46 protein-coding genes, 1 rRNA gene and 2 pseudogenes are annotated in these 44,522 nt (G+C 70.1%); 26 read left to right on the forward strand and 23 right to left on the reverse strand.

Annotation, left to right across the window (positions count from 1 at the left end; all coding sequences use genetic code 11):
* From rrf to ACZ5DS_RS41845, 10 genes are all read left to right on the forward strand, one after another.
* Window positions 1–92 (forward strand): 5S ribosomal RNA (gene rrf / locus ACZ5DS_RS41800); the annotation flags it as partial.
* A gap of 72 nt (window positions 93–164) precedes the next feature.
* On the forward strand, window positions 165–809 hold the full coding sequence (locus ACZ5DS_RS41805; RefSeq protein ID WP_468249561.1) for an HAD family hydrolase: 645 nt from the start codon (window positions 165–167) through the stop codon (window positions 807–809).
* A 69-nt stretch (window positions 810–878) separates the two neighbouring features.
* Window positions 879–1,592, forward strand: coding sequence for a VC0807 family protein (locus tag ACZ5DS_RS41810; RefSeq protein WP_468249564.1), 714 nt, complete (start codon window positions 879–881; stop codon window positions 1,590–1,592).
* Window positions 1,593–1,673: 81 nt separating this feature from the next.
* Window positions 1,674–2,882 (forward strand): MFS transporter, encoded by a 1,209-nt coding sequence (locus ACZ5DS_RS41815; protein WP_468249567.1) that lies wholly within the window; start codon window positions 1,674–1,676, stop codon window positions 2,880–2,882.
* Complete coding sequence (locus ACZ5DS_RS41820) at window positions 2,833–4,005, forward strand: acetoin utilization protein AcuC (RefSeq protein WP_468249569.1); 1,173 nt, start codon at window positions 2,833–2,835, stop codon at window positions 4,003–4,005. Before ACZ5DS_RS41815 ends, ACZ5DS_RS41820 begins: the two co-directional genes overlap by 50 nt.
* Window positions 4,006–4,084: 79 nt before the next feature.
* On the forward strand, window positions 4,085–4,900 hold the full coding sequence (locus tag ACZ5DS_RS41825) for a phosphatase (RefSeq protein ID WP_468249572.1): 816 nt from the start codon (window positions 4,085–4,087) through the stop codon (window positions 4,898–4,900).
* A 129-nt stretch (window positions 4,901–5,029) separates the two neighbouring features.
* Window positions 5,030–5,242, forward strand: a complete 213-nt coding sequence (locus ACZ5DS_RS41830) for a helix-turn-helix domain-containing protein (protein WP_359069029.1) — start codon at window positions 5,030–5,032, stop codon at window positions 5,240–5,242.
* A gap of 135 nt (window positions 5,243–5,377) precedes the next feature.
* A complete protein-coding gene (locus ACZ5DS_RS41835; RefSeq protein WP_003948845.1) occupies window positions 5,378–5,476 on the forward strand; it encodes a 30S ribosomal protein bS22 in 99 nt (32 codons plus the stop codon).
* 191 nt (window positions 5,477–5,667) lie between these two features.
* The gene (locus ACZ5DS_RS41840; protein ID WP_468249575.1) at window positions 5,668–6,729 is read left to right on the forward strand and encodes an NAD-dependent epimerase/dehydratase family protein; all 1,062 of its coding nucleotides are present in this window, start codon (window positions 5,668–5,670) and stop codon (window positions 6,727–6,729) included.
* Window positions 6,730–6,743: 14 nt separating this feature from the next.
* Window positions 6,744–7,799, forward strand: a complete 1,056-nt coding sequence (locus ACZ5DS_RS41845; protein WP_468249577.1) for a lysophospholipid acyltransferase family protein — start codon at window positions 6,744–6,746, stop codon at window positions 7,797–7,799.
* A gap of 67 nt (window positions 7,800–7,866) precedes the next feature.
* Here the strand turns inward: ACZ5DS_RS41845 and ACZ5DS_RS41850 are convergent, their stop codons facing one another.
* The 3 genes from ACZ5DS_RS41850 to ACZ5DS_RS41860 form a co-directional block, all read right to left on the reverse strand.
* A complete protein-coding gene (locus ACZ5DS_RS41850) occupies window positions 7,867–9,093 on the reverse strand; it encodes a DUF5667 domain-containing protein (RefSeq protein ID WP_468249581.1) in 1,227 nt (408 codons plus the stop codon).
* 235 nt (window positions 9,094–9,328) lie between these two features.
* Window positions 9,329–10,108 carry an ECF subfamily RNA polymerase sigma factor, BldN family gene (locus ACZ5DS_RS41855; RefSeq protein ID WP_468249583.1) on the reverse strand — a complete coding sequence of 260 codons (780 nt, stop codon included), beginning with the start codon at window positions 10,106–10,108 and terminating at the stop codon, window positions 9,329–9,331.
* A 352-nt stretch (window positions 10,109–10,460) separates the two neighbouring features.
* Window positions 10,461–11,390, reverse strand: coding sequence for an HAD family hydrolase (locus tag ACZ5DS_RS41860; protein WP_468249586.1), 930 nt, complete (start codon window positions 11,388–11,390; stop codon window positions 10,461–10,463).
* Window positions 11,391–11,484: 94 nt separating this feature from the next.
* Here ACZ5DS_RS41860 and ACZ5DS_RS41865 point away from each other — a divergent pair, with 94 nt between their 5' ends.
* The 7 genes from ACZ5DS_RS41865 to ACZ5DS_RS41895 all read left to right on the forward strand — a co-directional run bounded on the left by ACZ5DS_RS41865 (window position 11,485) and on the right by ACZ5DS_RS41895 (window position 18,880).
* Window positions 11,485–11,766, forward strand: coding sequence for a glutaredoxin family protein (locus ACZ5DS_RS41865; protein WP_468249588.1), 282 nt, complete (start codon window positions 11,485–11,487; stop codon window positions 11,764–11,766).
* Between the two features lie 245 nt (window positions 11,767–12,011).
* Entirely contained in the window at window positions 12,012–12,788 is a 777-nt protein-coding gene (locus ACZ5DS_RS41870) for a redox-sensing transcriptional repressor Rex (RefSeq protein WP_468249591.1), read from the forward strand.
* A complete protein-coding gene (locus ACZ5DS_RS41875) occupies window positions 12,785–14,485 on the forward strand; it encodes a glutamyl-tRNA reductase (protein WP_468249594.1) in 1,701 nt (566 codons plus the stop codon). The genes ACZ5DS_RS41870 and ACZ5DS_RS41875 overlap by 4 nt, the downstream gene beginning before the upstream one ends.
* Window positions 14,482–15,441 carry a hydroxymethylbilane synthase gene (gene hemC / locus ACZ5DS_RS41880; RefSeq protein ID WP_468249596.1) on the forward strand — a complete coding sequence of 320 codons (960 nt, stop codon included), beginning with the start codon at window positions 14,482–14,484 and terminating at the stop codon, window positions 15,439–15,441. The genes ACZ5DS_RS41875 and hemC overlap by 4 nt, the downstream gene beginning before the upstream one ends.
* The gene (locus ACZ5DS_RS41885) at window positions 15,438–17,147 is read left to right on the forward strand and encodes a bifunctional uroporphyrinogen-III C-methyltransferase/uroporphyrinogen-III synthase (RefSeq protein WP_468249598.1); all 1,710 of its coding nucleotides are present in this window, start codon (window positions 15,438–15,440) and stop codon (window positions 17,145–17,147) included. Before hemC ends, ACZ5DS_RS41885 begins: the two co-directional genes overlap by 4 nt.
* A 118-nt stretch (window positions 17,148–17,265) precedes the next feature.
* On the forward strand, window positions 17,266–18,258 hold the full coding sequence (gene hemB, locus ACZ5DS_RS41890) for a porphobilinogen synthase (RefSeq protein WP_468249602.1): 993 nt from the start codon (window positions 17,266–17,268) through the stop codon (window positions 18,256–18,258).
* Window positions 18,259–18,523: 265 nt separating this feature from the next.
* Window positions 18,524–18,880 carry a DUF805 domain-containing protein gene (locus ACZ5DS_RS41895; protein ID WP_468249604.1) on the forward strand — a complete coding sequence of 119 codons (357 nt, stop codon included), beginning with the start codon at window positions 18,524–18,526 and terminating at the stop codon, window positions 18,878–18,880.
* A gap of 65 nt (window positions 18,881–18,945) precedes the next feature.
* Here the strand turns inward: ACZ5DS_RS41895 and ACZ5DS_RS41900 are convergent, their stop codons facing one another.
* Window positions 18,946–19,707, reverse strand: coding sequence for a DUF4232 domain-containing protein (locus ACZ5DS_RS41900; protein ID WP_468249607.1), 762 nt, complete (start codon window positions 19,705–19,707; stop codon window positions 18,946–18,948).
* Between the two features lie 177 nt (window positions 19,708–19,884).
* Here ACZ5DS_RS41900 and ACZ5DS_RS41905 point away from each other — a divergent pair, with 177 nt between their 5' ends.
* Together ACZ5DS_RS41905 and ACZ5DS_RS41910 are read left to right on the forward strand one after the other, a co-directional pair.
* A complete protein-coding gene (locus tag ACZ5DS_RS41905; protein ID WP_468249610.1) occupies window positions 19,885–21,174 on the forward strand; it encodes a helix-turn-helix domain-containing protein in 1,290 nt (429 codons plus the stop codon).
* Window positions 21,175–21,347: 173 nt separating this feature from the next.
* A complete protein-coding gene (locus tag ACZ5DS_RS41910; RefSeq protein ID WP_468249612.1) occupies window positions 21,348–22,553 on the forward strand; it encodes an aminotransferase-like domain-containing protein in 1,206 nt (401 codons plus the stop codon).
* Between the two features lie 13 nt (window positions 22,554–22,566).
* On the opposite strand, the gene ACZ5DS_RS41915 is transcribed toward ACZ5DS_RS41910, so the two are convergent.
* Genes ACZ5DS_RS41915 through ACZ5DS_RS41925 form a run of 3 tightly spaced genes read right to left on the reverse strand, consistent with a single transcriptional unit; the run spans window position 22,567 to window position 24,415 of the window.
* The gene (locus ACZ5DS_RS41915) at window positions 22,567–23,382 is read right to left on the reverse strand and encodes a DUF4253 domain-containing protein (protein ID WP_468249616.1); all 816 of its coding nucleotides are present in this window, start codon (window positions 23,380–23,382) and stop codon (window positions 22,567–22,569) included.
* 32 nt (window positions 23,383–23,414) lie between these two features.
* Window positions 23,415–23,603, reverse strand: coding sequence for a DUF397 domain-containing protein (locus ACZ5DS_RS41920; RefSeq protein ID WP_468249619.1), 189 nt, complete (start codon window positions 23,601–23,603; stop codon window positions 23,415–23,417).
* The gene (locus tag ACZ5DS_RS41925; RefSeq protein ID WP_468249622.1) at window positions 23,600–24,415 is read right to left on the reverse strand and encodes a helix-turn-helix domain-containing protein; all 816 of its coding nucleotides are present in this window, start codon (window positions 24,413–24,415) and stop codon (window positions 23,600–23,602) included. The genes ACZ5DS_RS41920 and ACZ5DS_RS41925 overlap by 4 nt, the downstream gene beginning before the upstream one ends.
* Before the next feature lie 110 nt (window positions 24,416–24,525).
* Here ACZ5DS_RS41925 and ACZ5DS_RS41930 point away from each other — a divergent pair, with 110 nt between their 5' ends.
* The gene (locus tag ACZ5DS_RS41930; RefSeq protein ID WP_468249624.1) at window positions 24,526–24,936 is read left to right on the forward strand and encodes an ATP-binding protein; all 411 of its coding nucleotides are present in this window, start codon (window positions 24,526–24,528) and stop codon (window positions 24,934–24,936) included.
* Between the two features lie 110 nt (window positions 24,937–25,046).
* Here ACZ5DS_RS41930 and ACZ5DS_RS41935 read toward each other — a convergent pair whose 3' ends face one another.
* The 3 genes from ACZ5DS_RS41935 to ACZ5DS_RS41945 form a co-directional block, all read right to left on the reverse strand.
* On the reverse strand, window positions 25,047–25,505 hold the full coding sequence (locus ACZ5DS_RS41935; protein ID WP_468249627.1) for a hypothetical protein: 459 nt from the start codon (window positions 25,503–25,505) through the stop codon (window positions 25,047–25,049).
* Between the two features lie 193 nt (window positions 25,506–25,698).
* A complete protein-coding gene (locus tag ACZ5DS_RS41940) occupies window positions 25,699–26,505 on the reverse strand; it encodes a DUF2690 domain-containing protein (RefSeq protein WP_468249630.1) in 807 nt (268 codons plus the stop codon).
* A gap of 26 nt (window positions 26,506–26,531) precedes the next feature.
* The gene (locus ACZ5DS_RS41945) at window positions 26,532–27,350 is read right to left on the reverse strand and encodes a peptidoglycan-binding protein (protein ID WP_468249632.1); all 819 of its coding nucleotides are present in this window, start codon (window positions 27,348–27,350) and stop codon (window positions 26,532–26,534) included.
* 300 nt (window positions 27,351–27,650) lie between these two features.
* On the opposite strand from ACZ5DS_RS41945, the gene ACZ5DS_RS41950 reads away from it, so the two are divergent.
* A complete protein-coding gene (locus ACZ5DS_RS41950) occupies window positions 27,651–28,103 on the forward strand; it encodes a peptidoglycan-binding domain-containing protein (protein ID WP_468249635.1) in 453 nt (150 codons plus the stop codon).
* Window positions 28,104–28,167: 64 nt separating this feature from the next.
* On the opposite strand, the gene argS is transcribed toward ACZ5DS_RS41950, so the two are convergent.
* Entirely contained in the window at window positions 28,168–29,937 is a 1,770-nt protein-coding gene (argS, locus tag ACZ5DS_RS41955; protein WP_468249637.1) for an arginine--tRNA ligase, read from the reverse strand.
* Window positions 29,938–30,064: 127 nt separating this feature from the next.
* On the opposite strand from argS, the gene lysS reads away from it, so the two are divergent.
* Window positions 30,065–31,807 (forward strand): lysine--tRNA ligase, encoded by a 1,743-nt coding sequence (lysS, locus tag ACZ5DS_RS41960; protein ID WP_468249639.1) that lies wholly within the window; start codon window positions 30,065–30,067, stop codon window positions 31,805–31,807.
* 58 nt (window positions 31,808–31,865) lie between these two features.
* On the opposite strand, the gene ACZ5DS_RS41965 is transcribed toward lysS, so the two are convergent.
* From ACZ5DS_RS41965 to ACZ5DS_RS41975, 3 genes are all read right to left on the reverse strand, one after another.
* Entirely contained in the window at window positions 31,866–33,095 is a 1,230-nt protein-coding gene (locus tag ACZ5DS_RS41965; RefSeq protein ID WP_468249642.1) for a DUF2637 domain-containing protein, read from the reverse strand.
* A 99-nt stretch (window positions 33,096–33,194) separates the two neighbouring features.
* Window positions 33,195–34,079, reverse strand: a complete 885-nt coding sequence (locus tag ACZ5DS_RS41970; RefSeq protein WP_468249644.1) for a DUF3558 family protein — start codon at window positions 34,077–34,079, stop codon at window positions 33,195–33,197.
* Window positions 34,080–34,205: 126 nt separating this feature from the next.
* Window positions 34,206–35,051 carry a DUF3558 domain-containing protein gene (locus tag ACZ5DS_RS41975; RefSeq protein WP_468249647.1) on the reverse strand — a complete coding sequence of 282 codons (846 nt, stop codon included), beginning with the start codon at window positions 35,049–35,051 and terminating at the stop codon, window positions 34,206–34,208.
* A 214-nt stretch (window positions 35,052–35,265) separates the two neighbouring features.
* Here ACZ5DS_RS41975 and ACZ5DS_RS41980 point away from each other — a divergent pair, with 214 nt between their 5' ends.
* Complete coding sequence (locus tag ACZ5DS_RS41980; protein WP_468249649.1) at window positions 35,266–36,459, forward strand: RtcB family protein; 1,194 nt, start codon at window positions 35,266–35,268, stop codon at window positions 36,457–36,459.
* A gap of 39 nt (window positions 36,460–36,498) precedes the next feature.
* Here the strand turns inward: ACZ5DS_RS41980 and ACZ5DS_RS41985 are convergent, their stop codons facing one another.
* From ACZ5DS_RS41985 to ACZ5DS_RS42000, 4 genes are all read right to left on the reverse strand, one after another.
* Entirely contained in the window at window positions 36,499–37,299 is an 801-nt protein-coding gene (locus tag ACZ5DS_RS41985; protein ID WP_468249651.1) for an LAGLIDADG family homing endonuclease, read from the reverse strand.
* A 188-nt stretch (window positions 37,300–37,487) separates the two neighbouring features.
* Complete coding sequence (locus ACZ5DS_RS41990) at window positions 37,488–37,634, reverse strand: hypothetical protein (protein WP_468249654.1); 147 nt, start codon at window positions 37,632–37,634, stop codon at window positions 37,488–37,490.
* Window positions 37,634–38,410, reverse strand: a complete 777-nt coding sequence (locus ACZ5DS_RS41995; RefSeq protein WP_468249656.1) for an SDR family NAD(P)-dependent oxidoreductase — start codon at window positions 38,408–38,410, stop codon at window positions 37,634–37,636. The genes ACZ5DS_RS41990 and ACZ5DS_RS41995 overlap by 1 nt, the downstream gene beginning before the upstream one ends.
* 51 nt (window positions 38,411–38,461) lie before the next feature.
* Window positions 38,462–38,800: a YnfA family protein gene (locus ACZ5DS_RS42000; RefSeq protein WP_468249658.1), complete on the reverse strand. Its 339-nt coding sequence runs from the start codon at window positions 38,798–38,800 to the stop codon at window positions 38,462–38,464.
* A gap of 140 nt (window positions 38,801–38,940) precedes the next feature.
* On the opposite strand from ACZ5DS_RS42000, the gene ACZ5DS_RS42005 reads away from it, so the two are divergent.
* Entirely contained in the window at window positions 38,941–39,405 is a 465-nt protein-coding gene (locus ACZ5DS_RS42005; RefSeq protein ID WP_468249661.1) for a hypothetical protein, read from the forward strand.
* A 54-nt stretch (window positions 39,406–39,459) separates the two neighbouring features.
* Complete coding sequence (locus tag ACZ5DS_RS42010; protein WP_468249662.1) at window positions 39,460–39,939, forward strand: MarR family winged helix-turn-helix transcriptional regulator; 480 nt, start codon at window positions 39,460–39,462, stop codon at window positions 39,937–39,939.
* A 134-nt stretch (window positions 39,940–40,073) separates the two neighbouring features.
* Here ACZ5DS_RS42010 and ACZ5DS_RS42015 read toward each other — a convergent pair.
* The 5 genes and pseudogenes from ACZ5DS_RS42015 to ACZ5DS_RS42035 all read right to left on the reverse strand — a co-directional run.
* Window positions 40,074–40,358 (reverse strand): annotated as a pseudogene (locus ACZ5DS_RS42015) (sigma factor); the annotation flags it as partial.
* A gap of 8 nt (window positions 40,359–40,366) precedes the next feature.
* Window positions 40,367–40,585: pseudogene (locus ACZ5DS_RS42020) on the reverse strand (YciI family protein).
* Window positions 40,582–41,130, reverse strand: a complete 549-nt coding sequence (locus ACZ5DS_RS42025) for a GNAT family N-acetyltransferase (RefSeq protein ID WP_468249665.1) — start codon at window positions 41,128–41,130, stop codon at window positions 40,582–40,584. The pseudogene ACZ5DS_RS42020 and the gene ACZ5DS_RS42025 overlap by 4 nt, the downstream one beginning before the upstream one ends.
* Window positions 41,131–41,215: 85 nt before the next feature.
* Window positions 41,216–42,622, reverse strand: a complete 1,407-nt coding sequence (locus tag ACZ5DS_RS42030) for an MFS transporter (protein ID WP_468249667.1) — start codon at window positions 42,620–42,622, stop codon at window positions 41,216–41,218.
* 197 nt (window positions 42,623–42,819) lie between these two features.
* Complete coding sequence (locus tag ACZ5DS_RS42035; RefSeq protein ID WP_468249668.1) at window positions 42,820–43,224, reverse strand: winged helix-turn-helix transcriptional regulator; 405 nt, start codon at window positions 43,222–43,224, stop codon at window positions 42,820–42,822.
* A gap of 132 nt (window positions 43,225–43,356) precedes the next feature.
* On the opposite strand from ACZ5DS_RS42035, the gene ACZ5DS_RS42040 reads away from it, so the two are divergent.
* A complete protein-coding gene (locus ACZ5DS_RS42040) occupies window positions 43,357–44,247 on the forward strand; it encodes an NADP-dependent oxidoreductase (RefSeq protein WP_468249670.1) in 891 nt (296 codons plus the stop codon).
* The last annotated feature ends 275 nt before the right edge of the window (window positions 44,248–44,522 follow it).

Below are 44,522 nucleotides of genomic sequence, written 5' to 3' on the forward strand. Positions count from 1 at the left end.
CGCCCGGTTACATTCCGAACCCGGAAGCTAAGCCTCACAGCGCCGATGGTACTGCAGGGGGGACCCTGTGGGAGAGTAGGACGCCGCCGAACAAATTTTGAGAAAACCCCCGCATCGGAAGATGCGGGGGTTTTCTGCTTTCCGGGTCCTTTAGGGTCGAGAGTATGCGATACGACCTGATCATCTTTGACAACGACGGTGTCCTCGTGGACAGTGAGCCGATCTCCAACCGGCTGCTGGCGGCCTATTTGACCGAGTTGGGGCACCCGACGTCGTACGAGGACTCCATCCGGGACTACATGGGGTCGGCGATGCATCGGATCCATGAGCTGGTCCTGGAGCGGACCGGAGAGCGGTTGCCCGATGACTTCGACGATGTCTTCCACGCCCGGGTGTTCGCAGCGTTCGAGCGGGAGTTGAAGCCCGTGGCCGGCGCCGGCGATGTGCTGGAGAAGCTGGCTGCTGACGGGGTGTCGTACTGCGTGGCGTCCTCCGGGAGTCATGAGCGGATCCGGGTGGGGCACCGGACGACCGGACTTGACCGGTGGTTCGCGCAGGACAGGATCTTCAGCTCGCAGGATGTGGGGCGGGGCAAGCCGGCGCCCGATCTCTTCCTGTACGCGGCCGAGCGGATGGGGGTCGAGCCGGGGCGTTGTGTGGTCGTGGAGGACAGTCCGCTGGGCGTGCAGGCGGCTGTGGCGGCCGGGATGGACGTGTACGGGTTCACCGCGATGACGCCGGCTGCCCAGCTGATGGACGCCACCCAACTCTTCTCCGACATGGGACAGTTGGCAGGCCTGCTGGTCTGACATTTGTCATGCGGACGTCCGGACGATCGTTTCTACCGGCGGACCCCGCTCAACGGCGAAGCTAAGGGCATGACGAAGAACCAGAACCCCGGCGTGCTCGACAACTTCAAGCCGCTGCTCGTGGACGTGGCGGTGCCGCTCGGGTCGTACTACCTGTTCAAGGACGGCTTCGGGATGAGCACGTTCGCGGCGCTCGCCTGGAGCAGTGTGGTGCCGGCGGTGCGGACTGTCTGGGGCCTGGTGAAGGAGCGGAGGACGAACGGGCTGGCCGGGCTGATCCTGGTCGTCAACGTCGTCTCGCTGCTGCTGAGCTTCGTCTCCGGGGACCCGCGGCTGATGCTCGCCAAGGACAGCGGGGTCAGCAGCACCGTCGGCATCGGGATCCTGGTCTCCGTCGCGCTGGGCAGGCCGATGATGACCGCCGGCATGAAGCCCTTCCTGGTGAAGGGGGACGCGGCCAGGGAGGCCGCCTGGGAGCGGCTGGTGTCCGGGGCGGCTGCCCGGTCCGTGGCCTTCCGGCGCAAGGAGCGGGCGTTCTCCGTGGTCTGGGGCGTGGCGCTGCTCGCCGAGTGCATCGTGCGGGTGGTGGGTGCGTACACCATCCCCGTGGACACCATGGTGTGGCTCGGCACGGTCATCATGATCGGTGCGATGGCGGCCGCCTGGGTGGTCAGCGGTGGGCTGGCCGCCGAGCCGATGGCGAAGACGCTGGCTGCCGAGGTCGAAGCCGGCAAGGCCGAGGCGGGCCAGGTCGGGACGCCCGAGATGGCTGTCGCCGCCTGAGCCTCCGCTCGGTAAAGCTGAAGGAAATTCATCTTTGGCTGGATCTACCCACAGGTAGCCCGGGGCCCTACGCTCGCCGCCATGACTGATGTGCGGCGGCGCGGTAGGGCCTCGTTGGCGTTCGGCTTCTTCGCGCAGGGGGTCACCTTTGCCCTGCTGGTGACGCGGATTCCGGCCATCCAGGACCGGTACGGCATCTCCGACGCGCTGCTGCCGGTCTTCCTGGCCGCCGTACCGATCCTCGCCGGGGTCGGCAGCGTGACGACCGAGCAGCTGGTGAAGCGGGTGCGGCCCAGTCGGCTGCTGCGCTGGTCCCAGCCGGTGGTGCTGCTGGCGCTGCTGGGAGTCGGAGCCGGCGGGGTGGTGGCCGAGCTGGGGCTGGCCCTGGCCGCGTTCGGCCTGGCCGTGGGGGCGCTGGACGCCTCCATGAACATGCTCGGGGTGAGCCTGCAGCGGACGTACGGGCGCAGCATCATGTTGAGCTTCCATGCCGCCTACAGCCTGGGCGGGATCGTCGGGGCCTCGCTCGCCTGGGCCGGGGCGCACTGGCATCTGGCGCTGTGGGTGTCGTATCTGCCGGTGGTGGCCGTGCTGCTGCCGGCGACGCTGGTGGGGAGCCGGTGGTACGTCGACGGGGATCCGGCGCCCGTGGCGGTAGAAGCCGGTGGTGGCACTGTCGTCTTCAGGCTGCTGCTGCCGCTGTGTCTGGTGATGACCTTCGCCTACATCGGGGACTCGACCGTCTCCAACTGGAGTGCGAAGTACCTGAAGGACGTCCTGGGGAGTTCGGAGCAGCTGGCGACGGTGCCGTACAACGTGTACATGGTGACCACGCTGGTCGGGCGGACCATGGGGGACTTCGGGGTACGGCGGTTCGGGGCGGCCGCGGTCGTACGGCTCGGGGCGCTGGTGGCGGCCGGGGGGTTCGCGGTGGTGTCCGTGGCGCCGGACGCGTGGGTCGGGATGCTCGGCTTCACCCTGCTGGGCCTGGGGCTGTGTGTGCTGGTGCCGCAGACGTTCGCGGCGGCGGGGCGGTTGTTCCCGGGCTCCTCGGACGCGGCGATCGCTCGGCTCAACATCTTCAACTACGTCGGTTTCCTGATCGGTTCGCCGTTGGTCGGGGCGCTCGGGGATGCCTGGAGCTACCGGGGCGCCATGCTCGTACCGATGGTGTTGGTGCTGGTGACGCTGGCGTACGCCAGGTCGTTCGCGGCTCAACCGGACCGATACGGTGGCGGGCATGAGCGGCCGAGCACAGCTGATGTGGGACGAGGCAGTAACGGGCTATGACTTCGGCCCGGATCATCCGATGGATCCGGTCCGGCTGGAGCTGACCCGGAAGCTGGTGGGTGCCTTCGGGCTCGACCGGGAGATGCAGGTCGTCGCGGCGAAGCCGGCCGGGGAGTCGACGCTGCGGCTGGTCCACCGGGAGGACTACATCGACGCCGTGAAGGCCGCGTCGGCGGATCCGGGGTCGGCGCGGGGGGCGTACGGGCTGGGGACGATGGATGATCCTGCGTTCGCCGGGATGCACGAGGTGTCCGCGCTGATCGCGGGGCAGTCGGTGGGGGCGGCCGAGGCGGTGTGGCGGGGGGACGCCGAGCATGCCGTGAACTTCGCGGGCGGGCTGCATCACGCGATGCCGGGGGGTGCCTCGGGGTTCTGCATCTACAACGATGCGTCGCTGGCCATTGCGCGGTTGTTGGAGCTGGGGGCCGAGCGGGTCGCCTACGTCGATGTCGATGTGCATCACGGGGACGGGGTGCAGGCCGCGTTCTGGGAGGATCCGCGGGTTCTGACCATTTCGCTGCACGAGCATCCTCGTACGTTGTTCCCGCAGACCGGGTGGCCGGAGGAGACCGGGGTCGGGGCGGGCGAGGGGGCGGCCGTGAACGTGGCGCTGCCGGCCGGGACCGGGGACGCGGGGTGGCTGCGGGCGTTTCACGCAGTGGTGCCGGAGCTGCTCGCGGAGTTCCGGCCGCAGGTGATCGTTTCGCAGCATGGGGCCGATACGCACTTCGAGGATCCGCTGGCTCATCTTGCCGTGTCGTTGGACGCGCAGCGGGCTGTGCAGGTGGCCTGTCACTCGCTGGCGCACGAGTACGCGGGTGGGAAGTGGGTCGCGCTGGGAGGTGGCGGGTACGCGGTGGTGGATGTGGTGCCGCGGTCGTGGACGCATCTGGTGGGGATTGCCGCGGGGCGGGAGATCGCTCCTGAGGCGGTGATTCCTGAGGGGTGGCGGCAGGAGGTGTTCGCTCGGACTCGGCAGTTGGCTCCGCAGCGGATGACGGACGGGCGGTGGCCGGTGTCGTTCGCTGCGTGGGAGTCGGGGTACGACCCTGCTGATCGGCTGGATCAGGCGGTGCTGGCCGCGCGGCGGGCCGTGTTTCCTCTGCGAGGCCTGCTGCCCTGAGGGATCTCGTTACGCCAACCGTGCGGTCTTTCCCCGTTCCCCGCACCCCCCGACCCCCGAATGAGCCACCATCGCATCCGTGTTGACCGCCGATGCCCTCCGCACGCATCTGCTCGCTGTCCGGTTGGCAGGGGAGGTGGCGACCTCTCGGGAGAACAGTCTTCGTAGCTATCGGCTCTTCGCTGCCCGGGATCCGCGGGTGTTGCTCGGGATCGACCCTGAATGGGCCTGGGGGCAGCGGGATTTACTTGCTCTGATGGCGGAGAAGTGCGGGGTTTCGGCCGATCCGATGTACACGTCCGGGCCGGATGCGATCGATCCCGAGCGGACCCTGGCCGCGCTGGATGCCTTCGCGGCGCGGATCCGGAGTGCGGCCCTGCGGGGCGTTCCGGTGCTGCTCGGCACCGGGCATCCGCATCGGCTGCTCGGGTTCTACGGCGGCTTGGCGGACGCGTTGTCGTCGGCTGGGTGTGAGGTGCTCACCCCGGCGCAGGGTCGCTGTGTCGACATATTGACCCGGTTCGGTCTACGTACGTATCACCTGGACTACGTACGAGGTGTTGCCTTGGTGCGGGAACCGGAGGCCGAGCGCCCCGGTTGTGAGCCGGGTGCCCACTGCCATTCACCGCTGCCGGTTCGGGTCGCCCTGGCGGCCGCTGCGGATGCCGGCGGGCCGCTGCCCGAGCTGGTGATCGGTGACCATGGCTGGGTCTGCGGGGCAGGTCAGCTGGGGTTTGAGGCCATTGGTCTGGCGGATACGGATGACCCCGCGCTCTTTGTGGGGGAGGCGGAGGGAGTCGTGTCCGTCGCCGTTCCGGTTGATGACGCTGTGCGGTCGGATTACTACCGGCCGCTTACCCGCTACGTACTCAATCGAGCGTGTCTGTCACAGTAGGCCGCCGATGGGTGCACCTCTTCCCCACTTGCATCACCCGCCCCTAGTCTGGGGAGTGAGCACGCAACGACGAAGAGTCACCGGAAGGGGAAGCCGGTGGCCGTCGAGTGCGGAAGGTTCAGGTGTGTCATGGCTGCAGCTGGCGAGGGGCCTCTGAGCGAGGTTCAGTTCCTTACCGTGGCGGAGGTCGCCTCGGTGATGCGAGTGTCGAAGATGACCGTGTACCGCCTGGTGCACAGCGGTCATCTGCCCGCGATCCGGGTGGGGCGGTCCTTCCGCGTCCCGGAGCAAGCGGTACACGAGTACCTTCGTGAGAGTTATGTGGGGGTGGAGACGGCCTGACGACTCTTCCGGGAGACCCGGAAGACACCCTCGATTACGACCTCGGCGCTCGGGGCGGGTAGGCTAGCCCCTCGTAGGTCGTGTGGGCCCATGGCGCCCAAACAACCGAGTGATGAGAAGTGAGCGAGGGTAGTCGTGGGCTCTGTTATCAAGAAGCGGCGCAAGCGGATGGCCAAGAAGAAGCACCGCAAGCTGCTCAAGCGCACGCGCGTTCAGCGCCGCAACAAGAAGTAGGCGGCGCCGCGAGAGCGTGTCCCTGTGGCCCCCCGTCCGGAAGGATGGGGGGCCACAGGCATATCCAGGGGTACTCGGCATATTCCGATAGGGGAATTTCCGTCACCTCGTGCATCGGGCGGTCATCACAGCGCAACATCGACCCGCTAGGTTGGCCGCACACGGGTAACGCGGGAAGGAAGGCGCTGATCTTGGGGAAGGTCGTGCTCGTCACCGGAGTGGCCCGGCAACTGGGTGGCCGGTTCGTGCGGCGGATCCAACGCGACCCCGAGGTGGACCGGGTGATCGCCGTGGACGCGGTGCCCCCTGCGCACCATCTGGGCGGAGCCGATTTCATCCAGGCCGACATCAGACAGCCCACCATCGCCCGGGTGCTCGCCGAGACGGGCGCCGACACGGTCGTCCACATGGACGTGACCGGCACCGCGCTGGGCGCCGGCAGCCGGGCCACGGTCAAGGAGACCAACGTCATCGGCACCATGCAGCTGCTCGGCGCCTGCCAGAAGTCGCCGACCGTGCAGCGGCTGGTGGTGAAGTCCAGTACGAACGTCTACGGGTCCGCGCCGCGGGATCCCGCCGTGTTCACCGAGACGATGCCGCCCAAGTCGCTGCCCAGCGGTGGGTTCGCGAAGGACGCGGTGGAGGTCGAGGGATATGTGCGCGGGTTCGCCCGGCGACGGCCGGACGTCGCCGTGTGCGTGCTGCGCTTCGCCAACATCCTCGGGCCGACCGCGGACACCCCGCTCGCCTCGTACTTCGCGCTGCCGGTGCTGCCGACCGTGTTCGGCTACGACCCCCGGCTGCAGTTCGTGCACGAGGACGACGTCATCGAGGTGCTGCGGATCGCCTCCCACGATCCGCGCCGGGGCACCCTCAACAGCGGCACCTTCAACATCGCCGGGGACGGCGTGCTGCTGCTCTCGCAGTGCTCGCGGCGGCTCGGGCGGCCCACCGTGCCGCTGCTGCTGCCCGCGGTCACCTGGGCCGGTTCCCTGGTGCGTACGCTGGGCATGACGGACTTCTCGCCGGAGCAGATCCGGCTGCTCACCCACGGCCGGGTGGTGGCCACGGACCAGATGCGCGACACGCTGGGATTCCAGCCCAAGTACACGACGGCGGAGACGTTCGCGGACTTCGCGCGCAGCCAGGGACCCGGGCTGCTGCCGCCGGAGGCCCTTGCGGGGGCCGTCGACCGGATCGCCGCGCTGGCCGCGAAGGGCAGCGGACACCTCCCGACGCAGAGCGCCAACTGAGGAGCGCAGCAACGATGGCGGACGCCAAGGTCATTCCGTTCGACGACGACCGGTCCCGCGGGGGTGCCGCCCAGCGGGCGTCGCGGCGCCGGAGCGCGGGCAGCAGGCGCGGCGCGGTCGGTGAGGCCGCGCCGGTCCGGGAGGTCCAGCCCCTGCCCACCAGGGCCGCTGCGCAGGATGATGTCCCCGTGACCGGGCAGGAACAGCCGCCCGCCGGGCCGCGGCACGACGGCGGGCTCGAGCGGCGCATCGCGAGCGGCCTGGCCTTTCTGCGCCGCCGGCTCACCGGGGACTACGAGGTCGACGACTTCGGCTACGACGAGGAGCTGACCGACCAGGTCCTGATGTCGCTGCTGCGGCCGGTGTACGAGAAGTACTTCCGGGTCGAGGTGAAGGGCGTCGAGAACATCCCGGCCGAGGGCGGGGCGCTGATCGTCGCCAACCACTCCGGGACGCTGCCGCTGGACGGCCTGATGATGCAGGTCGCCGTGCACGACCACCACCCGGCCGACCGGCATCTACGACTCCTCGCGGCCGACCTGGTCTTCGTCCTCCCGGTGGTCAACGAACTCGCCCGCAAGCTGGGGCACACCCTCGCCTGCGCCGAGGACGCCGAACGGCTGCTGGCGCAGGGCGAACTGGTCGGGGTGATGCCGGAGGGCTTCAAGGGGATCGGGAAGCCGTTCGGCGAGCGCTACAAGCTCCAGCGGTTCGGCCGCGGCGGGTTCGTCTCCACGGCGCTGCGCCAGGGCGCGCCGATCATCCCGTGCTCGATCGTCGGGGCCGAGGAGATCTACCCGATGATCGGCAACTCCAAGACCCTCGCCCGGGTGCTGGGCTTCCCGTACTTCCCGCTGACGCCGACCTTTCCGTGGCTCGGCCCGCTCGGGGCGATCCCTCTCCCCACCAAGTGGACGATCCAGTTCGGTGAGCCGATCCCGACGGACGGCTATCCGCCGGAGGCGGCCGAGGACCCGATGCTGATGTTCAACCTGACCGACCAGGTACGGGAGCAGATCCAGCACACGTTGTACAAGTTGCTGGTGCAGCGGCGGTCGGTGTTCTTCTGAGTGGTGTACGGCAGTGGGGGCGCCCCGGCTCGGAAAGGGGCGCCCCCACTGCCGTACCCGGGTGGGGCTAGTTCGCTTCCTCGCTGTCGATGCCGAGGCCCGGGAGCAGGCCCGGGAGGAGTGGTGGGAGGGTGACGTTCGGCTCGGTCGTCGGGGGCTTGCTGGTGGACGGGGCGCTGCCTTCGTTGCCGATCTTCGGTGGGTCGAGCAGGCCGCCCGTGTTGCCTCCGATCAGGCCGCCGCTGCTGTCGCCGGTGGCGGAGCCGCTGGGGCTGCGGGAGCCCGAGTGCTTGCCGGCGGACGGGGTGTTGCCGGAGCTGGGCGCGGTCGAGCGGTGGGTGCCGGAGGAGCCGGCGGACGGCGGGCCGGAGCCCTGCCGCTTGCCGTCGCCGGTCTGGGCGGGCGGCTGGGGGAGCAGGGACTGGAGCGGGGCGACCTCTTGGTCTATGGCGTCGAACACCGACGACACCTGCTGTTTGACGTCTCCCAGTTGCACGGGCAGCTTGTCGCTCAGTGCGCTCCAGGCATCGCGGTGGGAGCGGGCGAAGGCGTCGAGGGCCTGGATGGGGCCCAGGGAGCCGGGGTCGCGCTCATAGGCCGCGTGCAGCAGGCGGTGGCCCTCGGTCACGTCGTGCTGCATGCCGGACAGGGTGCGGCGGATCTCGCCGATGGACTCGTGGTCGAGGTGGCCGCTGCGGCCGCGGTCCATCAGCCTGCGGGCCTCGCTCAGCCGGGTGGAGGCCTGGTTGAGATAGGTCTGTCCGCGCTCGTCGTCCCCGTCGCTCAGGTAGTTGAGCCTGAAGTCCTCGATGCCGCGCTTGAGGCCGTAGAGCGAGTCGCCGGGCAGGGCGTCGGAACTCGCGGCGGCGACCCCGCCGAAGGCCCCGGCGGCCACGCCGACGCTGAGCCCGCCCGCGGCGAGCCCCTTGGTCAGCCTGGAACGCGGCCGGAGTTTGCCCAGCGGGCTCGCCCGGTGCGCTCCCCGGCCCCGCGCGCGCTGCTCGGGTACCGCCCTTTCCGCCGCCCCCGTCCCCTCCTGAAGCATGGCCTCCATCGCGGCCACCAGCTGGGCGCGCTGGACGACCTTGACCTCGGGGTCGAGCTGCGGCCCGGGCAGCGAGGCGAGACCGGCCGCGAGGGCCAACAGTTCGCCCTGCTCGGTCTGTTCCTCAGCTGTCGGCGGTGAACCCGCCGGCGCTGCGGACTGCTCGGCCGCCGTGTCCCGGTCGGACTGCTCCTCCAGGGCCTGGGCGAAGGCGTTCGCCCGCCGGTGGGCCGATACGTTCGCGATCACTGGCGGCACCTCCTCTCGTCATGACGGTCGACTCCCCAGGGGGTCCTGAGGGTTGCACGCCCACGACCGGTTCACACGATCGAGCGATCAAGGTTGGCCAGGGCGTGACCACAGGGAGCCTGTATCCCGCACAACGAGCGGCTCGGCAGTTGGGTTACGGACGGCGGATGATCGGGTCAGAAAGGCAACGGGCCTTCACGGAACGTGAGTTGGGCGTCGCGGTGGGTGGCGGACGTCAGCGGGCGTCGTCCGGCAGGAGCCGGGCGAGCGTGCGCACGGCGCGGTACTGGAGGGTCTTGATGGCGCCCTCGTTCTTGCCCATCACGCGGGCGGTCTCGGCGACCGAGAGGCCCTGGAGGAAGCGGAGCGTCACGCACTCCTGCTGCTGGGGGTTGAGCCGGCGTACGGCGTCGAGGAGCGCGGCGTTGGAGAGGGACTCCAGGACGGAGTCTTCCGGGGAGCGCTCGACCTCGTTGGCGTCGAGCATCTCGCCGGTGGTGACTTCGAGACGGAACCGGCTGGACTTGAAATGATCGGCGACCAGGTTCCGGGCGATCGTCACCAGCCAGGCGCCGAAGTCGCGGCCCTGCCAGGTGAAGGTGCCGATCCTGCGGAGCGCCCGCAGAAAGGTCTCGCTCGTCAGGTCCTCGGCGGTCGCCTTGCCGCCGACCCGGTAGTAGATGTACCGGTAAACGGTGTCGCTGTACTGGTCGTAGAGCCGGCCGAAGGCCTCGGCCTCCCCCGCCTGGGCGCGCTCGACGAGGTCCATCATGCGGGCACTGTCGCTGTCGGCGGCCGGCCGACGGGCGGTGGCCGCGCCGGTCGCGCGGCTGCGTCTGCCGACCGCCGCGCTGCCCTCGGCCAGTGCGTAGCACGGGCCTACGGGTGCGGCGGTGGCGAAGGCGGGGACGGCGTACGCGGTGGGGACGAGGCCGCGCAGCGTCTCTTTGACCGTTGCGACTGTTGCGCGCAGCGTAGCCAGGCCCGAGGCGTCAACCCCGACGTGTGGGTACACGGGACTCCCAGAGGCAGAGCTTCCATCACGTGCAGTGCGGGACCGTTCACCCGTCGTAGCGACGGAGGGGTACCGGTTTGCGTCTGAGGAGAATAACGCTTCGTGCAGGCCCTGCTACACCGAGTTGCTCAAATCATCGATTGCGTCGCATCTCTAACCGATTGACGTCCTATCAAGTGCCGCACACTGATCGGTTGTTGATCGGAAAAGGGTGGGTTTCGGCGAAGTGCAGGGCGTGTTGGGAAAGGCGAGGCATAATCCGGCGGCAGGCGACAGGAGACCGGTTTCATCAGGAACATGACAGATCAGGGCGCGTCGGCGGCGCGACTGCCTGCAGCTACGCGGGCGGGTGTTATCGGCGACGGCGGCTCAGGGCGATCGCCGCCGCCGTGCCACCGGCAACTGCGCCGACCCCCGCTGCCGCCGGGATGCCCACCTTCGCCGCCTTGCGGCCCGTGCGGTAGTCACGCAGACGCCAGTCCTTTTCCCGGGCGTGTTTGCGGAGCTTGGTGTCCGGGTTGATCGCGTAGGGGTGGCCGACCAGGGACAGCATCGGGATGTCGTTGTGGCTGTCGCTGTAGGCGGCGCAGCGGGAGAGGTCCAGGCCCTCCGCCGCGGCCAGGGCGCGGACCGCCTCCGCCTTCGCCGGGCCGTGCAGGGGCTCGCCCACCAGCTTGCCCGTGTAGACGCCGTCGACCGACTCCGCGACCGTGCCGAGCGCGCCGGTCAGGCCGAGGCGGCGGGCGATGACCTGGGCGATCTCGACGGGCGCGGCCGTGACCAGCCACACCTTCTGGCCCGCGTCCAGGTGGGCCTGGGCGAGCGCCCGGGTGCCCGGCCAGATGCGGTCGGCCATGTACTCGTCGTAGATCTCCTCGCCGATCGTCTCCAGCTCGGCGACGCGGTGGCCCTTGACGATGGAGAGGGCGGAGTCGCGCGCGTCCTGCATGTGCTCGGGGTCCTCGACGCCGGCCAGCCGGAACCAGGCCTGCTGCCAGGCGAACCTGGCCAGGTCGCGCGTCTCGAAGAACTTCCGCTTGTACAGGCCCCGTCCGAAGTGGAACAGCGCGGCGCCCTGCATCACGGTGTTGTCGAGGTCGAAGAAGGCGGCCGCCTTGTCGTCGCCGATGACGGGGAACTGGGGTTCCTGCTCGGCGAGCGCAGGGGTCTCCTGTGCTTCCTGCGAGGACTTGCGGGCAGCCTCCGCCGAGGCCTCGCCTGCCAACACGCTCCGCGCCGTGGCGGAGCGCCTACGGGGAGTGAGCCATCCGAGAGCGGCCATGGCGTGAGCATAGCCAGTTTGTTCGGGGCTTCCGGAGTCGAGAGGTTTGAAGGGTGTGAACTCTCCACGACCGGGTCGTTAAGCAAGCGCGAGAATGGCCGACATGAGTCCCCTCTTCCGGCGTAAGGCCGCCCCGCAGGAGCGATTGGTCACGCTCATCCGCAAGCCCGGCTGTCATCTGTGCGACGACGCGGAGGCCGTGATCGAAAAGGTGTGCGGCGAACTCGGTGTCCCCTGGGAGCAGAAGGACATCACCGAGGACAAGGAGCTGCACGACCAGTACTGGGAGCAGATCCCGGTGGTCCTCGTGGACGGCCGTCAGCACACCTTCTGGCGGGTGGACGAGGGCCGTCTCCGCAAGGAACTGACCGAGTAGTACAACGGGGGCCGAGCGTCCCTTAGGATCGACGGCGGTTTGGTCTCGGGGGCGGGATTCACGAGGAGTGTGTCGGTTTTGCCCCCAGGAAGGGCCCGGGAATGAGGCGCGTGACCCCGGTCACGTTGGCCGGGCAAATCGGACACCATCTTTGTGCACGCGTTCACAAAGACATAGCCTGCTGTCGACGGGGCGGTCTGGGGACGTATGACCGCCTGCAGCCCCGCTCTACCCGCAGGAGCACCGTGGCAACTGGCCGAACACACCGACCGGCGACCCGTAGCCGAGGGATTCCCGAGGCCACCGTCGCCAGGCTTCCGCTGTACCTCCGAGCCCTGACCGCGCTGTCGGAGCGCTCGGTACCCACGGTCTCCTCCGAGGAGCTGGCCGCGGCGGCGGGGGTCAACTCCGCCAAGCTGCGCAAGGACTTCTCGTACCTGGGCTCCTACGGAACGCGCGGTGTCGGCTACGACGTGGAGTATCTCGTCTACCAGATCTCCCGTGAACTCGGCCTGACCCAGGACTGGCCGGTTGTCATCGTCGGTATCGGTAACCTCGGCGCCGCCCTGGCCAACTACGGCGGGTTCGCCTCCCGTGGCTTCCGGGTCGCCGCGCTGATCGACGCCGACCCGGCGATGGCCGGAAAGCCGGTCGCGGGCATCCCCGTCCAGCACACCGACGACCTCGAGAAGATCATCAAGGACAACGGGGTCTCCATCGGCGTCATCGCCACCCCCGCCGGTGCCGCCCAGCAGGTCTGCGACCGGCTCGTGGCCGCCGGTGTGACCTCCATCCTGAACTTCGCGCCGACCGTGCTGTCCGTCCCGGACGGGGTCGACGTGCGCAAGGTCGACCTCTCCATCGAGCTGCAGATCCTCGCCTTCCACGAGCAGCGCAAGGCCGGCGAGGAGAGCGCCGTGGGCGAGAGCGGGCTGACCGCGGCCGCTCCCCATGGCGCAGCCGCCGACGATTCCGCCGACCAGGGGCCCGACGGGGACGTACCCGCCGTGATGCCGGCATGAGTCTCCTCGTCGTCGGACTGAGCCACCGCAGCGCACCCGTGAGCGTGCTGGAGCGGGCCGCGCTGAGCGCGGACGCCCAGGTCAAGCTGGTCCAGGACACGGTCGCCGCCGAGCCGGCCACCGAGGCCGTGGTGCTCGCCACCTGCAACCGCATCGAGCTGTACGCCGACGTGGACAAGTTCCACGCCGGTGTCGCCGAGCTGTCCACGCTGCTCGCCCAGCACAGCGGGGTCGGCCTCGAGGAGCTGACGCCCTACCTGTACGTGCACTACGAGGACCGGGCCGTCCACCACCTGTTCTCGGTGGCCTGCGGTCTGGACTCGATGGTCGTCGGCGAGGGCCAGATCCTCGGCCAGATCAAGGACTCCCTGGCCCGTGCCCAGGAGCTGCACACCGCCGGCAAGCTGCTGAACGACCTGTTCCAGCAGTCCCTGCGGGTCGGCAAGCGGGCCCACTCCGAGACCGGTATCGACCGGGCCGGTCAGTCCCTGGTCACCTTCGGTCTGGAGCAGCTGGCCGTCGGGGCGGCGGTCCCCGCCTGGGCGCAGGGCAAGAAGGCGCTGGTCATCGGCGCCGGGTCGATGTCGTCCCTGGCCGCCGCGACGCTCGCGCGGGCCGGCGTGGCCGAGGTCGTCGTCGCCAACCGCACCTTCGAGCGTGCCGAGCGTCTCGCACAGATCCTGGCCGAGGGCGAGGACGCGGCGGTGACCGCCCGCGCGGTACGGATGGACGCCGTGCCGGGCGAGCTGACACGTGCCGACGTCGTCGTCTCCTGCACCGGGGCGACCGGCCTGGTCCTGACGGCCGAGGCGGTCGCGCAGGCGGTCGAGGGCCGCACCGGGCAGCCTGTCGCCGAGATCGCCGACAGCGCTCGTACGACCGCGCAGCCCAAGGCGCCGCTGCCGCCCGCCGGTGTCGGCACGGACGACAACTGCCCGCTGGACCTGGCGGCGGTACAGCCCGGCTTCTCCCTCATGGGCGAGGCCGCCGTGGCCGGCATGGACGCGGCCACGCTGGAGCAGCACGCGGCCTGGGTGGCGGGCGGCACGGTCGACCGTCGTGGGGCCGCCCGGCGCGGCCCCGAGGCGGACGCCGAGCTGATCACCGCGCTCGCCGCGACCGCCGCCTCCGTCGGCCGCATCCCCGAGCGCCGCAAGCCCGAGCCGGTCGCCGTGATCCCGCGTCCGGCTCCGGCCGTGTTCCTCCTCGACCTCGCCATGCCCCGCGACATCGACGCGGCCGTGCACCGGCTGGCCGGGGTACGGCTGGTGGACATCGAGTCGCTGGCGGAGGCGTCCGCCGACGCGCCGATGGCGGCCGACGTGGACCAGGTCCGGCGTATCGTCTCCGACGAGGTCGCGGCCTTCGGCGCGGCGCAGCGGGCGGCGCACATCACGCCGACCGTGGTCGCGCTGCGCACCATGGCCGCCGACGTCGTCGCCAGTGAGATCGCGCGGCTCGACGGCCGCCTGCCCGACCTGGACGAACGCCAGCGCGGCGAGATCCGGCAGGCCGTGCACCGGGTCGTCGACAAGCTGCTGCACGCGCCGACCGTACGGGTCAAGCAGCTCGCGGCCGAGCCCGGCGGCGCCGGGTACGCGGACGCGCTGCGCACCCTGTTCGACCTCGACCCCGAGACGGTGGCCGCCGTCTCCCGGGCCGAGGACAGCACAGACAAGAAGGACCGACCGGCATGAGTGACAAGGCACTGAGACTGGGGACCAGGCGGAGCAAGCTCGCCATGGCCCAGTCCGGGCAGGTGGCGGAGGCGGTGAGCCGGGTGACCGGCCGGCCGGTCGAGCTGGTCGAGATCACCACGTACGGCGATGTCTCCCGCGAGGCGCTCGCGCAGATCGGCGGCACCGGTGTGTTCGTCACGGCGCTGCGCGACGCGCTGCTGAAGGGCGAGGTGGACTTCGCGGTTCATTCGCTCAAGGACCTGCCGACCACGCAGCCCGAGGAACTCGTCCTGGCCGCCGTTCCGGTGCGTGAGGACCCGCGGGACGTGATCGTCGCCCGGGACGCGCTGAAGTTCACGGACCTGCCGCGGGGTGCCCGCATAGGCACCGGCGCGCCGCGCCGCATGGCGCAGCTGAACGCGTATGCGCGGGCCCACGGCCTGGACATAGAGACGGTCCCGATCCGGGGCAACGTCGACACGCGGATCGGATACGTCCGCGACGGCCAACTGGACGCCGTCGTGCTGGCCGCCGCCGGACTGAACCGGATCGGCCGCAGCGACGAGGTCACCGACTTCCTGTCGGTCGACACGGTTTTGCCCGCCCCCGGCCAGGGGGCCCTGGCGATCGAGTGTGCCGCGGACCACGCGGACCTCATCGCGGCGCTCGGCGAGCTCGACGACCCGTTCACGCGGGCCGCCGTCACCGCCGAGCGGTCACTGCTCGCCGCCCTGGAGGCCGGCTGCAGCGCCCCTGTGGGCGCGCTGGCCGACCTGCTGGCCGACGGGCAGTTTGTCAAGGAAATGCGCCTGCGCGGCGTCGTCGGCACGACCGACGGCACCCGCATGGTGCAGCTGTCCACCACCGGTCCCGTGCCCCAGACGCATGAGCAGGCGATGGCACTCGGTCGCGAACTCGCCACCGAGATGCTCGCCCAGGGCGCGGCCGGTCTGATGGGGGAGCGAGCACATTGAGCCCCACCACCCTTCCCGCCGGTCCGGAACACGGGCACGTCACCTTCCTCGGTGCCGGACCCGGGGATCCGGGACTGCTGACTCTGCGCGCTGTGGAGGCGCTGTCGAACGCGGACGTCCTGGTCGCTGAGCACGAGGTGCTCGATGTGATCCGGACGCACGCCCGACAGGGCGTCTCCGTCGTGCAGATGGACGCCGATCCCTCCTCGGTCTCGCCGCCGGGCACGGGCACGCCCCAGCTGACGGTCGTTGACGGGACGTCAACAGCCGCCGCTGCCCCGGGCGCTGCCCGGGATGCCGCTCATCTTGTCATGGAGGCTGCGCGGGGCGGCAGGCGGGTCGTCCGTGCGGTGTCCGGGGACCCGGGACTTGATACGTACGCGGCCGAGGAAATGCTCGCCTGCGCCGCCGCCGGTGTGCCCTTCGAGGTCGTACCGGGTGTGGCGGCCGCGGTCGGTGTGCCCGCGTACGCGGGTGTGCCGCTGCGGGACGCGCAGGGCGCGGACGTCCGGTTCGTGGACGCCCGTACGGCCTCCGACCGTTGCTGGACCGAGGTGGGCGCCTCCGACGGCACGGTCGTCGTGTCCACGACCCTGGACTCGGTGGCCGCGGCGGCGGGCGAACTGGTGTCGGCGGGCCGTAAGCCGGACACCCCGCTGACGGTGACGATCGCCGGTACGACGACCCGTCAGCGGACCTGGACGGCGACGCTCGGGACGATCGCGCAGACGCTGAAGCAGGCGAAGGTGCTGCCGTCGCCGGACGGCGGCCGGCCGGTGATAGCCGTGGTCGGCGAGCGTTCCGCCGCCGCCCAGCGCGACCAGTTGTCGTGGTTCGAGTCCAAGCCGCTGTTCGGCTGGAAGGTGCTCGTGCCGCGTACGAAGGAGCAGGCGGCGTCGCTCTCCGACCAGCTGCGGTCCTACGGTGCCGTGCCGCACGAGGTTCCGACGATCGCGGTGGAGCCCCCGCGCACCCCGCAGCAGATGGAGCGGGCCGTGAAGGGGCTCGTGACCGGCCGTTACGAGTGGATCGCCTTCACCTCGGTGAACGCGGTGAAGGCGGTGCGGGAGAAGTTCGAGGAGTACGGCCTTGACGCGCGCGCCTTCGCGGGTATCAAGGTGGCCGCGGTGGGCGAGCAGACGGCCAAGGCGCTGATCGCCTTCGGCGTGAAGCCGGACCTGATTCCGTCGGGTGAGCAGTCGGCCGCGGGTCTGCTGGAGGACTGGCCGCCGTACGACCCGGTGTTCGATCCGATCGACCGGGTCTTCCTGCCCCGCGCCGACATCGCGACCGAGACGCTGGTGGCCGGGCTCATCGAGCTGGGCTGGGAGGTCGACGACGTCACGGCCTACCGGACCGTGCGGGCCTCGCCGCCGCCGGCGGAGACGCGGGAGGCGATCAAGGGGGGTGGCTTCGACGCCGTTCTCTTCACGTCCTCGTCGACCGTCCGGAACCTGGTCGGCATCGCGGGCAAGCCGCACAACGTGACGGTGATCGCGTGTATCGGCCCGGCTACGGCCAAGACGGCCGAGGAGCATGGGCTGCGGGTCGATGTCATGGCTCCGGAGCCGTCGGTGCACAAGCTGGCGGAGACGCTGGCCGACTTCGGCATGAAGCGCCGCGCTGCCGCACAGGAGGCCGGGGATCCCGTTACCCGACCCAGCGAGCGTCGGCCGGGGGCGCGCAGGCGCCGCACGACGACCTGAGGCCGTCCAGGGGGCTCCGCCCCCTGGACCCCCGGGTGTTGAGGTGCTTCGCGGGGTTCTTTCCGGGCCGACAGGGCGTCGGCAAAGGCGAGGGACGCGCGGGCGTAGCGTAGGGGGCATGACGAAGTACGGATCCTTCCCCGGCACGCGTCCCAGGCGGCTGCGGACCTCGCCCGTCATGCGGCGGATGGTCGCCGAGACGCGACTGCACCCCGCCGACTTCATCCTTCCGGCGTTCGTCCGGGAGGGCATCAGCGAGCCGGTGCCGATCGCGGCCATGCCCGGGGTCGTACAGCACACGCGGGACAGCCTGAAGAAGGCCGCCGTGGAGGCCGTCGAGGCCGGCGTCTCCGGGATCATGCTGTTCGGCGTGCCGGAGGAGAGCAAGAAGGACGCACTGGGCACGCCCGGGACCGATCCGGACGGGATTCTTCAGGTGGCCCTCCGCGATGTGCGGGCCGAGGTCGGGGACGAGCTGCTCGTCATGTCCGATCTCTGCCTCGACGAGACGATCGATCACGGGCATTGCGGGGTGCTCGACGCCCAGGGGCGGGTCGACAACGACGCCACCCTGGAGCGGTACGCCGAGATGGCCCAGGTGCAGGCCGACGCCGGTGCCCATGTGGTCGGCCCGAGCGGGATGATGGACGGCCAGATCGGGGTCATCCGGGACGCCCTCGACCAGATCGGGCGCGAGGACGTCGCCATCCTCGCCTACACCGCCAAGTACTCGTCCGCCTTCTACGGCCCCTTCCGGGAGGCCGTCGCCTCCTCGCTCAAGGGCGACCGGAAGACCTACCAGCAGGACCCGGCCAACTGGCGCGAGTCCCTGCGGGAGCTGGAGCTGGACCTGGCCGAGGGCGCCGACATGGTGATGGTCAAGCCGGCCGGGCCCTACCTCGACATCCTGGCCCGGGTCGCCGACGCCGTGGACGTGCCCGTCGCCGCCTACCAGATCTCCGGCGAGTACTCGATGATCGAGGCCGCCGCCGAGAAGGGCTGGATCGACCGCGACCGTGCCATCTTCGAGACACTGACCGGCATCAAGCGGGCCGGGGCGCGCAACATCCTCACGTACTGGGCGACCGAAGTGGCGCAGAAGCTTCGCTGACGGACACGGTTGGAGATCGTTTCGATACCGGAAGAGCGGCGGACCGGACTCGGTACGCCTTCGGTTCGGCAACGGAGCGAACTCGATTTCGCCAACGTGCGGCGACCGTTGCGGTAACAGACGGTGATCATGGCCGTATCTGTCCTGAAATCGATGTTTCGAGCAGGCCGCACAGCGACATGACGTGCTCCTGTCGAACCCCTACTCTCTGCGCCTGGCCTGATCCGTTCCGGAGGGTCAGAACGTCGATCCCTGGGGGGTTGCCATGAGCTGGTTCATCGAGGCACTGAAGAAGTACGCGGTCTTCAGCGGGCGTGCGCGCCGCAAGGAGTACTGGCTGTTCTTCCTGTTCGCGTACATCATCTACATCGTGTTCGCGGGCATCGGCGCCGCTGCCCACGCGGTCTACCTCGTGGCCATCCCCGCCGTCGCGCTCCTGCTGCCGGGCTGGGCCGTCACGGTGCGCCGACTGCACGACACCGGCCGCTCCGGCTGGTGGATCCTCCTCGGGCTCATCCCGCTCGTCGGCCCCATCGTCCTGCTGGTCTTCTACTGCTCGGACGGCGAGGCGGGCGCCAACAAGTACGGCCCGAACCCGAAGGAGGCCCCGGCGGTCGCGTAACGCGAAGCCGGAGCATCCGCTCTGCTGAGGCCGCCCAGGCTGGTGCCCGGGCGGCCTCAGCCGTTTCACCAGCCGGCGATGTCGTCCTGGCTCTGCTGCCAGTAGGTGACCTTCAACGTGCTGTCGTAGTACACGCCCTTGGCCGGCAGCGCCGGGGTCGCGGCCGCGCCGCCGCTGCTGTTGGGGGTCATGCCCTGGAAGCCGACGGTCAGCTTGTGGCCCGTCGTGCCGCCCTGGCCGCTGCCGTCGGCGGAGGAGACCAGAACGGCCGCGTAACCGGACTCACCGGGCGCGAGGGTCGTCACGGCCTGCGGGTGGGTCGCCTCGTCGGCCTGCGGCACCCACTGCATCTCGTCGAAGCGCAGGACGGGGTAGTAGGTCAGGTCGCAGTACTTCGAGCCGGTGTTCTTGACCGTGATGAGCATGTGGTTGAGCGGCTGGGACACCGGCTGCGCGGTGACCTTGGTGTTGGAGCCGTTGCACAGGACACGGTTCTTCGGCTCCGACGGGTCCGAGGAGCCGCCCGACGAGGAGCCCGAGCCGGCGGAACCGGAGCCCTTGGAGCCCGAACCCGAGGACGTCGAGGAGCCCTTGGCGGAGCCGGACGAGCCCGACGAGCCCGACGAGCCCGACGAGGAGTCCGAATTCGCCGTCGCGCCGGAGGCCGGCGTCGTGGTGCCCTTGTCGCCGGTGGTCGCGGCCGCCGGCGCGGAGGGCTGCGCCGCACCGCCGTCCTTCGTCCCCGCGCCGTCGTTGCACGCCGTGAGGGCGAGGGCGGCGAGGGCGACCGAGGTGACCGCGAGCAGAGGGGTACGGCGGGTGCGCATGGCTGGTCTCTCTTCCGAGTGGTGGCGTGCTTGGATGGCCACAGCTTGTGAGGCCGTCCGTCCCGCCTGCCACACCCGGCGGACGATCAGGGACGCTGGAACGCCCATAGGGCCTCTGAGCTGCGGAAACACCCCTCCCCTGGAACGCGGGGATGGGACACGGGGGAGGGAAGAACAGTGCCGGAATCCACTGCTGGCACCGCTTTCGCCGAGCTGCTGCGGGAGTTGAAGGACCGGTCGGGGCTCAGTTACGGGGTCCTGGCCAAACGGCTCCACATGAGTACGTCGACCCTGCACAGGTACTGCAACGGGGATGCCGTACCGGCGGACTACGCCCCCGTGGAGCGCCTCGCCCGCCTCTGCAAGGCCTCCCCGGACGAACTGGTCGAGCTGCACCGGCGGTGGGTGCTGGCGGACGCGCTGCGGGGGCGGGGCAAGACCGAGGCACCCGAGCTGGCGCCGGAGTCAGTGCCAGTGGCCAAGACGCCGGAGCCGGAGCCGCAGTCCGAGCCGGTTGGCGAGCGTTCGGGTGTGCCGGCCCCGCCCGTTCGTCGTCGTACCCGTACCGCCCTCGTCGCCGCGATCGCCGTCGCGGCGGTCCTCGGTGCCGTCACGCTGGCCGTGACGCTGACCTCGGGCGGCCCGGAGGGCGGGGACGACCGTCCCGTCGCGGCGGCGTCGACGCCGGGTCGAGCAGCGGCGGACGGGCACTCCTCGACGGCACCGCACACCCGCACCTCGCCGTCCGCCTCCCCCTCCGGCTCCCTCTCCGCGTCACCCTCCGCGCCGGCCGAGGGCGAACCGAAGACGGACGGCAAGGGAAAGGACCGGTCCGGCGGCAGCGCCTCCGACGCCGCTCCGCTGACGGTGTCGACCAGCGCGTACACCTGGGACAGCCCCTGCGACGGCCGCTACCTGATCAACCGGCCTCCGACGGAGGTGGCCCCGCCGCCGAACGAGGGCGACGAGACCGCCTGGGTGGCCGCGCACGGGGCCGTCTCCTCGGGGAAGCAGGAGGTCACGCTCACCGTGCAGGGCACCGGCAAGGAGACCGTGGTCGTGAAGAGCCTGACGGTCCAGACGCTCACCAAGCGCACACCGCTCGCCTGGAACGACTACGTCATGGCCTACCCGGGCGTCGGCTGCGGCGGGGACGTACCGACCCGCTCCTTCACCGTCGCCCTCGACGCCGCGCGCCCCGGCGTCGAACCCGTGGCAGGGCACCGGGACTTCCCGTTCAAGGTCAGCGAGTCGGACCCCGAGGTGTTCCACGTCAAGGCCGCCGCCTCGGCGTACGACGTGAGCTGGTCCCTGGCGCTGACCTGGTCCAGCGGTTCCCGCCACGGTGTGCTCCGGGTCGACGACCACGGCCGGCCGTTCCGCACGAGCGGCAACAACGGGCGGCCCGCCTACGAGTTCCCGCTGGGCGGCTCGGGCTGGGTCAAGGAGGGCACCACCAAGTTCTGAGGACACCACCGAGTGCGGCGGGCACGACCAGGTTCTGAGGGCGGTACCAAGTTCTGCGGCGGCGGCCGCTGTTGCCGGGCGTCCGGATCGCGGAATGACGGGTGTAGGCGGCAGTTACTTTCCTAGGCTGCGACCGGACGACGTATCGACGTGCCCGCGAAGGAGCCGCAGCCATGACCGTCACCGAGCCCGCTCCACCCACTGCCCCCGTTCCCCCGCTGGCGGCTCGTGCCCGCAGCGTGGGCGGTTCGCCCGTCCGGGACATCCTGGCGGTCACCGCACGGCCCGAGGTGATCAACTTTGCGGGCGGCCTCCCGGCTCCGGAGCTGTTCGACCGGGACGGCATAGCGGCCGCGTTCCAGGACGTGCTGGCCGAGACCCCGGCGCAGGCGCTCCAGTACTCCACCACGGAGGGCGAGCCGCCCCTCCGGTCCGGGCTGGCGGCCCGCATCACCGCGTTCGGCCTGCCCACCGCCCCCGACGACCTCCTCGTCACCACCGGCTCCCAGCAGGCCCTGTCCCTGCTGGCGACGGCGCTGATCGAGCCCGGCGACACGGTCCTGGTCGAGAACCCCTGCTACCTGGCGGCACTTCAGGTCTTCGGTCTCGCGGGCGCCCGGGTGGTGGCCGTGCCGGGGGACGAGGACGGCGTCGACCCGGGGGCCCTGGAGGAGGCGGTGGTGCGCGAACGCCCCAAGCTGCTCTACCTCGTTCCCACCTTCCAGAACCCCACCGGCCGTACGATGCCGACCCCGCGCCGGGAGGCCGTCGCCGCCGTGGCCGCGCGTCAGGGCCTGTGGATCATCGAGGACGACCCCTACGGCGAACTCCGCTACGACGGCACCCGCGCGCCCTGGATCGCCTCCTGCCCCGGCGCCGAGGACCGTGTCGTCCTGCTCGGCTCCTTCTCCAAGGTCATGGCCCCAGGCCTGCGCCTCGGCTGGCTGCGTGCCCCCGCGGAACTGAGGCGGGCGTGCGTGGTGGCCAAGCAGGCGGTGGACCTGCACACGCCGACCCTCAACCAGCTGGCCGCGGCCCGCTATCTGGACGTCCTGGACGCCCATGTGGCGCGCGTCCGCGCCGTCTACGGCGAACGCCGGGATGCCATGCTGGCCGGCCTCCCCGCCGCCCTCCCGGAGGGCTCCACCTGGAACCGGCCCGAGGGCGGCATGTTCCTGTGGGTCCGGCTCCCGGAGTCGTACGACACCGCGGCCCTGCTCCCGCGCGTGGTGGAAGAGCACGTGGCCTACGTCCCCGGCGCGCCCTTCTACGCCGGCCACCCCGACCCCGCCACACTCCGCCTGTGCTTCGTGACGCAGACACCGGAGGAGATCGCGGAGGGGCTGAGGCGGCTGGGCAGAGGGCTCGGCGGCTCCTGACTGCAGGGCCGGGTCAGTCCCACCAGAAGGACCAGGTCGGTTCGCCGATCAGCTCCTTGGCGTAGGCGCGCAGGGTGTCCGGGCCGTTCTGCGTGATGGTGTCCGGGCAGAACGCGAAGTGCTCCGCCGCCACCGCCTCGGCCTCGGCCTGGGTGGTCGGCGGGGCCGCGACGGACACGGTCAGGGTGTCGAAGCTGAGCGCCACCACCCGTATGCCGAAGCGGTCCTCCCAGGAGCGGAGGATCGTGCACAGCCGGGCCACGTCGTCCTCGTAGTTCAGCGGGCCCGTCCAGCCGATCGCCGCGGGGATGTCCGCGGACCGGCGCGCCGGGACCAGGGCCAGATGCGGGTCCTTGAGCCAGGCGCGGGTGCCGTCCGTCAGCGAGTCGGCTGTCTGGGCGGCGCGGGTGTCCGGATCAGCGGTGGGGGAGAGGGCGGGTGCGAGACCGGGCCACTCGAACCCGAACGGCTCGATCTCCTCGGCCAGTTCCTCCTCGGCGTAGTCCTCCCAGTACTCCGCGAGGAGATCCTCGGCGTCGTGATCGCCCGGGTACGACACCTCGTCCGGCGCCAAACCCCAGTTCACCGGCCCGCCCTGCCGGTCCTGCACATCCACCAGCACAGGAAGCAGCCCGGCTCGCGCCGCCGGTGCGCCCAGCGCCTTCCAGGTGCCGGGCGCGGCCGCCTTCTCCGCATGCCACAACAGGGGCTCGTGCCAGGGGCCTTCGTCCGTCGCGTCGATCAGCCTGCCGGGCGGGAGTCGGAGACCGAGGCTACGACCGCTGGGGTCGGTCGTCAGCTGGGGCAGCGGGTTGGGAAGAGTCGCCATGCAGCCGACTGTAGAGGGCGGCACTGACAACGCTAGCGCGAGGCGAACTCCGTGAACGCGGCCCAAGTGGCGCGGGTCACCTGGAGGGTTGGGGCGTCGGAGAGGTTCTGCTTCGAGTCGCGTATGTGGATGGCCTGGGGCGAGACGGCTACTTCGAGGCACTGGGGGTTCTCAGTGTCGCTGTAGCTGGACTTGAACCACTGGAGTGCTGCGCTGCTCATTGTTCTCCTAGCAAACGGTCGAGCAGGCTTTGGGAATCCTGCGGGGAAAGGGCCTGTGATCGGAGCATCCCATACTGGTGGGCCCTGTTGGCCGCCTCGTCAGGGTCGGCGATCCAGTGCATGTTGATCTGACTTGTGGCGTAGACGAGATGCTGATGGTCGGGCGTCTCCAGGATGTTGAACGGGCCTGACAAGCCGGCGTGCGAGGGTGCGTCAAGGGGCAGGACCTGAAGGGCGAGATGCCGGAGTTCGGTGAGCTTGCGCAGGTGCTGGAGTTGGGCGCGGCGGACCTCCGCCCCGCCGACGCGGAGATGGAGCACGGGCTCCCAGACGACGAAGCTCAGTGTCGGTGGAGACGTTCGATGCACGATCTCCGTACGGCTGATTCGGTCCGCTGTCCTGGTCTCGATCTCGTCCTCGTCGTAGGCAGGTACGCGATCCCGGAACAGCGCGCGGGCGTACTCCGGAGTCTGGAGCAGGCCGGGCACGACGATGGTCTCGTACCACGACATGGCAATGGCCTCGTGCACGTGCACCTTGAACTGCTCCGCGTTCAGCGGAAACTGATCGATCTCCGGCAGGTTCTCGACCCCCGCCAGCAACACGCCCTTCGCGTCCAGAAGTTTGTCCAGGGTGGCGGCGAGGTCCGGCAGCAGCGCCCGCCTGCCCTGCTCGATCGACGCGATGGTCTCCTCGTCCAGCTTGACCAGTTCGGCGAGGCTTCTCTGAGTGTGGCCTGCCGCACGTCGGGCGGCGGCGAGCTGTTTGCCCAACATCTTCATGGACGAGGCGTTCTTCTTGCGCTGGCTCATGCTGGACCCCATATCCCTGTGGCCGGACGCGGATCAGGGAAGCCCGTACGGAGTAGCCGTACGGGCTCACTCACTGATCCAGCACAGTGACTCTGCGCGACAGTCGCCCCGTGAATGCGCAAACCGAACTGCCCTACCAGCGCGACCAGTTCTACGCCCGCGCCCGCAGATCAGTCCCCGCTGCCAGGCGGTTCACGGACTGGTCGTTGACCTACTGGGGACTGGCCGCATGGGAGCGGAGCGGAGACGTGTCGCTCTGTGTGAGTGAGTTGGCCACGAATGCGCTGCTGCACGGGGTGCCACGGGGGCGCGGCTTCCTGTTGCGGCTGCGGTACGACGGGCACCTCGTACGGGCCGAGGTTCATGACAGCGGCCCCGGCACCCCACGCCTCTCGGACGACACCGGGGAAGAAGGGGAAGGCGGACGGGGTCTGTTGCTCGTCTCCGCGCTCGCCGACAAGTGGGGCGTGGGGGAGCGGGACCCCGGCAAGGTGGTGTGGTGCGAGTTCGTACGCCCCTAGGGCGCCTATGGGGTCGTGATCAACGGTGACTCGCGACCTATGAAACAGAGCCTGCCACCGGATCCGGCGGCAGGCCCTGTGAGTTTCCCCTGGTGTGTCCGAGGTGGTGGTCAGACGCTCGGGGAGCCTGGCAGGTTCCAGGTCACGGCACCCTTGCCGTCATCGGCGACGTCGTACTTCAAGGTGGCGTCCATGGTGAACTTCCCGTGCCGCTTCGCGTACATGGGGATGTAGTAGCTGGAGGAGCCGGAACTCTTCTTGTTGATGCTGTCGGTCAGGCTGTTGTTGTCGTAGAACCGCGTCCTGCCGTCCCACTCGATGCGCGTGTTGAGCTTGACGCTGTTGAACCGCTTGTTGCCGAACCAGTCGGCACCGCCGTCCCAGCTCACCACCGTCTTGCCGCTGAAGTCATCGCCACTCCTCGCGATGCAGTTCTTGGCCTTCACCGTCACGTCGGGCTTGCCCGGCAGGGCGATCGTGCGGCTGACCGTCTTGGAGCAGTGGTACCTGAACCCGGAGGCTTGCGCGGAAGCGCCGGCGCTGAGCAGCAGCCCTGCAGTCACGGCCACGACAGCCGACGTGGCCACTGCTGAACGGATACCGATCTTCAATGTACTTCCCCCATGCATATGCCAAACCCGCCGACTGACGCGTCGACAGGCCAGGCGAGTCTATAGAACGCTCATGTGCACGCCGACCGCGACCTGGCAGTTCGCCTGCTTGCCCAGCGCACGCAGTACCAGTCACAACTCAATACACGCCCTAGTGGACGCGGCTGTCGAGGCACTCCCGCTTGCCGCCAGCCGCAGGCCGGAAGCAGACCCGGACCACGGTTCCGGGGTCGGTCGAGGCCATCGGGGTGTAGACGTACGTCTTCGTCTCGCCGTCGTCCTTGACCCTCGCGTCACGGGCGGGGCCTCCCGCCGTCATCTCGATGCGGTCGCCGACGTGGGTTCCCCACATCCGGGCCCAACTGGACCCGCAATCCCTGCTGTAGCGCAGTTCCAGCCAGGCGCCGGTGGACGTGTGACGCGAGGCGAGCGTGTCCGGCTGGGCGGCGCAGGCCATGTGGATCGGATCCCTGCCCTCGCAGGCGGCTCCCCGGCAGTAGGGGCCGGTTGTGGACGCATCGGAAGGGGGTTCGTCGTGGTGGTGCGGCAGCAGGAGGAGGCCCGCCGCTACGCCCCCCACGGCCACGGCGCACGCCGACGCGATCACGGCGACGACCGCGATGCTCCTGCCGCCGGTGCGCCCGGCCTCTTTCGGGGCCGGGGCCGGGGCGGGTGCGGGTGCACGGGGCGTGGCCTGTGGCTGCGCATCATCCGTCCGTGCCGGTTCCGCCGCCCGCCCGCTCCACTCCGACTCCGCGATCTCCCACAGCGCCAGACAGCGCCCCTCCGGCTCGTCCGCGAGCCGGCACAGTTCCTGCACCGCGCGGCGCGGCGGCAGCGACTTGCCGTTGAGATAACGCTCCCAGGACGACTTGCTGAACGTGGTCCGCTGTGCGAGAGCGGCCATGCTCAGGCCGGTGCGAGTCCTCAACTCCTGCAGCGCGGTGGTCAGTCGCATGTGTTCCGGGGACGGCGTCCGCGCTGTCATCGCCGCAGGGCTTTCCAGGTGTGTGGTCCCACGATGCCGTCCACGACCAGGCCGTACCGCTTCTGCAGGCTCTTGACGGCTGCTTCGGTCAGCGGGCCGTAGATGCCGTCGATGCCGCCAGGCGAGTAGCCCGCCCTGCGCAGCAGGCACTGCGCCTCGGCCACCTCGGGACCGGCCAGGCCGTTCACCAGGACGGCGTCCTGCGTGCGGCTGTTGCCCGCGTACCACCGGCCGTCGGTCCGCTGCACGCGGCAGGCGTACGACGGGGCCCGCCCCGGCGTGGACGACGGGTCCGGCGCGGCGGTGGACGAGGTGCGGGGCGCCGCCGTCGCCGCTCCGTCGTCGCCGTCCGTGAACCGTACGACCAGGAGGGCCGCGGCACAGACGGCCAGTACCAGGGCGGCCGCCCCCGCCACGAGCGCGACGCGCAACGCCGAACTCCCGTGCGGCAGCCGCTGCGGCGGCCCCACGGCCGTCCCCGCCGCCGTCGCGTCCGCCTCCACCGGTCCCACCGCGCCCGCCTCCGGCGCGTCCACGCCCCCGCGCCCGCTTCTCCAGACCTCCCCGGCGACTTCGTGCAAAGCGAGCAACCGCGTCGGATCGACCCCGCAGGTCTGGGCCATCGCCTCCACGGCTTCCCCGGGAGGCAGCGCACTACCGCCCAGATACCGCTCCCAGGACTTCGCGCTGTACCCCGTCTTCGCGGCCAGCTGCCGCACACTCAGCCCGCTGTGGTCCTTCAGCCGACGAAGGGCCACCACCAACTGCCGCACCCGCGGATCCAGTTCCCCGGGCAGCGCTTTCCAACGCGACATGTTCCCCCCACTCGCGTTTCCTGGCCCGTGGTCCGTGGTCGGCGGCCCCGAGCCCTTCGTCACATTCTGCATCAGCATGCATACAGGCAGCGCGCCGGGAGCCGGTCGCGGCGCGGCTGCGGAATCGGCCGACGGCCGCCGCACTCGTCCCGCGGAACCGTCCCGTCCGTCGATGTCCCCGCAGGTCAGAGCGTGGGATGTCCCGCGAGGACGTCACTTGTGCGGCACTTGTGGCCGCCCGCGCCGCCCACCCCGCACTCTCGTCTCGGCAGTCAGCCCTACGACCCGAAAGGGATGCACATGCGACCGAATGCTCTGACGAAGACCCTCGTGAGCGTCACCGCCGCCGTCGGTATCGCCGCCGGCAGCCTGGCCGGCGCGAGCGCCGCCTTCGCGGAGTCCGCGCCGGCCGCCAAGCCTGCGGTGAGCTCCAAGGCCGTCGCCCCGCGCGCGGTGAACAACCTCGGCCTGAGCAAGACGCAGGCCCAGAAGCTCCAGCGGGACCTGAAGGCGAACTGGGGCTACGGCGGCGACATCGACGGGCTGCTCGGCACCGAGAGCTGGAAGGCGATGCAGCGCTTCCTCAAGGCCAACTGGGGCTACGACGACTCGATCGACGGCATCGTCGGAAAGAACACGGTGATGGCGCTCCAGCGCTGGCTCAAGTCCAACTGGGGCTACGAAGGCGCCATCGACGGCATCGCCGGCTCGGGGACCAAGGCCGCGCTGGCGCGGTACTGCGACTCGCGCTGACGACCGCACGAACACGCCGCGGCCCGTCCTCCCGGGGGAGAGGACGGGCCGCGTGCCGTGCGGATCAGAGCTTCTCGGGCGTCCGGATGCCCAGCAGGGCCATGCCCTGGTGGAGCGTGCGGGCGGTGAGGTCCACCAGGAACAGGCGGTTCTCCACCTGCTGCGGCGTCTGAGCCTTCAGGACCGGGCACTGGTCGTAGAAGGTCGTCAGGTGCGACGCCAGCTGGTACAGGTACGCGGCCAGCTTGTGCGGCTCGTACGAGGCCGCCACCTCCAGGACCGTCTCCGCGAACTGGTCCAGGTGGAGGCCGAGGGCACGCTCCGCGGGCGCCAGCTCCAGCTCCGGGTGGGCGGCGGGGCGGGCCTCGCCGGCCTTGCGGAGGATGGACTGGATACGGGCGTACGCGTACTGGAGGTAGACGGACGTGTCGCCGTTGAGCGAGACCATCTGGTCCAGATCGAACTTGTAGTCCCGGACGGCGGAGGTCGACAGGTCGGCGTACTTGACCGCGCCGATGCCGACGTAGCGGCCGTTCTCGACGATCTCCTGCTCCGTCAGGCCCACCTTCTCGGCCTTCTCCCGGACGACGGTCGTCGCGCGCTCGACCGCCTCGTCGAGGAGGTCCTCCAGCCGGACCGTCTCGCCCTCACGCGTCTTGAACGGCTTGCCGTCCTTGCCGAGGACCGTGCCGAAGGCCAGCTGGTGCGCCTTCACGTCACCATTGAGCCAGCCCGCCCTGCGCGCCGTCTCGAAGACCATGCGGAAGTGGAGCGACTGGCGGACGTCGACCACGTACAGAAGGTGGTTCGCCTTGAGGTTGAAGACACGGTCCCTGATCGCCGACAGGTCCGTCGCCGCGTAGCCGTACCCGCCGTCCGACTTCTGCACGATCAGCGGGACCGGGTTGCCGTCCGGGCCCTTGATGTCCTCGAAGAAGACGCAGAGCGCGCCTTCGCTGCGGACCGCGACACCCGACTCCTCCAGGAGGCGGCAGGTCTCGGCCAGCATGTCGTTGTAACCGGACTCGCCGACGATGTCGGGGTCCTGGATCTCCATGTCCAGCTTCTCGAAGACGGAGTAGAAGTAGATCTTCGACTCGTCCACGAACTTCTGCCACATGGCCAGCGTCTTCGGTTCACCGGCCTGGAGGTCGACCACCCGGCGCCGGGCCCGCGTCTTGAACTCCTCGTCGGAGTCGAAGACCTTCCGCGCGGCCTTGTAGAGGCGGTTGAGGTTGGACATCGCCTCCTCACCGCTCACCGCGTCGGCCTTGTGGTCCAGCTCGTGCGGGTGCTCGTCCAGGTACTGGATGAGCATGCCGAACTGGGTGCCCCAGTCGCCGATGTGGTGCCGGCGGACGACGTTCTCCCCGGTGAACTCCAGGAGGTGGACCACCGAGTCGCCGATCACGGCCGACCGCAGGTGCCCGACGTGCATCTCCTTCGCCACGTTCGGCTGGGCGTAGTCGATCACCGTCGTGCCCGGGTGCGCGGCGTACGGCACGCCGAGGCGGCCGGTGTCGTCCGCGTACCGCGCGGCCAGGTTCTCGGTGATCGCCTTGTCCGCGATCGTGATGTTCAGGAAGCCGGGGCCGGAGACCTCGACGTCCTTGATCACGTCACCCGTCACCACCTGGGAGACGACCTGGGTCGCCAGCTCCCGGGGGTTGGCCTTCGCCTTCTTGGCCAGGGCCAGGATGCCGTTGGCCTGGTAGTCGGCCCGGTCGCTTCGTCGCAGCAGCGGGTCCGCGCCGGCGGCCTCCGGCAGGGTGGCCGAGAGGGCGGACGCGAGGTGCTGCTGGACGGAATCGCTGAGGGACGTGACCGGGGCCATAGGAAGGGGTGCCGTTCTCCTCGTGGGGATGGATAGACCCAGCCAGTATCCCATGGGGGGTAAAGGGGTTTTCCCGGTCGCAAGCCGGTCTGTGACAATGGAGTGTCACCCGTTCAGAAAGAAGGACGTGCCGATCGTGGCTCAGAGCACCGAGACCACCGACTGGGTCTCCCGTTTCGCGGATGAGGTCATCGAGGAGTCGGAGCGCCGAGCCCCGGGCAAACCGGTCGTCGTGGCGTCCGGCCTGTCCCCGTCGGGCCCGATCCACCTCGGCAACCTCCGCGAGGTCATGACCCCGCACCTGGTCGCCGACGAGATCCGCCGCCGCGGACACCAGGTCCGGCACCTGATCTCCTGGGACGACTACGACCGGTACCGGAAGGTGCCGGCGGGCATCGCCGGGATCGACGACTCCTGGGCCGAGCACATCGGCAAGCCGCTGACCTCCGTCCCGGCCCCGAAGGGCTCCGCGTACCCGAACTGGGCCGAGCACTTCAAGGCCGCGATGATCGAGTCGCTGGCCGAGATGGGCGTGGAGTTCGACGGGATCAGCCAGACCGCGCAGTACACCTCCGGTGTCTACCGCGAGCAGGTCCTGCACGCCATGAAGCACCGCGGCGACATCGACGCGATCCTCGCCCAGTACCGGACCAAGCCGAAGCCGGCCAAGAAGCAGCAGCAGAAGGCCGTGGACGAGGCCGAGCTGGAGGCCGAGGAGGGCTCGGGCGCCGCGTCCGAGGACGACGGCAGCTCCGGCTCCGCCGGGTACTTCCCGTACAAGCCGTACTGCGGCAACTGCGAGAAGGACCTGACGACCGTCACCTCGTACGACGACGACAGCACCGAGCTGGCGTACACGTGCAACGAGTGTGGCTTCGCCGAGACCGTCCGGCTGAGCGAGTTCAACCGCGGCAAGCTGGTCTGGAAGGTCGACTGGCCGATGCGGTGGGCCTTCGAGGGAGTCGTCTTCGAGCCCTCCGGTGTCGACCACTCGTCTCCGGGGTCGTCGTTCCAGGTCGGTGGCCAGATCGTCGGGATCTTCGGCGGTCAGCAGCCCATCGGCCCGATGTACGCGTTCGTCGGTATCTCCGGGATGGCGAAGATGTCGTCCTCGCGGGGCGGTGTACCGACTCCCGCCGACGCGCTGAAGATCATGGAGCCGCAGATCCTGCGCTGGCTGTACGCCCGCCGCAGGCCCAACCAGTCCTTCAAGATCGCCTTCGACCAGGAGATCCAGCGGCTCTACGACGAGTGGGACAAGCTCGCGGGCAAGGTCGCGGACGGCTCCGCCCTGCCGGCGGACGTGGCGGCCTACACGCGTGCCGTGGGCACGGCCGCCGGCGAGCTGGTGAAGACGCCGCGCCCGCTGCCGTACCGCACGCTCGCCTCCGTCGCCGACATCACCGCCGGTCACGAGGACCAGGCGCTGCGGATCCTCTCCGAGCTGGACCCGGAGCAGCCGCTGTCGTCGCTGGACGAGGCGCGGCCGCGGTACGACAAGGCGGAGGCGTGGATCAACACGCATGTGCCGGCGGACCAGCGCACGATCGTCCGGGACGAGCCTGACGCCGAGCTGCTGAAGTCGCTGGACGAGGCCTCCCAGCAGTCCGTACGACTGCTGCTCGACGGGCTCGCCGAGCACTGGTCCCTCGACGGGCTGACCCACCTCGTCTACGGCGTGCCCAAGGTGCAGGCCGGGTTCTCGGCCGACGCCACGCCGAAGGAGCTGCCGCCGGAGATCAAGACGGCTCAGCGGACGTTCTTCGCGCTGCTGTACCACCTGCTGGTCGGACGGGACACCGGTCCGCGGCTGCCTACGCTGCTGCTGGCCGTGGGGCAGGAGCGGGTGCGAGCCCTGCTCGGGGAGTAGGCCGCGTCATACGAGGAGGGGGCGCCCAGTCACACCGGGCGCCCCCTCCTCGTCTGTGTCACGCGATGTGGTCGTCCTGCAGTTCCGCCGAGTGGCGGCTGGTGAAGCGGTTGACCATGCGTTCGGCTTCGCGCTGCGGCAGGGAGATGCCGAACGTTGCCTCCACATCACCGCGGAACTGGCCGGCCGTGGGGTAGCTGCCGTCGATCGACTGGCGGAAGACCTGGTAGAAGGCCTCCTCGTCCGGCTCCGGCGGGCCGCCGCCCTCGCCCAGTTCGCGGGTGCGGCCGGGGCTCACCGGGATGGGAAAGCTGCCGGTCTCCTCCGACGGGTTGGGCTGCTGGAACTGCTCCGGGGGCTGCTCCTCGTACCACTCCTCGTACTGTTCGTCCGGGACGTACTGGGGGTCCGGGACGGGGTTGTACGTGGGGTCGTAGCCGCCGTGGTAGTCGACCTCGCGCGGAGTCTGGAACCAGGGGCTCTGATCGTCCTGGACGATCTCCGGTTCCTCGGTGCGCTGGCTGGGCAGCTGGGGGCGCTGCTCGCCGGCAGGTGCCGTTCTCTGGGGGACGGGCGCCGCCTCGGCGGGACGACTGCCCGCGGCCACCAGCGGTATGAGCGCCGGCTCGATGCCCGCTGCCGCCAAGCCCGCCGGGGCCGTCTCCGCCAGCGGGACGCCGTAGCGCGCCAGCCTCAGGGGCATCAGGGACTCCACCGGGGCCTTGCGGCGCCAGGCGCGGCCGAAGCGGGCGTGCAGCCTGGCCTGGTAGACGAGACGTTCCTGTTCCAGTTTGATGACCTGGTCGTAGGAGCGCAGCTCCCACAGCTTCATACGGCGCCAGAGGAGGAAGGTCGGGACCGGGGAGAGGAGCCAGCGGGTGAGGCGCACCCCCTCCATGTGCTTGTCGGCCGTGATGTCGGCGATCCGGCCGATCGCGTGGCGGGCCGCCTCGACGGCGACCACGAACAGGACCGGGATCACCGCGTGCATGCCCACGCCCAGCGGGTCCGGCCAGGCGGCGGCGCCGTTGAAGGCGATGGTCGCCGCCGTCAGGAGCCAGGCCGTCTGACGCAGGAGCGGGAACGGGATCCGGATCCAGGTCAGGAGCAGGTCCAGGGCGAGGAGGACACAGATGCCTGCGTCGATACCGATCGGGAAGACGTAGGAGAAGTTCCCGAAGCCCTTCTTGATGGCCAGCTCACGGACGGCTGCGTAGGAACCGGCGAAGCCGATGCCGGCGATGATCAACGCGCCGGTGACGACCACGCCGATGAGTATGCGGTGCATCCGAGTCAGCTGCATTGGCGCGGCCACTCGTACTCCCCTCCCCTTGCGTGTTGTTGCGCGCAACAGAGTGGCATACGCGTGCGGCGGGCGTGAGGCCGGTCAGTTCTTCTTGGTGGCCGACTTGGACGGACTTGCACCGGACGAGGGGGACTTGGAAGCCGACTTGGAGGGGGAAGACGACGGCTTCGTGGACGAACCGGTTCCGGAACCAGCGCCATTGGCCGCCGTGACGGACGCGACCGCCTCCTTCAGGGCCTTCTCCGCCGCCTTGGTCAGATCGCCGGCATCCGGGGTCTTCTCGCCCGCGAGACCGGCGCCGTTGTAGTCGAGCGTGACGACCACGTTCTCGACCCGGGCGACCACCGTCTGCTGTTTGAAGGCGCCCTCCTTCTTCTTCAGGTCGTAGCGCACCGCCGTCGCCTCGGCGCCCGCCCCCGCGACCGGCTCCGCCTTGCTGTTCTTCGCGCCGGACACGCTCTGCGCATCGCGGACCTGCTGGGTGAAGTAGCTGTGCGCCTGCTGGTTGCCCGAACCGCGGTTCGCGTCCGAGTCGAAGCGCAGCAGGGACACGTTCAGCCAGCGGAACTGGGAGCCCTTGACGCCGTTGTTGTCCAGGCTGGTCCAGGAGCAGGAGGAACGGCTCGCGGTGTCGTCGGACTTGCCCTCCTTGGCCGACTTGACGCCCTTCGGCACCAGATCGGTCAGGGTCTTCTTCGACAGCACCGTGCACGGCTCGGGAAGCTTGCGGTAGGCGGCCGCCTGCACGGTCGGGGACGCGCTCGCCGAGGGCTGCTCGCTCGAGCCGCCGCTCGCGGTCTGCTGGGCGCTCGCACCGCCCTTGTCCTTGGAGTCGCCGCTGTCCGAGGAGCAGGCGGCGGTGATCAGGACCGCGGGAACGGCTGCCGCGCAGACAAGAACGCGGCGAAGGCGCTGGGCTCGCTGATCCTGCTGGGCACGGTCGTCTCGCTGGGCTGCTCGCTGCATGGTTCCTTCACTCGTGACGCTCGGTGGTCGTGCGGGTTCCTGCGGGGCCACGGTACGCGGTGAAGGAGCTGTGCGGTTTCCGTTCGCTCGCTTTGCGGGCGGCGGCACACCGGGCGCCGGCGGGGGTCAGCCGTTGAGGGTGTCGTCCAGCTGGGAGGCCAGATTACGGGCCCTGTCCTGCATTTCCTTGCTGTCCGGGACCGTTCCCGTCGCCATCGGCTGCTCCTCGTACTCGATGGTGACGACGACGTTGGACGTGCGGAACACCACAGTCACCGTCCGCGGCTCGGCCGTCGAACCGGACGTGCTCAGCTGGTCGTCCAGATACGCCTCGTCACCGAGATCGGACAGCACGCGGGGCTGGAGATCGGCCGGAGCGGCCCCCGAGGAGCTGTCCGAGGGAGAGAGGGAGGGGGAGGGGGAGGCCATGTCGCTCGCGCCGGCCGTGGGGGTGGGCGAGCCGGTGGTCGAGGAGGAGGTGGGCGTGGGAGTGGAGGCGGAGGCGGAGGCGGAGGAACTCGGCTCGGGCAGGTCGGCGGCCGTCTCCATCTCCTGGAACAGCTTCTGCGCCTGGTCGTCGTCGCTGACCGTGTTGTCGTACGACACCACGCGCTCGAAGTCGACCGAGAGGCGGTCCGTTGCGTCGGCGGACTCCACCTTCCAGCGGCAGCCCACCTTGCGGTCGGTGTTGTAGGTGAGCGCGGCCTCGCCCTGGTAGGCCTTGTCCCGCTGCTCCGGGTCGGCGAGTTGCCTGATCCCGGGCAGCAGCGAGTCGAGGGTGTCGTGGTCGACCGCGCCGCAGGGCTCCGGGAGCGAGCGGTACTTGCCGGGCTGGGCCGCCACCGTCGCCGTACCGGCGCCGTCCGGGTTGGCGTTGTCCGTCGGGCTGTCGCCGCCGGAACCGCTCGTGCAGCCGGCCAGCAGTGCCGCGAGGAGGGCGGCGATGCCGGTTACATACGCCTTCCGCTGCACGGTCGGGCTCCTCTCGACGGTGTGCGCTCGCTCGGTGGTCCAGTGTCCCCGCTGGTTATTCGCTTGCCGCAGCGGGGCGCTCCCTGGAGACAATGTGTATCGCACGCACTGCCGCGGACGCCGGTCTCCTGTCCCTTTCGTAGACCTTGGCGTCGATTTTGCGTTTTGATGCTTTTAAGCCTTTTGTTGGTTTTGTCGGGGGATTGAGGAACGTATGTCGTACGTGGAGATGCCGGGCGCGAAGGTCCCGATCCGGATGTGGACCGACCCCGCGACGGTCGAGGACGTGGCCCTGTGCCAGCTCCAGAACGTGGCGACCCTGCCGTGGATCAAGGGCCTGGCGGTCATGCCGGACGTGCACTTCGGGAAGGGTGCGACGGTCGGGTCGGTCATCGCGATGCAGGGTGCGGTGTGCCCGGCGGCGGTCGGGGTGGACATCGGGTGCGGGATGTCGGCGGTGAAGACGTCACTGACCGCCAATGATCTGCCGGGGGATCTGTCGCGGCTTCGGTCGAAGATCGAGCAGGCTATTCCGGTGGGGCGGGGGATGCATGAGGATCCCGTGGGGCCGGGGATGTTCCACGGGCTGGCTACGGCGGGGTGGGACGGCTTCTGGGGGCGGTTTGACCAGGTCGCCGATTCTGTGAAGTTCCGGCGGGAGCGGGCGATTACGCAGATGGGAACCCTTGGCCAAGGAAACCATTTTGTAGAGGTATGTGTCGATATGTCTGATTCGGTATGGCTCATGCTCCACTCCGGTTCCCGGAACATCGGCAAGGAACTCGCCGAGCACCACATCGGCGTGGCCCAGAAGCTCCCGCACAACCAGGGCCTGGTCGACCGCGACCTCGCCGTCTTCGTCGCGGAGACCCCGCAGATGGCGGCCTACCGGCACGACCTGTTCTGGGCGCAGGAGTACGCCAAGTACAACCGCATGCTCATGATGGCGCTCCTGAAGGACGTGATCCGCAAGGAGTTCAAGAAGGCCAAGCCGACCTTCGAGCAGGAGATCTCCTGCCACCACAACTACGTTGCGGAGGAGCGGTACGAGGGCATGGATCTGCTCGTCACCCGCAAGGGCGCGATCCGGGCCGGCTCCGGCGAGTACGGGATCATCCCGGGCTCCATGGGCACCGGGTCGTACATCGTGAAGGGTCTCGGCAACGAGAAGGCCTTCAACTCGGCCTCGCACGGCGCGGGTCGGCGGATGAGCCGTAACGCGGCGAAGAAGCGTTTCTCGACGAAGGACCTGGAGGATCAGACCCGGGGCGTGGAGTGTCGCAAGGACTCCGGCGTCGTGGACGAGATCCCGGGCGCCTACAAGTCGATCGACCAGGTCATCGACCAGCAGCGGGACCTGGTGGAGGTAGTGGCGAAGCTGAAGCAGGTCGTCTGCGTCAAGGGCTGACGCGAAAGGCCCCCGGTGCCGGGGGCCTCGCTTACTTGGTCACTGATCGCTGGGCATGGGCACTTGGCCGGTGCGCAGGCGCCAGATGCGGAGAGTGCAGCTCTGGGTGGTCCTGCCGAGTACCCCTGCGGCGGCCACGGGGCTGTTGAGCTCCAGCAGGATCCGGTCTTCGGTCTCAGTCCAGCGGCGCTGCGTGTGCGCGGCCCTCATCCCTGCGGGACGTACCCACGTCGAGAGCGAGTCGGCGGCTGCGTGCTTGCGCTCCAAGGACAGGCAGCTGGGATAGTACAGATCAGCGGCCAGACGCTGGGCCACCTCCATCGTGTAGAGGACGTTGTAGATGTTGTCGCGGGCGTTGCGCTTGAGGCTGCGCTCGGCTCCTGTCACGTCCCTGCCGTAGTCGCGCAGGCAGGCCACGATGGCGCTACTGGCCGTGGTCAGGGAGACGAAGGGGACGCCCTTGCTGGTGAAGCCGACCGAGCCGTCTGCGTCGATCAGGCCTCGGAGATAGTCACGACGGGAGAACGCGGTGTTCGGCGGAGCGATCGTCTTGGACTTCCGGCCGTAGGGCAGGCCGAGTTCGTTGAGTGTGGTCCGGGCGTCCAGGGAGCAGAGGGTCCAGATCGCCGAGGTGTGAGTCTCAGCGAAGTTTGTGGATCGGGTACGTCCGGTGATGCTGCTGTAGTACGGCGTCAGCTTCTGGAACGCCTGCAGGAGATCGGCGTCCCGCACGCTGATCTCGACCCTCAACTGCCCTTTCTGCCCTGGCCCTTGCTTCAAATATCCATCCGCCTGCAAGAACCCGAACATGTACGCATACTCGGGCACCGTGAGGTCCATGAACCGATGGGCGTTAGGCTCGCATTCAGCCACAGGGAAGCCTCCACTTCCTTGCTGGTCAGGCCCTCGCTCAGGACCGGCATCCCGGGCGAGGGCCGTCGCATTGATGTTGTGGCGCGAGCCTAGGTCGCCAGTTCACCTGCCGTTCGGGTGATCGATGAGGTTCGCCCGTGTGGGTTACTCGTGGCTCACTTCGCGTGCCGCACCGCGTAGATCATCACGAACGCCACGAAGTGGATGCCGAAGAGGAAGTAGGCGAGGAAGTACCAGACCTTGCGCTCGTCCTTCTTCTCCTGTTCCAGGCGGCGTTTCTCCAGGGAGTTCTCGTCGGTCATCACAGCTCCCGGTGGATCTTGGTGTTGGACGCCTGGGCACGGGGGCGCAGGACCAGAAGGTCGACGTTCACGTGGCTGGGGCGGGTGACCGCCCAGGTGATCGTCTCGGCCACGTCGTCGGCGGTGAGGGGCTCGGCCACGCCCTGGTAGACCTTCGCCGCCTTCTCCGCGTCGCCGCCGAAGCGGGTCAGGGCGAACTCGTCGGTCCTGACCATGCCGGGGGCGATCTCGATGACGCGGACCGGCCGGCCGAGGATCTCCAGGCGGAGGGTCTCGGCGAGGACATGGGCGCCGTGCTTGGCGGCGACGTAGCCCCCGCCGCCCTCGTACGTGCCGTGGCCCGCCGTGGAGGACACCACGACCACCACGCCGTCGCCGCTCGCCTCCAGCTTCGGCAGCAGGGCCTGGGTGACGTTCAGGGTGCCGATGACGTTCGTCTCGTACATCGTGCGCCAGTCGGCCGGGTCACCGCTCTCCACCGGGTCGGCGCCCAGCGCTCCGCCGGCGTTGTTGACCAGGACACCGATCGTCCGGAAGGCCGTCGCGAACTCGTCCACGGCCGCGCGGTCCGTCACGTCCAGCTGGTACGCGGTCGCCGAGTGGCCCGCCGTGGTGAGTTCCTCGGCCAGGGCCTCGATACGGTCCTTGCGGCGGGCCGTGAGGACGACGCGGTAGCCGGCCTCGGCGAGCTGCCGGGCCGTGGCGGCGCCGATGCCGCTGCTCGCACCCGTGACGACGGCGATGCGGGAGGCGGCGGACGGGGCGGCGGTGGCCATGGGCTGCTCCTGGGCTCGGTCGGTCGAAACTCCGTCCAGCGTAGGCGAGGCTCAGGTGCCGTTCCGCGGTGCCCACATGATCACGGCCATGCCGGCCAGGCAGATCAGGGCTCCGGTGATGTCCCAGCGGTCGGGGCGGAAGCCGTCGGCGACCACGCCCCACAGGATCGACCCGGCCACGAAGATCCCCCCGTAGGCGGCCAGGATGCGGCCGAAGTGGGCGTCCGGCTGGAACGTGGCGACGAAGCCGTACGCGCCGAGGGCCAGGACCCCGCCGGTCATCCACAGCCAGCCGCGGTGTTCGCGCAGGCCCTGCCAGACCAGCCAGGCGCCGCCGATCTCGAACAGCGCGGCGACGACGAACAGGGCGGCGGAGCGGAGGATCGACATGCGGGCAGCTTCGCACGCGGGTGCGGTGCCGCCCGCCGGCAGGTGTGGTGTCACCTGTTGGAGGGCGCCTGGCGGGCCCGCCCGCGTGGCATGCATCCGTACGGCATAGAGGGCGAAACCTGAGGCGAGGTGGCATGCGGATGAGGTCGTGGGTGCTGGGTGCGTGCGGTGCCGTGGCGGTGGCGACGGGTGTGGCCGGGGCGGCCGGTGCGGCCGATACGCCCGAGGCCGATCTGGCCTTCCACGGGAGCGCGGTCCTGAACGGGGACCAGGCGGAGGTCCGGCTCACTCCGAGCAACAACGGCCCCTCGGCCGTACCGGACGCGAGCGTGCTGCTGCGCTGGTCGGCGCCGCTGGCCGAGCAGCAGCACCTGCCGCAGGGGTGCGCGCGGACGGACGAGCGGACGGTGGTGTGCGAGACCGGGGCGCTGGCCGCGGACGAAGCGGGGCAGCAGATCAAGGTGCCGGTGCGGCTGAAGGACAAGCGGTCGGAGGTCACGCTGGAGGTGGCCACCGCCTGGAACGGAGGTGTGGTGGACAAGGACCGCTCGAACGACCAGCTGAAGGTGCTGGTCCTCGACACCGGGGATGCGTACGCCTTCTGAGGCGCCGGGACCGTCGTACGATCTCTGCACCACGCAGACGAAGGGGAGTGCGGCATGGCCGGGAACGGGACCGCGCGGTCCGGGCTGCTGGCGGAGCTGTCCGTGGTGTCCCGGCGGTACATGGCGTCGTACGCCCTGTTCAACCAGGCCGTCGCCGACCGGATCGGGCTGCACCCCACCGATCTGCAGTGTCTGAACCTGCTCACGCTGGAGGAGGAGCCGGTCACCACGGGCCGGGTCGCCGAGCTGACGGGCCTGACGACCGGCTCGGCGACACGGCTGGTGGACCGGCTGGAGCGGGCGGGGTACGTCGTACGGCAGCGGGACGCGACGGACCGGCGGCGCGTGCTGGTGGCGACCGTCCCGGAGAAGATCGCCGAGTTCGGGCGCATGTGGGACGCGCTGGCCGGTGACTGGTCCCGGATCTTCGACGAGCTGGACGACACGGAACTGGCCGCGATCGTCCGGCACATGGAGCGGACGGTGGAGTTCAGCGGGGAGCAGATCGCCCGGCTGCGGGAAGGGCGCGGATAGGCCACGGCTAGGCCGTCTGGGTCTGCCTACTTCGCGGGAGCTTCGAGCTGGCGGGGCCGGGCAGCAGGTCGCGGGCGGCCCGGAGGACTTCCTCTGTGGCGGCGGTGGGGCGTCGTCCGCCGACCCGGCCGTGCGCCCGGTGCCGCGGGTCCGGGCGCCGGCTCCTCCTCTGCCCGGTCCTCGCGCCGGCGGCGGGCGGCGTCCGCGCGGGTCGCGTCGAGGAACTTGCGCCAGGCCACGGTGATCAGCCAGCCCCTCGCGTCCCGGGGCGGGTCGGCCGGCCAGACCCCCGGCCAGACCCGGAGCGCCTCGACCAGAGCGTCCTGTACGGCGTCCTCGGCCGCCGTGAAGTCGGCTCCGCGGCGGACGAGGACGGTGAGCACGCTCGGTGTGAGGCTCCTGAGCAGGGCCTCGTCCATCGGTGACGTCACTCCGTGATGGTGGGCTGCACGCCGTAGAACGGGCGCACCTCCAGCCACTCGTGGATCGGCTTGCCGTCGTAGCGGACCCACGCTCCCTCGGGGGCGAGCGCCTGAGCGTCGACGAACTCGCCGGTCTTCTCCAGCCGGGCCGCGAAGTCGTTCATGTACTGCACATGCGCCGAGATCTCCTCCGGGCTCTACTGGTCCATCGGCACCCGGATCAATCTCCTGCCGCGGGTTCATGCAAGCTGGGCCGGCCAAGACGGCGCCTGTAACGCAGCTTGTTGAGGGAACCGCCACCGGTGGTGTCCTCCACGGCTGCGCCGTCGGCCTGCCAGCCGGCGGCTTCGTAGAAGCGCCGGGCACGTTCATTGTCTTCCAGGACCCACAAGGTGGCTTCGGTGTAGCCGGCCCGTCCGAGAATCATCAAGGTGGCCAGCATCAGCTGTTTCCCGATCCCAGTGCCCCAGGCCTCGGGCAGTGCGTAGAGCGTGCCGATTTCCGCGCCGACAGAGGTCTCCTGAGATGGGCCGAATCCTGTGAATCCCACGATCCCCGCCTCGGTTTCGGCCACCAGTACTCCCGACGCCGGCCACTGTGCCTCCGCGATGCGTGTCCTCCACGCAGACTCCTCGTAGCTCGGGTCCATGGCGTCGAGGTAGTGCTGGGGGACAAGACCGGCAAAGGCGACCCGCCAGGAGCGCACGTAGACACCAGCTACTGCTGATGCGTCATCGGGACGAGCCTGTCGCGTTTGCATGGCCGTCATTCTTCAAGTGCCCACGAGGCGGGCCAAGTTCTTTTCCCGAGGGCGATGCTGGACGTTCGGCCGGCTTTTCCGGCAGTCAATACACCTAGCGGGTCTCGTTCCGCGGGCGTGATGCCTGGGCCACGAGGAGCAGGAGCAGGCCGCAGGCGGCGACCGTGAGCCAGCCGGGGCGGGACGCGTGGGCGAGCCCCGCGGCGTTGGTGCCCGCGGCCAGGCCGCCGGCGAGGGCGATGCCGAGCGCGGAGCCGAGCTGGCGTGCGGTGGAGGTGATGGCTCCGGCCACCCCGGCGCGGGCGGGAGGCAGTCCGCTCACGGCGGTGTTGGTGATCGGGGCGTTGGCGAAGCCGAATCCGGCGCCGATGAGCGCGTAGGCGGTCAGGAGCAGCGGGAGGCTCGTGTGCCGGTCGAGCCCGACCAGGCAGAGACCGCCCGCGGTGATGAAGCCGCCGGCCAGGAGGAGCGGCGGCCGGGGTCCGGTGCGGCCGACCAGGTGCCCGGACAGCGGTGCGCAGACGGTTGCGGCCAGTGCCATGGGCAGGGTCGCGGTGCCGGCGGCCAGGGGTGTCCAGCCGCGGGTGTGCTGCAGGTAGAGGGTGTTGAGCAGCAGGGTCACGTTCAGGGCGACGAAGACCGCCACGGCGCCGAGGACCGCGCCGCTGAAGGCCGGACGCCTGAAGAGCCGTAGGTCCATGAGGGGTTCGCGGCGACGGGTCTCGACCCGTACGAAGCCGGCTGTCGCCAGGGTGGCGACCGCGTACCCGGTCAGGGCCGCGGGCGAGGTCCAGCCGATGCGGGGTCCTTCGATGAGGACGGCGACGGTGACCCCGATGAGCACGGTCAGCAGGACCTGACCCGGGAGGTCGAGCCGCCGTCCTCCGTGCGCGGCCCGGGACTCCGGCACGAACACCGCGCTGAGGACGAGGGCGGCCACGATGACCGGGGCGTTGATCCAGAACACCGACCGCCAGCCGAACGCCGCGATGAGCGCCCCGCCCGTGACCGGGCCGGCGGCCATGCTGAGGCCGAAGACCGAGGCCCAGACGCCGATCGCCTGCGCTCGCTCTCTCGGGTCCGGCATGGCGTTGACGACGATGGCCAGGGCCACGGGGCTCAGCATGGAGGCGCCCACTCCTTGGACCGCGCGGGCCCCGACGAGCAGGCCCGCCGACGGTGCGAGGGCGCACACCAGCGAGGCGGCGCCGAAGACGGCCAGGCCGGACTGGAACACCCGGCGGCGGCCCAGCCGGTCCGCCAGTGCGCCGGAGGAGATCAGGAGGCCGGCCAGGACGAGCGTGTAGGTGTCGACGGTCCACTCGAGGCTGCGCGTGCCGATGCCCAGGCCCTGTCCGACGGCCGGCAGGGCCACGTTGACGATGGTGGTGTCGAGGCCCACCAGGAACATGCTCAGGCAGCAGACGGCCAGCACCGTCCAGCGTCTTCGGGCGCTGAGCAGGGGCGGCTGAACGGGCTGGGGCGCGGCGATTGCGGTCACGTCCTACCTCGCGGGGTCGGGGGCGGGTCTGTCCGGCCATGCTGTGGCCGCACACCGACCGCGCCCCAGTCGTTTTGCGAAGGCGGCAAAAGACCGGCTTCCCGGCTGGGCACTGTCCGGCGGATCATCAGGGTCGTGTGGGCCCGCCGCCGTCGGCAGACGGACAGGTACCCGATGACGACGACGGCGCCGCGCGATCAGGCGGGGTTCTCCGCGTCGTACCGCTCGCGGGCGTCCCGCACCTCCACGAAGTGGGTCTCCGCCCACTCCTTCACCGCGGTCAGCAGGCCGGCCAGGCTGCGGCCGAGCGGGGTGAGCTCGTAGTCGACCCGGACCGGGACGGACGGGGTCACCGTGCGGGAGACGATGCCGTCGCGCTCCAGGGTGCGCAGGGTCTGGGTGAGCATCTTGGGGCTGACGCCGGCGACCCTGCGGCCGATGTCGCTGTAGCGCTGGGGGCCGGGGGCGAGCGCCGCGACGACGAGGCTGACCCACTTGTCGCTGAGCCGGCCGAGGAGCTGGTTGGTGGGGCACGCGGCCAGGAAGGCGTCGTAGTCGTTACGGGCCTGCTCGCGCCGCTGGGCTGCGGTCAAAGTCGCCATGGCTCTCCTCCGGGTCCCCTACGCACTCTGAGGTAACTACTTACCAGTGGATAGTAGCTCTCCTAGGGTTGGTGCTGCGGCCGGGAAATAGCCGCAAAGACATCAAATGCCTGGTAATCGGGGAGAGTTGACATGCGTGCTGCTGTGGTGACGACGTTCGGCGGTCCGGAGGCCGTGGAGATCGCGGACGTGGCGATCCCGGAGCCGGGCGCCGGACAGGTGCGGATCAAGGTGGCGGCCGGCGCGGTGAACCCCGTGGACCTGGCCGTGCGGGCCGGTTTCTTCGGCGGGGCGGGGCGGACGCTGGGGCTCGGCTGGGACGTGGCCGGGACGGTGGACGCGGTGGGGGTGGCCGCGGCCTGGCAGGTCGGCGACGAGGTGGTGGCGCTCGCGGCAGGCGTGGCCGATCCGCTGGGCGCGCACGCCGAGTACGTCGTCGCACCGGCGGACGCGGTGGCCAAGGCGCCGGCCACGGTGGACGCGGTACACGCCGGCGCCCTGCCGCTGAACGCGCTGACCGCCGCCCAGGCCCTCGACCTGATGGACCTGGCGCCGGGTGCGTCGCTGCTGGTGACCGGTGCCGCGGGCGCGGTCGGCGGGTTCGCCGTCCAGCTCGCCGCGCAGCGGGGAATCGCGGTGACCGGGCAGGCCCGGGCGGCCGACGAGGAGCTGGTGCGGTCCCTGGGGGCCGCGGACTTCACGGCCGACGGGGTTGCGCCGGGCAGCGTGGACGCGGTGCTGGACGCGGCGATGCTCGGGGAGCCGGCACTGGAGTGGGTACGGGACGGCGGCGTCTTCGTCAGCGCCCAGCCCGGCCGCCAGCCCGCCCCGGTGCGCGGGGTCCGGACCACGGCCGTGGCGGTGACCGCCGACGGGGCCCGGCTGGCGGAGCTGGTCCGGCTGGTGGACGAGGGGGTGCTGACCCTCCGGGTGGCCGAGACCTACCCCCTGGACGAGGCGGCCAAGGCGCACGCCCGACTGGCCGAGGGCGGGGTGCGGGGACGGCTGGTGCTGGTGCCGTAGGGGAGGCGGGCGGTTGATGCGCCCGCCCCGCCGGACGGTCGGTGTGCCCGCCCCGCCGGGTGGCTGACGCTCGCCCCGGCTGGGACCCGACCGATCTTCGGCCGTCGCGCAGGGAGCAGGGAATAGCTCGGACCGGGTCGCCGTTCAGGGATATAGTTGAACAGTCAACCACCTGGAGGATGAGCGACCATGCAGTTCGGGATCTTCACGGTCGGCGACGTCACGCCGGATCCCACGACGGGGCGTACGCCGACCGAGCGCGAGCGGATCAAGGC

This window comes from Streptomyces sp. NPDC031100 (assembly GCF_055570785.1).

Coding starts and splice junctions, on each gene's coding strand:
- ACZ5DS_RS41965 (WP_468249642.1), bottom strand. CDS start 33,095: ATGCACCGCATACTCATCGGCGTGGTCGTCACCGGCGCGTTGATCATC.
- ACZ5DS_RS41920 (WP_468249619.1), bottom strand. CDS start 23,603: ATGAGCAGCGCAGCACTCCAGTGGTTCAAGTCCAGCTACAGCGACACT.
- ACZ5DS_RS41945 (WP_468249632.1), bottom strand. CDS start 27,350: ATGTCGCGTTGGAAAGCGCTGCCCGGGGAACTGGATCCGCGGGTGCGG.
- ACZ5DS_RS41865 (WP_468249588.1), top strand. CDS start 11,485: ATGGCCGACATGAGTCCCCTCTTCCGGCGTAAGGCCGCCCCGCAGGAG.
- ACZ5DS_RS42000 (WP_468249658.1), bottom strand. CDS start 38,800: ATGTCGATCCTCCGCTCCGCCGCCCTGTTCGTCGTCGCCGCGCTGTTC.
- argS (WP_468249637.1), bottom strand. CDS start 29,937: ATGGCCCCGGTCACGTCCCTCAGCGATTCCGTCCAGCAGCACCTCGCG.
- ACZ5DS_RS41915 (WP_468249616.1), bottom strand. CDS start 23,382: ATGGCGACTCTTCCCAACCCGCTGCCCCAGCTGACGACCGACCCCAGC.
- ACZ5DS_RS41900 (WP_468249607.1), bottom strand. CDS start 19,707: ATGCGCACCCGCCGTACCCCTCTGCTCGCGGTCACCTCGGTCGCCCTC.
- ACZ5DS_RS41970 (WP_468249644.1), bottom strand. CDS start 34,079: ATGCAGCGAGCAGCCCAGCGAGACGACCGTGCCCAGCAGGATCAGCGA.
- ACZ5DS_RS41805 (WP_468249561.1), top strand. CDS start 165: ATGCGATACGACCTGATCATCTTTGACAACGACGGTGTCCTCGTGGAC.
- ACZ5DS_RS42025 (WP_468249665.1), bottom strand. CDS start 41,130: ATGACGGCCATGCAAACGCGACAGGCTCGTCCCGATGACGCATCAGCA.
- ACZ5DS_RS41940 (WP_468249630.1), bottom strand. CDS start 26,505: ATGCGACTGACCACCGCGCTGCAGGAGTTGAGGACTCGCACCGGCCTG.
- hemC (WP_468249596.1), top strand. CDS start 14,482: ATGAGTGACAAGGCACTGAGACTGGGGACCAGGCGGAGCAAGCTCGCC.
- ACZ5DS_RS41985 (WP_468249651.1), bottom strand. CDS start 37,299: ATGGACCTCACGGTGCCCGAGTATGCGTACATGTTCGGGTTCTTGCAG.
- ACZ5DS_RS41820 (WP_468249569.1), top strand. CDS start 2,833: ATGAGCGGCCGAGCACAGCTGATGTGGGACGAGGCAGTAACGGGCTAT.
- ACZ5DS_RS41995 (WP_468249656.1), bottom strand. CDS start 38,410: ATGGCCACCGCCGCCCCGTCCGCCGCCTCCCGCATCGCCGTCGTCACG.
- hemB (WP_468249602.1), top strand. CDS start 17,266: ATGACGAAGTACGGATCCTTCCCCGGCACGCGTCCCAGGCGGCTGCGG.
- ACZ5DS_RS41815 (WP_468249567.1), top strand. CDS start 1,674: ATGACTGATGTGCGGCGGCGCGGTAGGGCCTCGTTGGCGTTCGGCTTC.
- ACZ5DS_RS41830 (WP_359069029.1), top strand. CDS start 5,030: ATGGCTGCAGCTGGCGAGGGGCCTCTGAGCGAGGTTCAGTTCCTTACC.
- ACZ5DS_RS42035 (WP_468249668.1), bottom strand. CDS start 43,224: ATGGCGACTTTGACCGCAGCCCAGCGGCGCGAGCAGGCCCGTAACGAC.
- ACZ5DS_RS42040 (WP_468249670.1), top strand. CDS start 43,357: ATGCGTGCTGCTGTGGTGACGACGTTCGGCGGTCCGGAGGCCGTGGAG.
- ACZ5DS_RS41925 (WP_468249622.1), bottom strand. CDS start 24,415: ATGAGCCAGCGCAAGAAGAACGCCTCGTCCATGAAGATGTTGGGCAAA.
- ACZ5DS_RS41980 (WP_468249649.1), top strand. CDS start 35,266: ATGTCGTACGTGGAGATGCCGGGCGCGAAGGTCCCGATCCGGATGTGG.
- ACZ5DS_RS42010 (WP_468249662.1), top strand. CDS start 39,460: ATGGCCGGGAACGGGACCGCGCGGTCCGGGCTGCTGGCGGAGCTGTCC.
- ACZ5DS_RS41845 (WP_468249577.1), top strand. CDS start 6,744: ATGGCGGACGCCAAGGTCATTCCGTTCGACGACGACCGGTCCCGCGGG.
- ACZ5DS_RS42005 (WP_468249661.1), top strand. CDS start 38,941: ATGAGGTCGTGGGTGCTGGGTGCGTGCGGTGCCGTGGCGGTGGCGACG.
- ACZ5DS_RS41990 (WP_468249654.1), bottom strand. CDS start 37,634: ATGACCGACGAGAACTCCCTGGAGAAACGCCGCCTGGAACAGGAGAAG.
- ACZ5DS_RS41895 (WP_468249604.1), top strand. CDS start 18,524: ATGAGCTGGTTCATCGAGGCACTGAAGAAGTACGCGGTCTTCAGCGGG.
- ACZ5DS_RS41910 (WP_468249612.1), top strand. CDS start 21,348: ATGACCGTCACCGAGCCCGCTCCACCCACTGCCCCCGTTCCCCCGCTG.
- ACZ5DS_RS41950 (WP_468249635.1), top strand. CDS start 27,651: ATGCGACCGAATGCTCTGACGAAGACCCTCGTGAGCGTCACCGCCGCC.
- ACZ5DS_RS41860 (WP_468249586.1), bottom strand. CDS start 11,390: ATGGCCGCTCTCGGATGGCTCACTCCCCGTAGGCGCTCCGCCACGGCG.
- ACZ5DS_RS41875 (WP_468249594.1), top strand. CDS start 12,785: ATGAGTCTCCTCGTCGTCGGACTGAGCCACCGCAGCGCACCCGTGAGC.
- ACZ5DS_RS41810 (WP_468249564.1), top strand. CDS start 879: ATGACGAAGAACCAGAACCCCGGCGTGCTCGACAACTTCAAGCCGCTG.